At 55.7% G+C, this 57671-nt stretch carries 48 protein-coding genes (2 of these 48 cut by a window edge); 32 read left to right on the forward strand and 16 right to left on the reverse strand.

Translation table 11 applies throughout. The features are described 5' to 3' along the window. On the reverse strand, positions 1 to 161 hold the 5' end (the start) of the coding sequence (locus ABJT94_RS00245) for a bifunctional salicylyl-CoA 5-hydroxylase/oxidoreductase (protein WP_348476773.1). The gene continues 2116 nt to the left of window position 1, outside the view; 161 of the gene's 2277 nt are visible here — the first part of the coding sequence; the start codon lies at positions 159 to 161; its stop codon lies beyond the left edge, outside the window. 578 nt (positions 162 to 739) lie between these two features. Here ABJT94_RS00245 and ABJT94_RS00250 point away from each other — a divergent pair. Beyond that, the gene (locus ABJT94_RS00250; protein WP_348476774.1) at positions 740 to 1597 is read left to right on the forward strand and encodes an alpha/beta hydrolase; all 858 of its coding nucleotides are present in this window, start codon (positions 740 to 742) and stop codon (positions 1595 to 1597) included. Between the two features lie 132 nt (positions 1598 to 1729). Then, on the forward strand, positions 1730 to 2515 hold the full coding sequence (locus tag ABJT94_RS00255) for a transporter substrate-binding domain-containing protein (protein ID WP_348476775.1): 786 nt from the start codon (positions 1730 to 1732) through the stop codon (positions 2513 to 2515). Between the two features lie 61 nt (positions 2516 to 2576). On the opposite strand, the gene ABJT94_RS00260 is transcribed toward ABJT94_RS00255, so the two are convergent. Further along, positions 2577 to 3737: a PQQ-dependent sugar dehydrogenase gene (locus ABJT94_RS00260; protein WP_348476776.1), complete on the reverse strand. Its 1161-nt coding sequence runs from the start codon at positions 3735 to 3737 to the stop codon at positions 2577 to 2579. A gap of 258 nt (positions 3738 to 3995) precedes the next feature. Here ABJT94_RS00260 and ABJT94_RS00265 point away from each other — a divergent pair, with 258 nt between their 5' ends. The 3 genes from ABJT94_RS00265 (at position 3996) to ABJT94_RS00275 (ending at position 6192) form a co-directional block, all read left to right on the forward strand. Beyond that, positions 3996 to 5369, forward strand: coding sequence for a hypothetical protein (locus tag ABJT94_RS00265; protein WP_348476777.1), 1374 nt, complete (start codon positions 3996 to 3998; stop codon positions 5367 to 5369). A gap of 64 nt (positions 5370 to 5433) precedes the next feature. Continuing rightward, complete coding sequence (locus ABJT94_RS00270; RefSeq protein WP_348476778.1) at positions 5434 to 5865, forward strand: type II toxin-antitoxin system RatA family toxin; 432 nt, start codon at positions 5434 to 5436, stop codon at positions 5863 to 5865. 15 nt (positions 5866 to 5880) lie between these two features. After that, complete coding sequence (locus ABJT94_RS00275) at positions 5881 to 6192, forward strand: RnfH family protein (RefSeq protein WP_348476779.1); 312 nt, start codon at positions 5881 to 5883, stop codon at positions 6190 to 6192. A gap of 20 nt (positions 6193 to 6212) precedes the next feature. On the opposite strand, the gene bamE is transcribed toward ABJT94_RS00275, so the two are convergent. After that, positions 6213 to 6629: an outer membrane protein assembly factor BamE gene (gene bamE / locus ABJT94_RS00280; protein WP_348476780.1), complete on the reverse strand. Its 417-nt coding sequence runs from the start codon at positions 6627 to 6629 to the stop codon at positions 6213 to 6215. Between the two features lie 48 nt (positions 6630 to 6677). Between bamE and fur the strand changes: the two genes are divergently transcribed. Both fur and ABJT94_RS00290 read left to right on the forward strand, forming a co-directional pair. After that, entirely contained in the window at positions 6678 to 7088 is a 411-nt protein-coding gene (gene fur, locus ABJT94_RS00285) for a ferric iron uptake transcriptional regulator (RefSeq protein WP_127556598.1), read from the forward strand. A 123-nt stretch (positions 7089 to 7211) separates the two neighbouring features. Then, positions 7212 to 7799, forward strand: coding sequence for a TlpA disulfide reductase family protein (locus ABJT94_RS00290; protein ID WP_348476781.1), 588 nt, complete (start codon positions 7212 to 7214; stop codon positions 7797 to 7799). Positions 7800 to 7909: 110 nt separating this feature from the next. On the opposite strand, the gene recN is transcribed toward ABJT94_RS00290, so the two are convergent. Continuing rightward, positions 7910 to 9586: a DNA repair protein RecN gene (gene recN, locus ABJT94_RS00295; RefSeq protein WP_348476782.1), complete on the reverse strand. Its 1677-nt coding sequence runs from the start codon at positions 9584 to 9586 to the stop codon at positions 7910 to 7912. Between the two features lie 339 nt (positions 9587 to 9925). Between recN and grpE the strand changes: the two genes are divergently transcribed. From grpE to ABJT94_RS00320, 5 genes are all read left to right on the forward strand, one after another. Then, positions 9926 to 10537, forward strand: coding sequence for a nucleotide exchange factor GrpE (grpE, locus tag ABJT94_RS00300; RefSeq protein ID WP_348476783.1), 612 nt, complete (start codon positions 9926 to 9928; stop codon positions 10535 to 10537). A 179-nt stretch (positions 10538 to 10716) separates the two neighbouring features. Next, entirely contained in the window at positions 10717 to 12633 is a 1917-nt protein-coding gene (gene dnaK / locus ABJT94_RS00305) for a molecular chaperone DnaK (protein ID WP_348476784.1), read from the forward strand. A 176-nt stretch (positions 12634 to 12809) separates the two neighbouring features. Continuing rightward, positions 12810 to 13934: a molecular chaperone DnaJ gene (gene dnaJ, locus ABJT94_RS00310; RefSeq protein ID WP_348476785.1), complete on the forward strand. Its 1125-nt coding sequence runs from the start codon at positions 12810 to 12812 to the stop codon at positions 13932 to 13934. A 146-nt stretch (positions 13935 to 14080) separates the two neighbouring features. Then, a complete protein-coding gene (dapB, locus tag ABJT94_RS00315) occupies positions 14081 to 14881 on the forward strand; it encodes a 4-hydroxy-tetrahydrodipicolinate reductase (RefSeq protein WP_348476786.1) in 801 nt (266 codons plus the stop codon). A gap of 1107 nt (positions 14882 to 15988) precedes the next feature. Continuing rightward, positions 15989 to 17257 (forward strand): hypothetical protein, encoded by a 1269-nt coding sequence (locus ABJT94_RS00320; protein ID WP_348476787.1) that lies wholly within the window; start codon positions 15989 to 15991, stop codon positions 17255 to 17257. A gap of 205 nt (positions 17258 to 17462) precedes the next feature. Here the strand turns inward: ABJT94_RS00320 and ABJT94_RS00325 are convergent, their stop codons facing one another. Next, on the reverse strand, positions 17463 to 18362 hold the full coding sequence (locus ABJT94_RS00325) for a LysR family transcriptional regulator (RefSeq protein WP_348476788.1): 900 nt from the start codon (positions 18360 to 18362) through the stop codon (positions 17463 to 17465). 117 nt (positions 18363 to 18479) lie between these two features. Here ABJT94_RS00325 and ABJT94_RS00330 point away from each other — a divergent pair, with 117 nt between their 5' ends. After that, positions 18480 to 19310, forward strand: a complete 831-nt coding sequence (locus ABJT94_RS00330) for a pirin family protein (protein WP_348476789.1) — start codon at positions 18480 to 18482, stop codon at positions 19308 to 19310. A gap of 54 nt (positions 19311 to 19364) precedes the next feature. Here ABJT94_RS00330 and ABJT94_RS00335 read toward each other — a convergent pair whose 3' ends face one another. Then, positions 19365 to 20549 (reverse strand): ROK family protein, encoded by a 1185-nt coding sequence (locus tag ABJT94_RS00335; RefSeq protein ID WP_348476790.1) that lies wholly within the window; start codon positions 20547 to 20549, stop codon positions 19365 to 19367. Between the two features lie 429 nt (positions 20550 to 20978). Between ABJT94_RS00335 and xylF the strand changes: the two genes are divergently transcribed. The 3 genes from xylF (at position 20979) to ABJT94_RS00350 (ending at position 24183) form a co-directional block, all read left to right on the forward strand. Continuing rightward, positions 20979 to 22016, forward strand: a complete 1038-nt coding sequence (gene xylF, locus ABJT94_RS00340; RefSeq protein ID WP_348476792.1) for a D-xylose ABC transporter substrate-binding protein — start codon at positions 20979 to 20981, stop codon at positions 22014 to 22016. A gap of 71 nt (positions 22017 to 22087) precedes the next feature. Next, positions 22088 to 23368, forward strand: a complete 1281-nt coding sequence (locus ABJT94_RS00345) for a sugar ABC transporter permease (RefSeq protein WP_348476793.1) — start codon at positions 22088 to 22090, stop codon at positions 23366 to 23368. Continuing rightward, positions 23365 to 24183 carry an ATP-binding cassette domain-containing protein gene (locus ABJT94_RS00350; protein WP_348476794.1) on the forward strand — a complete coding sequence of 273 codons (819 nt, stop codon included), beginning with the start codon at positions 23365 to 23367 and terminating at the stop codon, positions 24181 to 24183. The genes ABJT94_RS00345 and ABJT94_RS00350 overlap by 4 nt, the downstream gene beginning before the upstream one ends. Before the next feature lie 75 nt (positions 24184 to 24258). Here ABJT94_RS00350 and ABJT94_RS00355 read toward each other — a convergent pair whose 3' ends face one another. Then, positions 24259 to 25092 carry a DUF4198 domain-containing protein gene (locus ABJT94_RS00355; protein WP_348476795.1) on the reverse strand — a complete coding sequence of 278 codons (834 nt, stop codon included), beginning with the start codon at positions 25090 to 25092 and terminating at the stop codon, positions 24259 to 24261. A 162-nt stretch (positions 25093 to 25254) separates the two neighbouring features. Then, a complete protein-coding gene (rpsT, locus tag ABJT94_RS00360) occupies positions 25255 to 25524 on the reverse strand; it encodes a 30S ribosomal protein S20 (protein ID WP_127556583.1) in 270 nt (89 codons plus the stop codon). A gap of 352 nt (positions 25525 to 25876) precedes the next feature. Here rpsT and murJ point away from each other — a divergent pair, with 352 nt between their 5' ends. The 12 genes from murJ to ABJT94_RS00420 all read left to right on the forward strand — a co-directional run bounded on the left by murJ (position 25877) and on the right by ABJT94_RS00420 (position 40433). Next, positions 25877 to 27466 carry a murein biosynthesis integral membrane protein MurJ gene (gene murJ, locus ABJT94_RS00365; RefSeq protein WP_348476796.1) on the forward strand — a complete coding sequence of 530 codons (1590 nt, stop codon included), beginning with the start codon at positions 25877 to 25879 and terminating at the stop codon, positions 27464 to 27466. Positions 27467 to 27574: 108 nt separating this feature from the next. Then, positions 27575 to 28501, forward strand: a complete 927-nt coding sequence (locus ABJT94_RS00370; protein ID WP_348476797.1) for a bifunctional riboflavin kinase/FAD synthetase — start codon at positions 27575 to 27577, stop codon at positions 28499 to 28501. Then, a complete protein-coding gene (gene ileS, locus ABJT94_RS00375) occupies positions 28498 to 31320 on the forward strand; it encodes an isoleucine--tRNA ligase (protein WP_348476798.1) in 2823 nt (940 codons plus the stop codon). Before ABJT94_RS00370 ends, ileS begins: the two co-directional genes overlap by 4 nt. Positions 31321 to 31347: 27 nt before the next feature. After that, positions 31348 to 31839 (forward strand): signal peptidase II, encoded by a 492-nt coding sequence (lspA, locus tag ABJT94_RS00380; RefSeq protein ID WP_348476799.1) that lies wholly within the window; start codon positions 31348 to 31350, stop codon positions 31837 to 31839. 130 nt (positions 31840 to 31969) lie between these two features. Beyond that, positions 31970 to 32413, forward strand: coding sequence for an FKBP-type peptidyl-prolyl cis-trans isomerase (gene fkpB / locus ABJT94_RS00385; RefSeq protein WP_348476800.1), 444 nt, complete (start codon positions 31970 to 31972; stop codon positions 32411 to 32413). Continuing rightward, positions 32403 to 33350: a 4-hydroxy-3-methylbut-2-enyl diphosphate reductase gene (ispH, locus tag ABJT94_RS00390; protein WP_348476801.1), complete on the forward strand. Its 948-nt coding sequence runs from the start codon at positions 32403 to 32405 to the stop codon at positions 33348 to 33350. The genes fkpB and ispH overlap by 11 nt, the downstream gene beginning before the upstream one ends. Before the next feature lie 201 nt (positions 33351 to 33551). Next, positions 33552 to 34061: a GspH/FimT family pseudopilin gene (locus ABJT94_RS00395; RefSeq protein ID WP_348476802.1), complete on the forward strand. Its 510-nt coding sequence runs from the start codon at positions 33552 to 33554 to the stop codon at positions 34059 to 34061. Then, entirely contained in the window at positions 34052 to 34540 is a 489-nt protein-coding gene (pilV, locus tag ABJT94_RS00400; protein WP_348476803.1) for a type IV pilus modification protein PilV, read from the forward strand. Before ABJT94_RS00395 ends, pilV begins: the two co-directional genes overlap by 10 nt. A gap of 12 nt (positions 34541 to 34552) precedes the next feature. Next, positions 34553 to 35593 (forward strand): PilW family protein, encoded by a 1041-nt coding sequence (locus ABJT94_RS00405; RefSeq protein WP_348476804.1) that lies wholly within the window; start codon positions 34553 to 34555, stop codon positions 35591 to 35593. Next, positions 35590 to 36138 carry a PilX N-terminal domain-containing pilus assembly protein gene (locus ABJT94_RS00410; RefSeq protein ID WP_348476805.1) on the forward strand — a complete coding sequence of 183 codons (549 nt, stop codon included), beginning with the start codon at positions 35590 to 35592 and terminating at the stop codon, positions 36136 to 36138. Before ABJT94_RS00405 ends, ABJT94_RS00410 begins: the two co-directional genes overlap by 4 nt. A gap of 48 nt (positions 36139 to 36186) precedes the next feature. Then, positions 36187 to 39936: a PilC/PilY family type IV pilus protein gene (locus ABJT94_RS00415; protein WP_348476806.1), complete on the forward strand. Its 3750-nt coding sequence runs from the start codon at positions 36187 to 36189 to the stop codon at positions 39934 to 39936. Between the two features lie 68 nt (positions 39937 to 40004). Continuing rightward, positions 40005 to 40433: a type IV pilin protein gene (locus tag ABJT94_RS00420; protein ID WP_348476807.1), complete on the forward strand. Its 429-nt coding sequence runs from the start codon at positions 40005 to 40007 to the stop codon at positions 40431 to 40433. A 19-nt stretch (positions 40434 to 40452) separates the two neighbouring features. Here ABJT94_RS00420 and ABJT94_RS00425 read toward each other — a convergent pair whose 3' ends face one another. The 3 genes from ABJT94_RS00425 to ABJT94_RS00435 all read right to left on the reverse strand — a co-directional run bounded on the left by ABJT94_RS00425 (position 40453) and on the right by ABJT94_RS00435 (position 44136). Beyond that, positions 40453 to 41028, reverse strand: coding sequence for a GspH/FimT family pseudopilin (locus ABJT94_RS00425; RefSeq protein WP_348476808.1), 576 nt, complete (start codon positions 41026 to 41028; stop codon positions 40453 to 40455). 154 nt (positions 41029 to 41182) lie between these two features. Then, the gene (locus tag ABJT94_RS00430; protein WP_348476810.1) at positions 41183 to 42553 is read right to left on the reverse strand and encodes a sigma-54 dependent transcriptional regulator; all 1371 of its coding nucleotides are present in this window, start codon (positions 42551 to 42553) and stop codon (positions 41183 to 41185) included. Between the two features lie 8 nt (positions 42554 to 42561). After that, positions 42562 to 44136 (reverse strand): ATP-binding protein, encoded by a 1575-nt coding sequence (locus tag ABJT94_RS00435; protein ID WP_348476811.1) that lies wholly within the window; start codon positions 44134 to 44136, stop codon positions 42562 to 42564. A gap of 164 nt (positions 44137 to 44300) precedes the next feature. Between ABJT94_RS00435 and ABJT94_RS00440 the strand changes: the two genes are divergently transcribed. Beyond that, positions 44301 to 45923, forward strand: a complete 1623-nt coding sequence (locus ABJT94_RS00440; RefSeq protein WP_348476812.1) for an NAD+ synthase — start codon at positions 44301 to 44303, stop codon at positions 45921 to 45923. Positions 45924 to 45934: 11 nt separating this feature from the next. On the opposite strand, the gene ABJT94_RS00445 is transcribed toward ABJT94_RS00440, so the two are convergent. Next, positions 45935 to 46777, reverse strand: a complete 843-nt coding sequence (locus ABJT94_RS00445; RefSeq protein ID WP_348476813.1) for an outer membrane protein assembly factor BamD — start codon at positions 46775 to 46777, stop codon at positions 45935 to 45937. Between the two features lie 65 nt (positions 46778 to 46842). Here ABJT94_RS00445 and rluD point away from each other — a divergent pair, with 65 nt between their 5' ends. The 3 genes from rluD to clpB all read left to right on the forward strand — a co-directional run bounded on the left by rluD (position 46843) and on the right by clpB (position 51421). Then, on the forward strand, positions 46843 to 47826 hold the full coding sequence (gene rluD / locus ABJT94_RS00450) for a 23S rRNA pseudouridine(1911/1915/1917) synthase RluD (RefSeq protein ID WP_348476814.1): 984 nt from the start codon (positions 46843 to 46845) through the stop codon (positions 47824 to 47826). After that, positions 47823 to 48560, forward strand: coding sequence for a peptidoglycan editing factor PgeF (gene pgeF, locus ABJT94_RS00455; protein ID WP_348476815.1), 738 nt, complete (start codon positions 47823 to 47825; stop codon positions 48558 to 48560). Before rluD ends, pgeF begins: the two co-directional genes overlap by 4 nt. A gap of 281 nt (positions 48561 to 48841) precedes the next feature. Beyond that, positions 48842 to 51421, forward strand: a complete 2580-nt coding sequence (gene clpB, locus ABJT94_RS00460; protein ID WP_348476817.1) for an ATP-dependent chaperone ClpB — start codon at positions 48842 to 48844, stop codon at positions 51419 to 51421. 246 nt (positions 51422 to 51667) lie between these two features. On the opposite strand, the gene gcvA is transcribed toward clpB, so the two are convergent. The 4 genes from gcvA to uvrA form a co-directional block, all read right to left on the reverse strand. Beyond that, positions 51668 to 52618 (reverse strand): transcriptional regulator GcvA, encoded by a 951-nt coding sequence (gcvA, locus tag ABJT94_RS00465; protein ID WP_348476897.1) that lies wholly within the window; start codon positions 52616 to 52618, stop codon positions 51668 to 51670. A gap of 105 nt (positions 52619 to 52723) precedes the next feature. After that, entirely contained in the window at positions 52724 to 53176 is a 453-nt protein-coding gene (locus tag ABJT94_RS00470) for a Fur family transcriptional regulator (protein WP_348476819.1), read from the reverse strand. 79 nt (positions 53177 to 53255) lie between these two features. Then, entirely contained in the window at positions 53256 to 54827 is a 1572-nt protein-coding gene (locus ABJT94_RS00475) for an FAD-dependent oxidoreductase (protein ID WP_348476820.1), read from the reverse strand. A gap of 139 nt (positions 54828 to 54966) precedes the next feature. Then, on the reverse strand, positions 54967 to 57671 hold the 3' end of the coding sequence (gene uvrA, locus ABJT94_RS00480; protein ID WP_348476822.1) for an excinuclease ABC subunit UvrA. Its footprint extends 2869 nt past the window's final position; 2705 of the gene's 5574 nt are visible here — the last part of the coding sequence; its start codon lies off the right edge, out of view; it ends in the stop codon at positions 54967 to 54969.

Genomic DNA, 57671 nt, shown 5'->3' on the forward strand with positions numbered 1-57671 from the left:
AGGTTGTCGAGGGTTTCGTCTGACAGTACGACACCCCAGCCAAAGGTGTCGTCGGCCTTGTTGCGCTCAAACACCTGGATGTCGTGGTCCGGGTTACGCAACTTGGCGCTGATGGCAAAATACAGACCCGCAGGTCCACCGCCGAGGCAAGCTATTTTCATTCTTATTGACCTTTAGTGGCTAAGCCCGTGCCCGACACCGGGTACGCCTATCCGGGGTCGGCGTGAACCCGTCCATGGGGCCTAGGCCGCAACATCCTTGTTGCGGACTACCCCGGATAGGCATACCCAGTGCCGGGCACTCGATTTGTTGCCAACTTCAATACGTGATTCAGTCTTGGGCGTCTGTCTTTGTTTTGCGTCCTTAATGCCCAACTTCTTTTCTTGTTGTGTATCTTTCGTTCAATGTAGCCCCGCGGGAAATATATTTCAAGCTTAAACATTTAGGCTTGAATGATTTATCATAAGCTCTGTTTAATGGCGACTGAAAGAGGTTCAGGGTTATTCTGGGTTCTGTTCACTCAAGTTTCGGACTTCGCTGAGCGGCTAGCAGCGGGTGCCGGGTGAACTCCTGTGGGGAAGTCCACAGCATGGATGCTGTGGTCTAGGCCCCATGGGAGGGGTTCACGCCGACCCCACAGGAGTTCACCCGGTAGCCGATGCGTACCATTGCCAGTGGATTGACCTGAGCTCTGGGGCCATATTGTTAACCACCTACTTAATTTAAAGCCGGAGACATCATGCTGTACCGTCAATTTAAAACACAGGAGGCCATTGATCTGGCCTATGACCCCTCGAAAACGGCCGATGGCGCCGCTGCCATGGCGCACTACAAGGCCATGAGCGCGAAAGCGATGGCTGATTTGGCGGTGCTTGCCAACTTGCGCTTTGGCCAGAGCCTGCCGGAAACACTGGATCTGTTCCCTGCCAAAACGCCGGGCGCTCCGTTGCATGTGTTTTTTCATGGGGGCTACTGGCGTTCTTTGAGCAACAAGGAGTTCGCTTTTGCCGCGCGCGGGCTGGTTGAAGCGGACGTCAGCGTGGCGGTGGTCAACTACGCCCTGTGCCCCTCGGTGACCCTGGGCGAGCTGGTGCGCCAGTGTCAGGTTTCCCTGCTTTGGTTGGCCGATCAGGCGGCAGACTATGGCTATGACCCGGAACGCATTACCGTGTCCGGTCATTCGGCAGGCGGGCATATTGTCGGTATGTTGCTGTCGACCGACTGGCAGGGGCTTTACGGCCGCTCGCCTGACTTGATTAAAGGCGCTACGGCTATTAGTGGGTTATTCGATCTTGCGCCTTTCCCCTATTCCTGGCTGCAGCCCAAGCTGCAACTGACGGGGAGGGATGTGATGACGCTGAGCCCGGTTCGCATTGAGTCAAGGGTAGCTTGTCCGGTGAATCTGGTGGTGGGAGCCCTGGAGTCGGATGAGTTTCACCGTCAGTCGACGGCGTATCAGGCTCATCTTTTGGCGGCGGACGCGCAGCAAGGCGTTACCGTGGAGTCTGTTCCCGGCTGTGATCACTTCACCGTTATTGACGGATTGAATGACGGATCAGGCCAGGTATTTGACGCCATTATGCGCCACATAGCATGATTACGGGTTAGGCCGCCGTTTTTTTCAGCCATGAGTACATAATCTGCATAAATACGACCTCAGGCCGGGTGTGGGGGTTGAAATTACGGTACGGTATCTGTTCGGTGAATCCCTAGAGAGTGAATGCGTTATATGAATCTGAAGATTATTCTGCCGTTACTGATTGTCGTGGTTGCTGTCGGTGCCGGTTACGGCTATATGCAATTCCAGGGGTCAACGGAAATAGATCTCGATGTTGTGCGTATTGGCGTTGATGTGCCATACCCGCCCTACGAGTTCCGTGATGATAACGGCGAACTCACCGGGTTTGAGATTGACTTGGGCAATGCCACCTGTCGCCGGTTGAACATTCAATGCGAATGGGTCGTCACCCCTTGGGATGGCATTATCGATGGCTTGCTGGCTGGCAACTACGACACCATTATGTCGTCGATGTCGATTAACAGCGAACGTAAAACGCGAGTCGATTTTTCCGACCCGTACTACTCGACCCCGTCGGTTTTGTTTACACACAGCGCTAGCGGCATCAGCTCCGACAGCAAGAACGCACTGCAAGAGCGCCGGATTGGCGTCATTGCAAACACCATTCAGCACGAATATCTGATGGAAACGTACGGCGATGTAGCCTCAATTCGTACCTACGAGACCAACGAAGAGGTCAATACGGCCTTGCGCAGTCAGGAAGTGGATGCGGTGTTTCACGACTACCCCCACTGGGAAAGCGAGTTCATGATTGGCGGCAACTTCCCGATTCTGGGTAAGGCACGCCAGTTGGGTGAAGGTGTTGGCATGGCGTTCCGGCCCGAAGACGATAACCTCAGACGTCTGTTCAACCAGGGGATGAACTCGGTAAAAAGTGATGGGACTTATAACCGCATCCGTAAAGATTACCTTTTCTTCGACGTGATGGTCGACTGACGTAAACGTTTGCCCGGTCTCTGGCTGCCAATAGAGCCAGAGGCCGGGCGCTCAGGCTCCCTCAGGCTGGAGGCGAGACGCGCAAAATGCGACCACTGTCGGTCGATAAAAACAAATGGCCATGGTCGTCTTCGGCAATCGCCCGTATGCGTTCGCCCAGGTCCTCAAGCAACCGGTCTTCCTCACCCATTTCACCCTGATCAGTCACTTCGATATGATTCAAGTGCGTTAGCACCAGTGCACCAGCAAATAAGTGGCCTTGCCAGTCAGGAAAGGCGTCGCCCCGATACACCAGAAGGCTACCGGGTGCGATGGACGGCACATAGACTTTTACCGGGTCGACATAGCCGGGCAGCGACTCTGCTTCGCCCACATCGACCGGGCCCCAGTACTCCCTGCCATGAGAAACCACAGGCCAGCCATAGTTCTTGCCTGCCTCAATCACGTTGATTTCATCACCCCCGCGCGGACCATGCTCAATCTCCCAGAGCCGATTTCGCTCGAGATCATAGGCCAGACCCTGAGGGTTCCGATGGCCCAGACTCCAGATTTCATCGGGAATATTGGCGTCGTCAACAAAGGGATTGTCATCCGGCACCCGGCCATCCAGATGCAGTCGCATGATGGATGAGGCATGGTTGCTGAAATCCTGCCCATTATCCCGGTCACCCCGGTCTCCCACACCAAAGTAGACGTAGCCCTCGTCGTCAAAGGTGACCCGGCTGCCGAAATGCTGGCCGGCGTTTGAAGCAGAATCGGTTACCAGCAGGTCTTCCCAGCCCGTTAGCTGGTCACTGTTTTCTGATAATACAGCCCGAGCCAGCGTCGTGGCTGCACCGCCGTCGACTGCCTTGCTGTAGGTAAAGTACAGCGTCCGGTCTGACCCGAATGAGGGGCTGGTTTGCACGTCGAGCAGACCACCCTGGCCGCGGGTGGCGATATCGCCGGGCAGACCGCTGAGTTCTGAGCTTTCGCCGGATTCAGTATTCAGCAGCCAGAGCTGCCCTGCGCGGCCGGTAATGACCATTTCAGTATCGGAAATAAACGCCATACCCCAGGGCGTGCCGAAGCCACTGGCGACTGCTTCAACCTGGTACTCGTGGCCCAGGCTGGAGCCCTCAGACAACGGTTCGGCCAGAATGGAGGAGGGCAGTAAGAGTAGACCCGATAGCAAAAGCATCGCTGATAGAGTCGTTGTGCTGGGTCGGCTCGCTCTGTTCATCGTTAGACTCCTGATGGTATTTCCAATTTTTCTGAATTTGGGATGTGGCTGTTAGCTAAGCACCGAGTGACGTCTGCCGGGCAGGCATCTCCGGGGAAGTCCGAGGCATGGATGCCGAAGTCTAGGCCCCAAGGACGGGTTTACGCCGACCCCGGAGATGCCTGCCCGGCAGATGGCACGGATTACTGCACCCAATTAGACTCGGCCACTAAATTCTACGCAATCTGACTGTAGGCGGTTTCAGGGTATACTGCGCGGATGAATCGATTATTGATCCTGTTGATCCTTTTTGGCAGCCAGATTGGCCTTTCGGATTTCCTGTTATTGCCTGTGTATGCGGCACGGTATGGGGAACTGACCTTTCTGGCGCTTTACGCCATCTTTAAACTGGTGATCGTACTGCCGCTGCTTCATGCAGAGCTCGTGGCCGGGCGTCATTACCGTATTACGCCCTTTGAGTGGGTGCAAACGGGTCGGCTGGGCCCGCTGGCACCGGTGGTGTTGAGTGCGCTGGTGCTGGCCGTTATCTGCGTCGTAGCGCTGACATTGCACAACGCCAGCTGGACACTCGCCATCACCAGCGACGCCCTGCGCGGTGGCTTGACCGACTTCGACGGGCTCGACCGCATACTGTACTGGTATGAACTGGGGGCCGACCAGGTGCACCTGTCGCGCTGGATCGTGCTGCAAGTGGGTATTCTCGCCGTGCTGGCCTGGTTTGCCTGGTATGGAATGGCCTTCGCATACGCCGTCGCGTTACCGCTGTGTCTGTTGTTCATCATTTTGCAAATTCCCCAATCCGGCGCCCTGCTCGATGCCTGGAGCTGGGGAGAAGTGACCGCCGAAGGCGTGCAGCAGGCACTGAAATACGCCCTGTTGTCATCGGTTGCCGGTTTTCTGGTGTGGTATCTGGTCGGTACCCGGCTGCCACAAAGCCTGCCCACCGGGTACTGGGTGCTTTCGGTGCAATTATTTGATTTGTGGCTCGGTTTATCGATTGTCTCGGCTGTTTTTCCGGGCCTTACCATTATTCCCGCTTCCAGTGGCGATGCTGGCCTAGTGCTGCAGGGGTTGGTTGAACAAATCGCCAGAGGGGGTGACGGGGTCACCCAGTTACGGCTGTTCATGCTGGTGGCCGCCGTGATTGGCATGCTGAGCAGCGTACCGCTGTTGCTGCTGATCAGCCTGAGTGGCAGTGGTCAAACCCGGCGAGGTGGCCTGCTGCTGGCTTTGCTAGCGGCGGCCCTGCTGGCACTGGTGCTGATGGTGTCGGTGCAAGTCGAATCAGCGCTGACCTGGCGTGGCCAGCCGTTCTCTGAACTGCTCAGCGGCTTCAGTTATTCACTGGTGGTACCATTGGTGGCGCTGATGATTTCCTGGGGGGTAGGCTGGCATTTACCGCCCAACCAGGTGTTGAAACAAGTTAATCCCCGGGTTGGCGGGCGCTACCTGGCGTGGCGTGCCTCACTCAAATTTGTGATCCCGGCGGCGCTTGCGTTAACATTTACCCGCGATTCGCTGGGCTTGAGTGGTGCCGGCCTGTCCGAGATTCTCAGTGTTATCGCACTGCTGGCGGTACTGCTGCAGCTGGCCCGCTGGATCCGCCGCCAGGCTATTTACCCGCTGGATTGATCGGCTCAGGTGGGCCAATAATCTGGGTTGATGCCGCCTTACACACATTCACTTGCAGGTTTTCATGACCGACATTCACCGTTCTGCCCTGTTGCCGCATTCAGCGGAAACCCTCTATGACCTGATTAACGATGTCGCTTCCTATCCGGCGTTTCTCGACGGGGTGGTTGCTGCCGATGTCGTAGAGGCTTCAGAGCATCATATGGTCGGGCGAATGGTGGTGCGCAAGGCAGGCATCGAGCGGACGCTCATCACCCGGAACCGGTTGGAGCGGCCACATCGCATTGAATTGAATCTGGAAAAAGGGCCGTTGAAGTCTCTGCACGGTGTCTGGACCATTAAGCCTCTGGGCGATGATGGGTGCCGGGTAACGCTGGATTTGAACTTTGAGACCGATGGCCGGCTGGCGGCCTTTGCCTTTGGGCAAATCTTCAGGCAAGTCGCAGACCGCATGGTGGACGCCTTCGTGCGCCGGGCACAGCAACTCTACGGGTAAAGGCAAGTTTTCTGTATGGACATGATCAAAGTAGAAGTGGCCTACGCTACGCCGGAAAAACAACGCATCATCGAGGTGGAGGTTCCGGTGGGCACCACGGTAGCCGAAGCCGTTCGTCAGAGTGGGATGGAGCGGGAGTTTCCGGAGCTATCGCTGGAAGGCATGCCAATGGGGGTGTTTGGTCGAAAGGTACCCAAGCCAGATAGCGAAGAGCTGTATGCAGGAGACAGGGTAGAGCTGTATCGTCCGTTGCTGATCGACCCCAAGCAGGCCCGCTTGAACCGGGCCGCCAAAGCCAAACAGGATGCCGCTGGCGAGAACCTCTAGTCTGTGACCGTGCACTAGCGTCAGCTGCGGCTGATGCGTGCCACGCTGCTGCCTTCGAATTCCACGGTTACCGTGCGGTATTCGCCTTCTTCGTCCAGAATGGGGTACACCCAGCGGTTCTGGGGTTTTTCGCCCGTCAGCATGGGTGTGCCCAGCAGAAACTGTACCTGCTCGGTCGACATGCCTGGTGTCAGTTGCTGAAGCTGCTCTTCTTTAACAAAATTCCCTTGTTTGAGCTCTGGCTGGTATGGCGTTAGCAGGGTGCAAGCGCTCAGGGTAAGGCTCACCAGTGCGCTGCTGATCAGGGCGCGGGCAATTACCTTTGTTCTTTTCAGGTTCAAATCGTTATCATCCCATTCAATAGTTAAGACACAGTACAAATAACAGTACAAAAAGACGGTCAGCGGCATGGGTGCCAGCTGTTGAATGTTGCGCATGCGGCAGCGCCCGGCAGTGTATCACGCAAGATTACAGGAGACGACACAGTGACAACTCAAAACCAGGAACTGAAAAAAGTTGGCCTCAAAGTCACTTTGCCGAGGCTCAAAATCCTGCAAATGTTTGAAGGTAACCCCGACGGACACATGAGTGCCGAAGAGGTGTACAAAGCGCTTCAGGACAGCGGCGAAGATGTCGGGCTGGCAACCGTATACCGGGTGCTGACGCAGTTTGAGTCGGCCGGGCTGGTGGCCAAACACAATTTCGACGGTACCCACTCGGTTTATGAGCTGGCAAGCCCGGAACACCACGACCATATGGTCAACGTCGATAATGGCGAGGTGATTGAATTCGTCGACGACATTATTGAGCGCCGCCAGCACGAGATTGCGAAAGAGCATGGTCTGGAGCTGGTTGACCACAGTCTCATTCTTTACGTGCGTGCCAAAAAGGCCTGACACGCCCGTTTTAGTCCGGGTATAAAAGCCTGGAACCTGCCCGGGGCGTGAACCCGTTCCCGTTCCTGTACCCGGTGCTGACGTATACTGCTGGCTCGATCGATCCAAAATGGAGTGGGTAGTATGTTGGCAGTTCGAAGTAGTGTTTACCGGTTTGGAAAGCGCATGGCTACCGGCCACGCCCTGGCTGAGCGGGCAGCAGGTGTCAAAAAGCGTTCCATCAGATTATCGCTGATGTCCGGGCTGGTTACTCTGTGTGCCCTGTTCAGCGTCGCCCCGGCCGCCTTGGCGGAAGTCAGTGAAGGTGACAGCATGCCAGCATTTCGGCTGCCCACTCTCGATGGTCGGATGCTCGACAGCACTGCGTTGCAGGGGCGTGTCGTTTATATCGATTTCTGGGCGAGCTGGTGCACCACTTGCCGTAAATCCTTTCCGGAAATTAATGAATTGCATCAGGAGTTGCGTAGTCAGGGCGTCGTCTTTATTGGTATTAACACCGACGAAGACGTAGCGCTGGCAGAACGCTTCCTGCAGGGTACCCCTGTCGACTTCCTGATCCTGTCGGATCAGGACCAACAAGTAGTCAGTGAATTTCGCCCCCAGGGCTACCCGACGGCCTACGTGATCGATAAATCCGGGACCGTCCAGAAGGTGGAAGCCGGGTTTGCGGGCAAGGAAGAAACCCTGGCGTTTCTGCAGAGCCTATTATAAGCCAACTTCCGGGGTCTGCTGGGAAGGTATGACCCCCGGCAGATGCCGCCGGCACCCACCGCTGGTTTCATAGCCTGTTCCGGTCAATTCTCTCTTATTACTTTTAAGGCTCAGTGCTGGCGCTGCTGGCGCATCAGCATTTCTTCCGCATGGGCCCTTGTCTGGGCCGTTATGTCGATACCCCCCAGCATACGGGCAATTTCGTCAATCCGGCTTTCCTGCTGGATCGGCAAAATTCGGGTACGGGTAATCTGGCCTTGCTGTTCCTTGCTAACCACGCAGTGGTTGTGCCCCTGGGCTGCGACCTGTGGCAGGTGGGTTACGCAAATCACCTGGCCGCGTTCACCAACACTGCGCAGCATCAACCCAACTATTTCGGCCGTTGCGCCGCTGATGCCCACATCGACTTCGTCGAACACCAGGGTGGGAATGGTGCTGTGCTCGGCGCAAATCACCTGAATCGCCAATGAAATTCGCGATAGCTCACCACCAGAGGCAACTTTGCCCAGCGGACGTACGGGTTGCCCCGGGTTCATGCTGACCAGGAATTCGATCTGATCCAGGCCATCGGGCGTGGCTTTATCGAGTTCGGTAAAGGCTACCTCAAAGCGGGCGCCGGGCATGGCGAGCTGGTGCAGTTTTTCCATCACATCGTCGGCCATGCGTGTCGCGGCAGCCTGGCGTTGCAGGGAGAGTTCCCGGGCTTGTTGTTGATAGGTTTCGGCCAATGAATTGACTTCATCGGCCAGATCATCGAGCCCGTCAACGGCTTCGGCAAGGTTAGTCAGTTCGCTTTCCAGCTCTTCAATCAGGCCAGGCAGGGCCTCGGAGCGTACCTGGTGCTTGCGCGCCAGGGTATGAATGCGGTCGAGCCGCTCTTCTACATGCTGCACCCGGCTTTCATCAACCTCGAAGCTGGCCAGATAGTGGTCCAGATCGTTAACGGCTTCCTGGCTTTGAATCAGTGCGCTGTCGAGCAGCTCCATTGCATTACTCAACGAGGGATTGGTGTCATTCAGGTTGCGTAACTGGTGCAGGGCCTGTTTCAGGCCATCGAGTGCGCCGGGTCCGTCGGTTTCCGGTTCCAGAGACTGACGCGCGGCGTAAGCACCGCTGACCAGCGTTTCGGTTTGTCCGTAGCGGCGAAACTCCACCTCCAGGGCTTCCACTTCACCGGCTTCCAGTGCCAGGGCGCTGAGCTCCTCAAACTGATAGTTCAGTAATTGCTGACGGGCGCTGTTGTCGTCGGCCTGGGCTTTTAGCTGGTTGTAATGGCGAGCCTTGCCTTGCCAGCGAATCCAGGCATGACGCACAGCCTGGGCCTGCTCTGCCAGGCCGGCATAGTCGTCCAGCAGGGTCCGGTGGGTGTCTATACGCAGCAAGGACTGATGGGCATGCTGGCTGTGAATGTCGATCAGCATTTCGCCCAGGGCTTTCAGCTCCGTCAGCGGTACCGGTTGCCCGTTAATGTAGGCTCGCGAGCGCCCTTCGGCCGAGACGGTACGGCGCAGTATGCATTCCTCGCCCTGGTCGAGATCCCGTTCGGCTAGCCATTCCAGTGCTGATACGATGCGCCCAACCTGGAAGGTGGCAGTGACCTCGGCCCGTTTTTCACCGTGCCGTACGACGCTGCTGTCAGCCCGTTCGCCCAGTGCCAGCGACAGTCCATTAAGCAAAATGGACTTGCCCGCCCCGGTTTCACCGGAAATGGCTGTCATGCCCTGTTTCCATTCCACCTCAATGTTGTCGGCGATGGCGATGTTGCGAATCAGCAGTGTGTGCAGCATGGGTAAGCGACCTGGGTTGCCTGAGTACTGTGTTTTTGTACAGTAAAAGCTGGGCAAGCTCAAGCAGAATTTACAGGGGCTGAGCGCTTGTTCCTGGAAACAAACAGGAGATCAGCTGACCTTGTTTATTCTGCTTTTTCCCTAAATAAGCCGGATTGTCGGTTTTTTTGGCCGAAAGGCGTCGTTTTGTCGCGTTAAAGAGGTGTAACAGCCTTGAAATGCCCACTCACGGCCCAATTAAAGTGCGCCAGCTAGTTTCTTCCAGTTATCCGCTCCGGGTGCCGGAAGAGCCTCACTTTGAACACGGTCGTTTTTTGGAATAGAGAGTTGGATCAGTAAATGGCACACGAAGAGAAACCCGTAGAAGCACAGGAAACCGACGCCCCCCAGGATGAGACGCTGGTCGAAGACACCCAGGCAGCGCCCGAAGAGGCCGCAGGGGCAGCGACAGAACAGGACCTGGTGGCGGAGCTTGAGGCAGCCCGTGAAGAGGCTCAGCTCAATAAAGATCGCTACCTGCGTGCTGAAGCAGAAATGGTGAACGTGCGCCGGCGTGTTGAAAAAGACGTCGAGAATGCCCACAAGTATGGCCAGGAAAAACTGGTACGGGAAATTCTGGACGTAGCCGACAACCTTGAGCGCACGCTGGCGGCGATTGAGACCGAGACAGCCGAAGTCAAGCCGCTGAAAGAAGGCGTGGAGATGACGCTGAAGAGCCTGCTCGACAGCTTTGAAAAGTTCAGCATCACGGTCATCAACCCCGAAGGCGAGCCCTTTGATCCGCAGGTGCACCAGGCGATGAGCATGGTGGAAAACCCGGACATGGAGCCCAATACCGTAATGGCGGTTATGCAAAAAGGCTACGCCTTGCACGGGCGCCTGGTGCGTCCGGCCATGGTGATGGTCAGCAAGGGTGGTCCGTCCAAAAACAGCATTGACGAGACCGCTTGATTATCTCGTTCGACACCTTATTTAGGGCTGAAACAGCCTTTTTGGTTTAAAAAAGCGGATAAAAATACCCCCGCATAGTGTGGGGTCTTGAATTCAGCAAAGCGGCTCTCATATAGCCAGACAAGACGTTAACCGAACCGTTATCAGAACCGTTCAGCAAATTATGGAGTGTCAGTATCATGGGTAAAATCATTGGCATCGACCTGGGCACAACCAACTCGTGTGTAGCGATTTTGGAAGGTGACAAACCCAAGGTTATCGAAAACGCAGAGGGCGATCGTACAACGCCGTCTATCGTTGCCTTCACCGACGACGATGAAACACTGGTTGGCCAACCGGCAAAACGCCAGGCTGTTACTAACCCGAGCAACACCCTCTATGCGGTGAAGCGCCTGATCGGCCGTCGCTTCGAAGACGACGTCGTGCAGAAAGACATCGGCATGGTGCCGTACAAGATCGTGAAGGCCGACAACGGCGACGCCTGGGTTGAAGTAAAGGGCGACAAGAAAGCGCCGCCACAAATTTCAGCCGAAGTGCTGAAGAAAATGAAGAAAACCGCTGAAGAATACCTGGGCGAAAAAGTCACCGAAGCGGTCATCACTGTGCCGGCCTACTTCAATGATTCCCAGCGTCAGGCCACTAAGGATGCAGGCCGTATTGCCGGTCTGGAAGTCAAGCGCATCATCAACGAGCCGACGGCTGCAGCCCTTGCCTATGGCATGGACAAGAAGCGCGGCGACAGCGTGGTTGCCGTCTATGACCTAGGTGGTGGTACCTTCGATATTTCCATCATCGAAATTGCCGAAGTCGATGGCGAGCACCAGTTTGAAGTGCTGGCCACTAACGGTGACACCTTCCTCGGTGGTGAAGACTTTGACCTGAAACTGATCAACTACCTGGCGGATTCGTTCAAAAAAGATTCCGGTATCGATCTGAAGGGCGACGCCCTGGCGATGCAGCGTCTGAAAGAAGCGGCCGAGAAAGCGAAGATTGAGCTGTCTTCCAGCCAGCAGACCGACGTGAACCTGCCTTACATCACGGCCGATGCGTCTGGTCCCAAGCACCTGAACGTCAAGGTGACCCGGGCCAAGCTGGAATCGCTGGTGGAAGAGCTGGTTGAGCGTTCACTGGACCCGGTTCGTATGGCGCTGAAAGATGCTGACCATGAAATTGGCGACATCGACGACATCATTCTGGTCGGTGGTCAGACCCGTATGCCTCTGGTTCAGAAAAAAGTTGCTGACTTCTTCGGTAAAGAGCCACGCAAAGACGTTAACCCGGATGAAGCCGTGGCCATCGGTGCTGCGATTCAGGGCGCGGTACTGTCTGGTGACGTGAAAGACGTGCTGCTGCTCGACGTAACCCCGCTGACGCTGGGTATCGAAACTATGGGTGGCGTGATGACGCCACTGATCGAGAAGAACACCACGATTCCGACCAAGAAGAGCCAGGTGTTCTCTACGGCCGACGACAACCAGGCTGCCGTGACCATTCATGTGGTACAGGGTGAGCGTAAAGTAGCGGCGCAAAACAAGTCGCTGGGTCGGTTCGACCTGGCCGACATTCCGCCAGCACCGCGCGGTATGCCTCAAATTGAAGTCAGTTTTGACCTCGACGCGAACGGTATTCTGAACGTGTCTGCCAAAGACAAGGGCACTGGCAAAGAACAGTCGATCGTCATCAAGGCCAACTCTGGCCTGAGCGATGATGAAATCGACAAGATGGTCAAAGATGCCGAAGCTCACGCCGATGAGGACCGCAAGTTCGAAGAACTGGCTCAGGTTCGCAACACGGCCGACGCCCTGGTGCACTCGACTCAGAAGACACTGAAAGAACATGGCGACAAGGCAACCGACGAAGAGAAACAGGCCATTGAGACGGCCATTCAGGACGTTGAAGAAGCCCTGAAGACTGACGACGTTGAAGCGATTAACGCCAAGGTCGAAGCGTTGACTCAGGCGTCTTCTGCATTGGCTCAGAAAATCTACGCCGATCAGAGCGCTGAAGCCGGTGCCGAGCAAGCTGAAGGTACAGCCGACAGCACTGCTGACGATGCCGTCGATGCCGAGTTCGAAGAAGTAAAAGACAACAAGTAAGTACATTGCTTGAGTAAATCGAAAGGTGACACCCCGTAAGGGGTGTTGCCTTGTCTGGTTTTTAGCTATTGGATTTTTGGGTGAGCCATGTGGCAGCCACCACCGGGCGCGTATCAAAACCAACAGCTAAAAATCATCAGCCCAACCGCCCATTATAAAAGGTTAACTGTACTCCCATGTCCAAACGAGACTATTACGACGTACTCGGTGTAGAACGCGGTGCGGACGAAAAAGACATCAAGAAAGCGTATCGCCGCATGGCCATGAAGTATCATCCGGACCGTAATCCGGATGACAAAGACGCTGAAACCAAGTTCAAGGAATTGTCCGAGGCCTATGAAGTGCTGGCCGATTCGCAGAAGCGAGCGGCATACGATCAGTTTGGTCATGCCGGTGTTGATGGCCAGAGCGGCTTTGGCGGCGGCCAGGGCGGCGGCCACGGCAGCTTCAGTGACATCTTTGGCGATGTGTTCGGCGATATTTTCGGGGGCGGCGGTGGCCGTGGCCGGTCCAGCGTGCAACGCGGTTCAGACCTGAAATACAACCTGGAAATGTCGCTGGAAGACGCGGTTCGCGGAACCGAAAAGACCATCAAGGTGCCCACCCTGGTCGCCTGTGAAATCTGTGACGGCAGCGGCGCCAAGAAGGGCACCAAGCCGACCACCTGTAGCACCTGTGGCGGTATTGGCCAGGTGCGGATGCAGCAGGGCTTCTTTGCGGTACAGCAAACCTGTCCGACCTGCTCCGGCACCGGTCATATGATTACAGACCCCTGCAACAGCTGCTATGGCCGGGGTGTGAAGGAAGAAACCAAAACACTCAATGTGAAAATTCCAGCGGGTGTGGATACCGGTGACCGAATTCGCCTGTCTGGCAAGGGTGAGGCGGGTCGCAACGGTGGCCCGGCGGGCGACCTCTACGTTGAAGTTCATGTTAAGAAACACGCCATATTCGAACGCGATGGGGCTAATTTGCACTGCGAAGTGCCGATCAGCTTCGCCGAGGCAGCCTTGGGGGGCGAGCTGGAAGTACCAACTCTTGAAGGCCGGGTAAAACTCAAGATTCCCGCCGAAACCCAGACTGGCCGTTTGTTCCGCCTGCGTGGAAAGGGTGTTACCCCGGTTCGGGGCGGAGGCATCGGTGACCTGCTGTGTCGCGTGGTGGTGGAAACCCCGGTAAACCTGACCAGCAAGCAAAAAGAGCTGCTTCGTGAGCTGCAGGACGGCATGGGCAGCAACAAGCACTCCCCCCGTTCCAACGGCTGGTTCGACGGCGTGAAAAAGTTCTTTGAAGAGCTTTAAGTTACCTCCCAATCTGCGCCCTCTCCCGCTTACAGGAGAGGGTTGGAGAGAGGGTGTCAACAGCAAAGGCTACACCGCCCTCTCTCTATGATTCTCCCCTCCAAAGGGGGGAGATGGCGGGATAATGCCAACCATGAGGCCTCTGTATGTTAAACATCGCAATAACCGGCGCATCCGGTCGAATGGGGCGGGCCCTGCTTCAAACGGTTCACTTAACCGAAGGGATGACGCTCACAGGTGCCTCGGTCGCACCGGGATCAAGCCTGATTGGTGCAGATGCTGGCGAGCTTGCTGGTTTGGGCAAGTTGGGTGTTGTGTTAACCGATGATGCCCAAACAGCCTTTGAGGACGCAGAAGTTGTCATTGACTTCACAACGCCAGAGGCAACGCTTGCGCATCTCGGTCAAATCAGGGGTACCGACAAGCGCATCGTCATAGGAACCACTGGTTTTTCAGAGTCTCAACTCAGCCAGTTAAAACAGGCGTCTGAAACCATACCCGTCGTCTTCGCGGCGAATTACAGCGTTGGGGTGACCCTGTCGTTGCAGCTGCTCCGGCTGGCTGCGCGGGTGATGGGTGAATCGAGCGATATTGAGATTATCGAGGCGCACCATCGCCACAAGGTTGACGCCCCAAGCGGCACAGCTCTGCGCATGGGCGAAGCGGTGGCAGATACGCTGGGACGTGATCTCTCCAAATGCGCCGTGTACGGCCGCGAAGGCCAGGAAGGGCCCCGGGCAGACGAGACCATAGGCTTTGCCACGGTAAGGGCCGGGGACATTGTCGGGGAGCATACTGTGCTGTTCGCCAGTGAGGGCGAACGCCTGGAGATCACCCACAAAGCCAGCAGCCGCCAGACCTTTGCCCGGGGCGCCGTGCGCGCTGCACACTGGTTAAAAACCCAGCCTACTGGCTTGTATGACATGGAAGCTGTGCTCGGGCTGTAATTGAGGCCTGTTGGCCATTCGCATAGGCCTGCGGGGTCAGGCTATTGAGTTCACAATTCGGGGGAAAGTGGCCGGGTAGTGATTCAATGATACTTTTCTGTGGGATATGGGCCTTCCGGGGGCCTATTGCGAATACTGGGTACGTGCCAAAAAAGCTTTTGTTTAGTAGGCCGGCACCGCTCGGAGATTACTTTCAGCCTTGTATCTGTTTGGCTAGAGGAGAAATTGTGCCGATATTTACATGCTTGGCAGCAATTTTTTTTCACAGATCAATTTCTAAATAACCTTCCATTGGTCGTATTCCATATACTGGCTAGGAGGGCATTCTCAATGTACCACCAGGCTTCCACGCCAATGGTTTGCGGCTGCGGGGGTTAGCCGCGGCCAGCGGGCGGGTGATGCTGGCTAAGCTGTACCGAAACCCAACCTATTGATATTTCCCGCTACCTCTTTGAATTTAAAGATTTTTTTTACCCATTACCCTTGGGTATGGCGTACTCTGGTCCGTCGTATTTCGATCACTGAATGTCTTAAGACTGGGCGTACATGCCCGGTATCGATTTCAACCCCTGTCAAAAAAATCTCGCAAAGTCGGCCAAGCCGCTCACCACGGGCATCGGCCGGTTGTTCAAAGAATCACCAAAGCGTCAAAAAAACGCAAAAAAATGGGTTGACCGATAATCGTGCCTCTGGTTTGATAGGTCGTGGACGTTGATTGAGGCATTCTCGATCAATCCTGGACAAGGGGAGCAAAGACGCTCGCGTAACAAACGCAGTCGACCAATAACAATCTCCCGGTCAGGTGTGCTGACTTACCACGGTAACAACGCACAAGCAGTCGGATCGGCCAGACAGGTCATTTATGAGACCGTTATTAGGGACACCGCTTTTGATACATGTCACCTTTTGTTCAGTAACGTTTTGACTCTGCAACGTGGTTGTAATATACATGCTGCAGGATATAACAAAATAATGGTTGTCGATTGACGTAGGTGTTGTGATTCGTTATTGGTTACCCAATCGGTAGCGTACCGACACTGAAACAACGATGGCTCATCGAGAAGTCTGGTCACCAAACCAGTTGAAATAAAAAAAGGGGAATCTTGAATGAAAGCGATTAAAATTGCTTCTGGCGTTGCGGTATCCGCACTGGCTCTGGCTATTTCTGCCCAGGCAAACGCTGCTGCTCACGAAGGTATGGCTACTGAAACCGAATGGAGCTTCACTGGCTCTATGGAGTTTCTGACCGTTGTCGACATGGCTGCTGGTGCAGTTAACCGTGACGGCGATGCTACCGACACTGTAATTGATGTTGAACTGGACGAAGAAGACGATTTCGATGAAGGTGCCGCTGGCGACGCTTGGGGTCTGGAAACGACTCTGTCTGTTGTTCACGGTCCTTTCTCCGGTGGTTTCATCCTGACGGGTGATGACGAGTCTGACGTTTCTGTTGAACTGGACGACTTGGTTGTAACCGACGGTGCTATCTCTTTCGGTCAAACTGGTAGCCTGGTTGACGAGACTCACGAATACGCATACGACATGGACGATTCCAGCGATACCGTTGCAGTCCGTTCTGAAGGTCGTGACGTAGGCGCAGCTCTGCGTTACACCATGGAAGGCCTGAAAGTTCAAGTTGAAGGCTCTAACCGTAAAGATGCCTCTGGTGATGGCGTTGTGACTGGTATCAATGCTTCAACTCTGGATACTCAGAGCTCTGACTTCGGTGTTGCTGCTCAGTACATGGGCGAAGCCGACGCGCTGAGCTACGTTGCTGAAGCTCAGTTCCGCACGTCCAGCCTGGGTGGTGATGACGATACCCCATATACCTATTTTGGTTTGGGTGCTACTTACACCATGGATATCGTTACCGCCAAATTCGGCTTGAACCAGTATTCAGCGACTTCTGATATCACTGTTGCTGAGTCTCATGACGAGTCTATCCTCGAGTATGGCTTTGAGTTGACCGCTACTCCGATTGATGCACTGTCTGTTTACTTGAAAGGACAGGATCTGGACGCTGCCGACACGTTCACCGAAGAAGCCATGAAGCTGTTGGCCGGTGCTGCTTACACAGTAGACACACTGACCTTCACTGGTGAGTACCTGTTCACCGATGCAGAAGAAGTTGGCGATGAGATCTTCGCTGAAGTTGCTTATGCAAGCGGCATGATCGGTGCCTACGGCTCTGTAACTCTGGCTAACATCGATGCTGAGACTGGCGATGCGCCTTTGATCGAAGCTGGCGTTTCCTACACTCAGGAAAACGGTGTTAAGTATGCAGCTGACTACGATCTGCGCGCTGAAGAAACAGACGCAACGATCAACCAAGCGGAAATCAACCGCTTCCGTCTGACCGCTGCTTACGCGTTCTAATTCAGATTCCTCTGAATGATGAAGTAGAGCCACCCTTCGGGGTGGCTTTTTTTTTGGGAGCCAATAAAAGACGTTGAACATGGAAGGACGAAAGACATTAAAAGACGTGGTACAGGAAAGGACGTAAAACAGGAAAAGACGATTGATGTGAAGTGATAAGAAAGCACTACACTGGCTCACAGCTCACAGCTCACAGCTCACAGCTTTAAACTCCCAAAACCTCCGCGCCAATTCGTTCCCGAAACCAGCCCAATGCTTTCCCGGTTACTCCGGTTCGCCAGGCAATTACCGCCTCTGACGGCGGGTTCGTCTCACTCAGCTTCACTTGCACCAGGGCGCCACTGTCCAGTTCTGACTGAATGCGGTGGCGGGGCAGATAGCCGACACCCAGGCCAGCCAGTTGCGCTTCGATTTTATCGCGCATGGTAGGAACGGTGATCAGTTTGTTCTGGCGCGTCCAGCCGATGGTGCGCGGGGCCATCAGTTTACTGGAGTCCCGTACGACGATGGTTGGGTAGGCTTCAATTTGTTCATGAGTCCAATCGCAGGCATTGCTGGCCAGGGGGTGATTCTTCGCGACGGCGAACACCATGCTCATTTCACCAAAGCGGCTGGTCTCGTAGCCATCGATTTTGGGGTCCAGCAAGTCGGTCGACAGTATCAGATCGGCGTCGCCGTTGATCAGCATTTCCCAGGTGCCAGAGAGTGATCCGTGAACCAGATGCACCTTGATGTATGGGTGTTCTTCGTTGAATTCATGCACCAGTGGGTAGAGTCGCGCTGGCTCGAAGACGGTATCGACACCGATGCGCAGCTCGGGTTCCCAACCGCTGGCGATTTTTTTGGCCGAGCTGGCGAGATTGTCGATATCGCGCAGGATACTGCGGCCTTCTTCCAGGATCAGGCGGGCTGCGGGTGTCATTTTTGCACGGTGACCACTGCGATCGAAGAGGTCTATGCCGAGGTCCTGTTCAACCTTTTGCACGGTATAGGTCAGCGCGGAAGGCACTTTATGCAGGGCTTCGGCGGCGGCGGCAAAGCTGCCACGCTGGTCGATGGCATCCAATGCGCGCAGCAGGTCCAGTGAAAGGGGGTTGTGGGCCATAAAGGTTCAGTTTTTTTGAAATGTAGAGGCAATATATTCCGCTTACGGGCCACCCTGCAACTGCCTAGACTGGTCGGTACCAGAAATCGATCAAACAGCAGACTAGGAGGTGCTCTCATGACAACATTACGCAGCGTTCGGCAGGTGGCCAGAGGTATACCGACGTCGGATGGCGCTGGGGTGAAGCTGACCCGGGTCATCGGAAACCAGTACGTGAAGAATCTGGACCCCTTTCTGATGCTCGACGAGTTCAAATCCGACGATAAGGCCGACTACATGGCGGGCTTTCCCATGCATCCGCACCGCGGTTTTGAGACCGTTACCTATATGCTTAAGGGCGCGTTTCGGCATGGCGACAATCAGGGCAACACCGGGTACCTGGCTCCTGGCTCCATTCAATGGATGACTGCCGGCCGCGGCATTGTGCACGAAGAGATGCCCAACCAGGAAGATGGCCCGGTGTGGGGCTTTCAGCTCTGGGTCAACCTGCCGGCCAAGCACAAGATGACCGCGCCCCGGTATCAGGACATTCGCCCCGAACAGGTGCCCGAGGTCGAGCTGGAAAACGGTAAGGTCAAGGTACTGGTGGGCAATTTCCAAGGGGTGATTGGCCCGGTTGAAGACGTGGTGACCGACCCGCTGTATCTGGATTTTCACTTGAACGAAGGAGCCACCCAGCGCATTGATATTCCAGGTAACAAATCGGCTTTTGTATACGTCTATCAGGGGTCGGCGCAGATTGGCAAAACCGAACTGCCAGAGCGGCATTTGGGCATTCTGGGGGATGGTGAAGGGCTTGAAGTGACGTCAACCGCCGCGGATACCCGCCTGCTCGTGGTGGCGGGTGACCCTATTCAGGAGCCCGTAGTGCAGTATGGGCCCTTTGTCATGAACACCGTCGATGAAGTGCAGCAGGCGATTGTCGATTTCAACGAAGGGCGGTTTTGAAAAACAGAGCTGTGAGCTGCGAGTTTTTAGCTCTAAGCTCGTAGCTCAAATAACCTATCGAAAATGCTTCAGGGCGAGCGCAATAACCCCTTTTCCGGTCATGTCTTCTGACCAGGAGTAAGGTTCAATCTGTGAACGCCCGATCAGCTCGGGTACCAGGGCTTCTTGAATGCCCTCGTGAATGCCGGGTTCCATCAGGGTGTAGGCTCTTACGCCGGGCCCGGTGACTACGATGCGTTCCGGGCTCATCAGTGCCAGAATGTTGGCTATGCCATACCCGAGTACCTTTCCTGCCTGGTGAAACAAGTCGACCGCATAGGCGTGCTTCTGATGTCCAAGCTCGGTTAGCCTTTTCATCTGTTTTTCAGATGGGTGGCGCCGGTCTGTCGCCGGAAGGTCCATTACAGCGCTGGCGTCGCGATACAGTGCATAGTCGCTTACGTAGGCTTCAATGCACCCCCGTTTGCCGCAGGCACACTGGGGGCCTTCATGGCTGTATTTGGTGTGGCCAAACTCCGCCGCAGCGCCAAAATGGCCACTGTACAGGTTGCCATTCACAACCAGGCCGCCGCCAACGCCGTAACCAATCATGATCACGACGAAGTTATTGCACTGGCTGTATTCAGGGTGCTTTTGAATGGCGTAGGCAATGCTGTTGGCGTCGTTGGCCAGTTCTACCGGGCATTCAAAGGCATTTTCCAGGGCGCGTGTCAGATTGACGTTCTTAATGTTCAGCGCCGGGCTCCAGACGACGTCGCCCTTGTGTACATCAACAAACCCCTGAATGGCGATGCCCACGCTGACCAGTCGGGCGGCGTGATCGGGGTGTTGGTCCAGGAACCGTTTGGCCTGTTCGACCAGCATCTCATTCAGTGAGGCCTGGTCATGACGCTGGGTCTTCTGCACCACAACGGTCTCGTGTGCAATGTTACCCTTCAAGTCGCCGAGCATCAGCCGCACTTCATTGATTGACAGTTTGATGCCCAATACCGAGGCGTGGGCGGGGTCCAGGTCGATCAGCACGCGAGGACGCCCTCGGCCCCCTTTGACCTCGGGCCCTTTTACTTCCTGAATGATGGCAGCATCCGACAATTCAGAGGTGATGGCGGTGACGGTTGCCGGACTGAGGCGGGTAATCTGACCGATGTCGACCCTGGCCAGTGGACCAAACACGCGTAATGTGTTGATGATGTCTATCCGGTTGTCCGCTCGAATTTGTTCGGTGTCGTTTTTCTTCATGCTAAGGCAACTTACTGAATAGAATCATGTTTTCAGTGTAAACCGGGGGTCTTTTCCAGTCGACTCTAAAATTAAATCCAGGCGGTTATGGGTTGTGAGCCTAAGTGGTTTCCTGTGCTTCTGGTTAATCCGTGTACAGGCAGGCGAGGGTAGCCACGTTTGCACGGGCTTCTCTCTGCCTCTTTGGGTCAATCTTCTTGGCGCTGCGGAGGTTATTTTCAGAAATACTTTTACTGATAAAATAAATATCGTGTTGTAAGGGGTGGTCTGGGTGTAAAGCATACGACTATTGTCGATATTCGGCTGATTTCATTGACTTTGACTATTTTGCGATCAAGAATAACTTTGGGTGTAAAAATAAAGCTGGGCACAGTCCTGGCTGCCCGCTACTTACAATAACAATATGGTCCCGAATCAGGAGTTATAACAATGAGAAAAGTACTGATCGCCGCCGCTTTATCCGCCTGTACCGCGGTTCCTGCTGTAACGATGGCACATGACCTAACCGTCGGTGTGTCCTGGTCGAACTTTCAAGAGGAGCGCTGGAAAACCGATGAAACGGCTATTATTGCTGCCCTCGAAAAGCTGGGTGTTGAATACATCTCTGCCGATGCCCAATCGTCTGCTTCAAAACAACTGACCGATATCGAGAGCCTGATCGCCAACGGTGCGGATGCATTGATTGTGCTCGCTCAGGACGCCAGCGCGATCGGGCCTGCCATTGAGGCGGCCGCCAACGAAGGCATTCCGGTAGTCGGTTACGACCGGCTGATCGAGCATCCCGATGCGTTCTATTTAACCTTCGACAACAAAGAAGTTGGCCGGATGCAGGCTCGCGCCGTGCTTGAAGCCCAGCCTGATGGTAATTACGTTTTCATCAAAGGCTCGCCAGCCGACCCCAATGCCGATTTTCTGCATGCCGGGCAGTTGGAAGTGCTTGCATCGGCCATGAACTCCGGAGCCATAGAGAACGTAGGAGAGGCATACACCGATGCCTGGTTGCCAGCCAATGCACAACGCAACATGGAGCAGATTCTTACCGCCAATAACAACGAAGTGGATGCCGTTGTTGCCTCAAACGATGGTACTGCTGGCGGTGTAGTTGCTGCGCTGTCTGCACAGGGTATGGACGGTGTTGTACCCGTTTCCGGGCAGGATGGTGATCACGCTGCATTGAACCGCATCGCGCTCGGTGTGCAAACCGTATCGGTTTGGAAAGACTCGCGTGAGCTGGGTAAGGCGGCGGCCAATATCGCCTTCTTGATGGCCAATGGGGCCGAAATCGATGAAATTCCTGGTGCTGGCGTGTTCAGTGATGGGCCCCGGGGCGTGTCGATGAACGCCATCTTCCTGAAGCCATTGCCAATCACTGAAAATAACCTGGATGTGGTGATCGATGCCGGCTGGGTAACCAAAGAGACGGTTTGCCAGGGTGTGTCCGCCGGACGAGTTTCTGTTTGCGATTAATGTCATTCAAGACATCGGAGGCGAAAGTCTCTGGCTGCTTTCTGAATACATGGCAAATGGAGCCTCGTGACATGGTTGAGACGTTGGTCAACCCATTAAAAAGACTATTGGAAGCCACTGAGGTAGATACCCGCATTCTGGGAATGGTTGCGGTATTGGGCCTGCTCTGGCTGGGGTTTGGCATCGCCACGGATGGCGCCTTTCTAACCCCGCGTAACCTCTGGAACCTCAGTGTCCAAACCTCGTCCATTGCGGTAATGGCAACCGGTATGGTGCTGGTCATCGTGACCCGGAACATAGACCTGTCGGTCGGGTCTCTGTTGGGGTTTACCGGCATGATCATCGCTGTGACGCAGGCCGAATGGCTGCCCGCTCTGTGGGGTTATGATCATTCGATGACCTGGGTAACCGCATTGCTGGTAGGTATGGTTGTCGGCGCGCTGGCGGGTGCTCTGCAGGGGTTTGTCATCGCTTACATGGGTGTGCCGGCTTTTATCGTGACGCTCGGCGGGCTGCTGGCTTGGCGGGGGGCGGCCTGGTGTGTCACCTCGGGTCGCACTGTGGCGCCGATGGATTCAACCTTTCAGATCATGGGGGGCGGGCCGTCCGGCTCTGTCGGTGAACTGGCCACCTGGTTAATTTCAGGTGCGATCTGCCTGATGATTGTCGCCGCTTTTTTACGGGGCCGACATCTGCGCCGCTTGCATCAGTTTCCACTGCGCCCGGTTTGGGCCGAATTCGTGCTGGCGGGGTTTTACTGTACCGGCGTAATGGGGGCTGCAGCGATTGCGAATGCTTACCCCTGGCCCTCCCGCATTGCAGAGCGCTATGCACAAGCTGAAGGTATTCCCATTCCTGAAGGAGGCCTGGTGATCGCTCATGGGTTCGCTGTGCCGGTATTGGTCGCTGTATTCGTAGCCGTGGTGATGTCGTTTGTTGCAACACGAACCCGGTTCGGGCGTTACGTCTTTGCCATTGGCGGCAATCCGGAAGCGGCTGAGTTGGCTGGGGTAAATACCCGCAAAGTGATACTGCTCGTATTCACCATTATGGGCATTCTCGCTGCCATCGGCGCGGCTATTTCCACGGCCCGGCTGAACGCCGCCACCAATGCGCAGGGCACGCTGGATGAACTCTATGTTATCGCCGCCGCTGTGATTGGAGGTACATCGCTGGCAGGGGGGATTGGCAAGGTTGCCGGTGCTATTTTGGGGGCGCTGGTGATGCAGTCGCTGCAAAGCGGAATGGTTCTGGTGGGTATTGATACGCCGTTGCAAAATATGATTGTCGGTGTGGTATTGGTCATTGCCGTCTGGGTCGACACCCTCTATCGCAAAAGGAGCTCGTTATGACGGATAACCAGCAACCCCTGGTCGATATGCGCAACATCTCGATCTCGTTCGGAGGTATCAGAGCCGTGGATGACGTATCCATTGATCTGTATCCCGGTGAAGTTGTTGGGCTTCTGGGGCATAACGGCGCCGGCAAATCGACCCTGATCAAGATCCTCTCCGGGGCTTATCCGATGGACGCCGGTGACATTTTTGTAGATGGTAAACCGGTCACCATCAACAACCCCAGAGATGCCAAAGACCTTGGCATCGAGACCATTTATCAGACACTTGCACTGGCCGATAACGTCGATGCCGCTGCCAATCTGTTTCTGGGTCGTGAGCTGCAGACGCGCTGGGGTACGCTGGATGACGCGGCTATGGAGAGTGCATGCCGGCAAGTGATGGGCAGGTTAAACCCTAACTTCCAGCGCTTCAAAGACCCGGTCAAATCCCTGTCTGGCGGGCAGCGACAGTCTGTCGCTATTGCTCGGGCCTTATATTTCAATGCCCGCATTCTGATTATGGACGAGCCGACGGCGGCGCTGGGTCCGCAGGAAACGGCTCAGGTGGCGGAGTTAATCAGGCACCTGAAATCCGAAGGCATTGGTATCTTTTTGATTTCCCATGACATACACGATGTTTTTGATCTCTCGGATCGGATCAATGTCATGAAAAACGGCAAGCTGGTGGGCTCCGCCCCGGTCGATGTAGTGACCAAGGATGAAGTGCTTGGCATGATCATTCTCGGCAAGTGTCCGCCTCAGGTAAAGCCAGGCCCAGGCGCGGTGGCGACAGAAACCTCAGTAGAGGCTGTCGTTTCGGGGGGTGGGTAGTATTAAGCTGTGAGCTTCGAGCTTCGAGCTTCGAGTAAAGGCATTAATTCGCAGCTAATAGCTCGAAGCTTTCCCTCACTCCCTATAAAACACGGCAGACGCCCACAAACTTTCCCAAACGGCACCGGTTTCTTCAGCCACATCAGCCGGAGGTTCTTGCATGTGCACGCTGCTGACCAGATAAGCGGTATTTTCCCGAAAAGGAATGCTGATCTCGCCGCTCTCATCGGTAGTCAGCCGGATTTCTTCAGCCTGTTCATTGCCTGATTTCATAAACACGCGAGCCAGTACGCCGGCTGATGGCTCGTCGTTCAGAAAAAGCGTTGCGGTCAGTGGTGCTTGTTCGTTGGTGGTGTAGGGGTTGTCTTCCAGGCGCCATTCCAGCGGGTAGCCAATCAACCTGTCTTCGCCTTGCGCATTGCCGGTACCAATGTAGGTCTTTGCAAAGCGTCTGAACACTTCAGTAAAGCCACGCTCTGGCAAACCACGGTCTTCATGAGCTTGACGCACCCAGTCGAGCCCGTCGAGCGTGAGGAAATTGTCGAAAACAGCCGGGTCGTCGTAGGTAAGTTCGGTGTAGGTTGATTCGTAGGTCAGGGTAGTCAGCCCATCGCTATCGACGGCCTGAACGGCGGCAGGCCGCGCGCCGAGGCGAGCGCTGATGGGGCGTTCCCGGCCGTTGTGGTGCAATTCGAAGCGAACAAAGCGATTGGGGAAGAAGGCGTAGGTATCGCCCTTGAAGTTTTCGCCGACTTTGATGTCGGCCTGCACGGTCTTGTTGACGTCGATGCGGTACTGGAGTGGCTCCAACCAGAATTCATGGGCATTGGCCAGGTTGCCCAGTGTCAGGCCCAGCAGGGTGGTGAAGGCAAGGCGTAACAGGCGCTGTGTTGCAGTTCTCTGGGTCATGAAGGGGCTCTGTATGGCTGAATGGGAAGCATACTGAGACTACGTCGGCGAGGCCAGTACAGATGCCGGCCGAGTTTGGGGTGGGGTAGTTCACGTAATCTCCAGGCACAAAAAAACCGGCGTAAAGCCGGTTTTTTAGCGTCAGGTACCACTGAAGGCCGATTAAGCGGCTTTCAGGGCCTTAACGCGGGCGTTCAGGCGGCTGATGGTGCGAGCAGCCTTGTTCTTGCTGATGATGCCTTTACGGGCCATGCCATCAACAACCGGTTGAGCGGTAGTGAGTGCTTTGGTCGCCTGGTCGTAGTCTTTGGCTTCGATTTGAGCAACAACCTTTTTCAGGTAGGTACGAACCATGGAACGCAGGCTTGCGTTGTGCGCGCGACGCTTCACTGCCTGACGAGCACGTTTTTTAGAACCAGCAGAGTTTGCCACGGGCAGCTCCTTAATAGTCGGTTACTGGGATTTGGAGTCAAATTTGAGGGGCGCGATTCTAGGTTTTTGAACCCGACCTGTCAATGGCTGATTGGGCTTTGTTTGGTGGCTTGAGTTCGTGTCAGGTACTAGGTAGGCCTATCTGGGGTCGGCGTAGATCCGTCCATGGAGCCTAGGCCGCAGCATCCCTGCTGCGGACTCCCCCATATAGGCCTACCCAGCACCTACCACTCGGGCCGTTGCCAAAGTCGGATACTAGGCGGGACCACCTAAAAAGACGCAAGACCCGTTTTCCAGTATCCGGTAGACTGGCGCCCACTCTTGTACTCTCCATTGGCCTTTATTTGCACTCATGACTACGCCTACACCAATAGAGCCTGATCTGCCAAAACAGCCTGCCGCTGCTGGTCGCAAGACCCGAGGTATTTTGGGTAACTCCGTTATAGTGGGCGGGGCCACTGGCTTGTCCCGTGTACTCGGGTTGGTTCGGGATACGGTCTTTGCCGTGCTCTTTGGTACGGGCGGGGCGATGGACGCCTTCTTTGTTGCCTTCAAGATCCCCAACTTCCTGCGGCGCCTGTTTGCGGAGGGGGCGTTTAATCAGGCGTTTATTCCCGTGCTGGCCTCGGTGCGCGAAGTAGAAGGGGATAACGGCGTGCGCCGCCTTGTTGCGGCGACTCAGTGGACCCTGGGGTCTGTGGTTGGCTTAATTACGCTGATTGCCATGGTGGGAGCACCACTGGTGGCCTGGGTGTTTGCGCCGGGGTTTCATGACGATGGGGTTAAGCTGGACCAGACGGCCGATTTTCTGCGGCTGACCTTTCCTTATTTGTGGTTTATTGCGCTGACGGCCCTGGGTCAGTCGGTGCTGAATACCTACGGCCGTTTTGCGGCGCCTGCCGTGACGCCGGTGATCCTGAATCTTTGCCTGATTGGCTCGGCTTTCTGGCTGACGCCTCAGTTTGATGTGCCCATGACCGGTCTGGCCTGGGGCGTGATGCTGGCAGGCTTGTTGCAGTGGTTGTGGCTGTGGCCGTCGCTGATTTCCGTTGGCGTCTGGCAGCCATTTCGGTTTGGCTGGCACCCTGGAGTGAGGCGGATTGGTGTGCTGATGATTCCTGCCCTGTTTGGGGTGTCGGTCAGCCAGATAAACCTGCTGTTGGATACTGTGCTGGCCTCGTTGCTTCAAGATGGTTCAGTGGGCTGGTTGTATTATTCAGATCGCTTGTCGGAGCTGCCGCTCGGGGTCATAGGCATTGCCATTGCCACGGTGTTGCTGCCGAAGCTGTCGCACAGTGCGGCGACGTCTGATCATCAGTCCTTTAAACAGACGCTGAGCTGGGCGATTCGGGTGGTGTTGCTGATCGGGCTGCCAGCCATGGCCGCTCTGCTGGTGCTTGCCGGGCCGCTGCTTACCACCTTGTTTCAATACAAAGCCTTTACCGTATTCGATGTGCAGCAGAGCAGTCTGAGCCTGATGGCATATGCGCTGGGGTTGCCTGCCTTTATGCTGATCAAGATTCTGGCACCGGCGTTTTTTAGTCGACAGAACACCCGAACGCCGGTCAAGATTGGTATTTGGGCGATGGCCCTTAACATGGTGTTCAATCTGATGCTAATTGTGCCGCTGGCCCATGTTGGTCTGGCGCTGGCTACTTCGTTGTCGGCCTGGATTAACGCCGGTCTGCTGGCCATTACCCTGCACCGCCAGGGCGATTTGCCGGAGGTTGGGATGTGGCGAGCTGCTGTCGTGCGCGCCCTGGCAGCCTCTGTGGTGATGGCGCTGGTGCTGTGGCTGCTGCTCGGCTGGCCTTTGCTGGATTACCCTACGGATGTGTTTGGCCGGGTGTGGCGTACCGGATTGCTGGTCTGTGCCGGCCTGGTCAGTTACAGCCTGTTCTGGTTCCTGCTCGGGGGCCGGTTGCGTGAGGTGCGCCACTGAGTCCTTTTTCAGCGAGGCTCGCACGGGCAATTATTCAGAGGCTCCTTAAAGACGGGCGCGACGGTTTTTTGTATACTCCGCGGCCTTGTTTTGTCCCTGGTTCGTTTTATGCACATTAGCCGCAGTCCCTACCGCCTGGGTCAGCCCAGCGCCGTTACCATTGGCAGTTTCGATGGCGTGCACCTCGGGCATCAGCATCTGATTGCTGAGGTGCTGCGGGAAGCGAAGCAACGCGGGCTGACCTCGACCGTCGTTACCTTTGAGCCCCAGCCGCGCGAGTTCTTCGACCCCGAGGGTGCGCCCGCAAGGCTGTCGTCGCTGACCGATAAGGTGCGTCGGTTCCGTGAGCTCGGCATCGAACAGTTGGTTGTGTTGCCGTTCGACCGGCGCTTGCGTGCCATGTCCGCGGCCGACTTTGTTGAGCGGATATTGCAGGAAGGGCTAAAAGCGCGCTGGGTACAGGTGGGTGACGATTTCCGCTTCGGTAACGACCGTAAGGGTGATGCTGCTTTTTTGCGTCAGTACGACTTCGACGTCGCTGAGATGCCTTCACAGCGCATTAATGGTCAGCGGGTGAGCAGTACGGCCATACGGTCGCTGTTGGGTGGCGGTGAATTGCGCGAGGCGGCCGCCATGCTGGGCGAACCCTATACCCTGAGCGGTCGAGTGATATACGGCCGCCAATTGGGCCGTACTCTAGGGGTCCCGACCGCCAATATGTTGCTGGCACACCCGAAACTGGCGATGGCCGGGGTTTATGTTGCACAAACCCGCCTCAATAATGAATGGGTGCAGGGTGTTGCCAACCTGGGACCTAAACCGTCGGTTAATGACCCGAGGTACTGGCTGGAAACACACCTGTTTGATGTCAGCCCGGATCTTTACGGCCAGCGGCTCGATGTGCAGCTGCTGCACAGGCTGCGGGGTATAGAAAGATTTGATACGCTTGACGCCCTGAAACACCAGATTCATGCAGATATCCAGGCCGCTCGTGCCTGGTTTTCCCCATTAAACGGAAGTGATCGAGCTCCATGACAGACTATAAAGCGACTCTGAACCTGCCGCATACGGATTTCCCGATGCGCGGTAACCTGGCCAAACGTGAGCCGGAAATGCTGGCCCACTGGGAAAAGAACGGCATTTACCAGCGAATTCGCGAAGCCAGTGCGGGTCGCCCCAAGTTCATTTTGCACGATGGCCCTCCGTACGCGAACGGGAATCTGCACCTTGGGCACGCTGTGAACAAGATGCTCAAGGACATCATCATCAAGTCGAAAAACTTCATCGGCTACGATGCCCCCTATGTGCCAGGCTGGGATTGCCACGGCCTGCCGATCGAGCACAAAGTCGAGACCATGATCGGCCGTGCCGGCGACAAAGTCGATTTCAAAACCTTTCGCGCCAAATGCCGCGAGTTTGCGCTGGGCCAGATCGACGGTCAGCGCAAGGAGTTTATCCGCATGGGTATATTCGGCAGCTGGGACAAGCCTTACCTGACGCTCGACCACCAAACCGAAGCCGACATCATCCGTGCCCTGGGCAAAATTGCCGAAAGTGGCCATCTGGTGCGCGGGTTCAAGCCAGTCTACTGGAGCGTGGTTGGCGGTTCTGCGCTGGCCGAAGCCGAAGTGGAATACCACGACAAAACCTCGTACAGCATTGATGTGCGCTACGCCGCTCAGGATGAAGCCAAGGTGCTGTCAGCCTTTGGTACTGAGGCGGGCAAAGGTGAAGTGTCGGCCGTTATCTGGACGACAACTCCCTGGACGCTGCCTGCCTCTCAGGCGATTTCCGTTGGACCAGAGCTCGACTACGTTTTGGTGCAAACACAATTTAACGGTGAACCGGCACGGCTGATTCTGGCTGAAGGCTTGCTCGAAGCCGTTGTGGCGCGCGCTGAGCTGGGTGATGTTGAGATACTGGCGCGTGTTCCCGGTACGGCACTGGAAGGCCTGGTGTTTGACCACCCCTTCTACCAGCGCGATATCCCCATTCTGCTGGGCGACCACGTGACCCTCGACGCCGGTACCGGCTGCGTACACACCGCACCCGATCACGGCATGGAAGATTTTGTCGTCTGTGGCAAATACGGCATCGAGACGCTGAACCCGCTAGACGACAAGGGCGTGTACCGCCCCAACGTCGAGTTGTTTGCTGGCGAGCATGTGTACAAGGTTGAACCGCATATCCTTGAGGTCTGTACTGAAAAAGGCCGGTTGCTGCACGAAGAAAAAATTCGTCACAGCTACGCGCATTGCTGGCGCACCAAAACGCCGCTGATCTACCGGGCGACACCGCAGTGGTTCATCAGTATGGACAAAGAGGGTCTGCGCGCCAAAGCGATGGACGCCATTAAGGGCGTGCGCTGGGTGCCGGGCTGGGGGCAGAACCGCATCGAAGCCATGTTCGAGCAAAGCCCCGACTGGTGTATCTCGCGTCAGCGCACCTGGGGCGTACCGATTGCCTTTGTGACCCACATCGAAACCGGCGAGTTGCACCCGGAAACTCCGCGCCTGATTGAAGCCGTGGCAGCCCGGGTTGAAAAAGACGGGATGGACGCCTGGTGGGATCTGGACCTGGCTGAGTTGCTCGGAGACGATGCCGTCAATTACGAGAAAGCGACCGATACACTGGATGTCTGGTTTGATTCGGGCGTGACGCACGACACCGTGCTGCGCAAGCGTGAAGAGCTGCGCCAGTACCCGGCCGACATGTACCTTGAAGGTTCGGATCAGCATCGCGGCTGGTTCCAGTCTTCGCTGAAAACCGCGGTGGCGATGAACGGCAGCGCGCCCTACAAGCAAGTGCTTACTCACGGCTTCACCGTCGATGAGAAGGGCTACAAGATGTCCAAATCGCTGGGTAATGGCATCGAGCCACAAGAAGTCTTTGACAGCCTGGGTGCAGATATTCTGCGCCTGTGGGTAGCTTCGACCGACTACAGCGGCGACATGGCGATGTCGAAAGACATTCTGAACCGCTCGGCCGATGCGTACCGCCGTATCCGCAACACCGCCCGTTTCCTGATCTCCAACCTTGAGGGCTTCGACCCGGCTGAACACAGCGTGCACCAGGGTGACATGCTGGCGCTGGATCGCTGGGCTGTAGACCGCGCCTACCGTTTGCAGCAGGAAATCTCGGACGCTTACGACAACTACCAGTTCGTGCAGGTGTACCAGAAGATTCATCACTTCTGTGTGCTCGACATGGGCGGTTTCTATCTCGATATCATTAAAGATCGTCAGTACACCACCCAGCCAGATTCCCTGGCCCGGCGCAGCTGCCAGACGGCCCTTTATCACGTGTTGGAAGCCCTGGTGCGCTGGATCGCCCCGATTCTGAGCTTTACCGCCGATGAGCTGTGGCAGTTCATTCCGGGCAGGCGCAGCGTTTCAGTGTTCGAACACACCTGGTACGACGGCCTGCAACCGCTGGACGACGATGAACCCATGGGCGTTGCCTTCTGGTCCGAAGTTCAGGCTGTTAAAGAAGGCGTGAATAAGGTGCTGGAACTGGCCCGTAACGAAGGCCGGGTAGGGGGCGCGCTGAAATCAGAAGTGACGCTCTACTGCGACGATGCCCTGAAGTCAGTGCTCCTCACTCTGGGTGACGAGCTTCGGTTTGTCACGCTGACCAGCGCGGTTACCCTGGCAAATCTGGCGGATGCGCCAGAAACAGCCCACGCCACTGAGCTTGAAGGGCTGAAAGTCAGTGTTGCTGCTTCAGAACAACCGAAATGTGGCCGGTGCTGGCACCAGCGTCCGGATGTTGGTCAGCATGCCGCTCATCCTGAGTTGTGCGGTCGCTGTGTCGAGAACGTCGATGGTGACGGTGAAGTGCGCCACTTTGCGTAAGGGCTGGGCATGGCAATGAATGCAAGGATGAAACAATCGGTTTGGTTGCTGATTGCCGCTATGGTGGTGGCGCTGGACCTGTGGACCAAGAGCCTGGCAACCCAGATGTTGCAATATGGTCGACCGGTCGAAATTCTGCCGGTGCTCGACTTTACCCTGCTGCACAACCGGGGTGCGGCCTTCAGCTTTCTGAGTTCGGCCGGTGGCTGGCAGCGTTGGGTGTTCACCATCATCGCTTTGTCCGTCAGCATCGTATTAGTGGTATGGACGTTACAGTTGAAGCCGCACGAGCGCTGGCTCTCGGTGACATTGCCGTTGATTCTGGGCGGCGCCCTGGGCAACCTTCATGACCGGCTGACGCTGGGCTATGTGGTCGATTTTGTTCATTTTCACTGGCAGGGCCGCTATTTCCCGGCCTTTAATATCGCCGATGCTGCCATAACCGCCGGCGCCATTATGATGATCATCGACGCGCTCTGGCTCCAGCCTAGGCGTAATGCGGCCTCTGGTAGGCCGTAAGGTCGTAAATCAACTTTCGGAGTGCGCTACCAGTTGAGTGCCAGGTGCCTGGCACGAACTCCTGGCGCCAATGCACAACCGAACTCCGAATCTTAAGTTGCGATACTCTTTTTCGAACAGGTAATGAAGCATGCAGATTCAGGAAAACTCGACCGTTACCTTGCACTTTGCCTTGCATCTGGACAGCGGCGAACAAGTTGACAGCACCTTTGAGCGCCGCCCAGCTACCCTGACCATTGGGGATGGTAACCTGCCGGAAGGGTTCGAACGGCATTTGATGGGGCTGAGTGCGGGCGATCGGCGTAAAGTGCAGGTACCGCCGCAAGATGCCTTCGGCCAACACAACCCGCAGAACATTCAACAGTTCAAGCGCGACCGTTTTGCCCAGTCTGAACCACTGGAGGTGGGCATGGTGATGTCGTTTGAAGATGCCGGTAAGAATGAACTCCCCGGTGTGGTTGCTACACTGGACGATGAATTCGTTGAAGTCGACTTCAACCACCCGCTGGCGGGCAAGACACTGGATTTCGAAGTCGAAATTATCGAGGTAAAAGGGGCGACCGATGGACATTAAACTGGCCAACCCACGCGGCTTTTGTGCCGGTGTGGACCGCGCCATCGACATCGTGAACCGGGCGCTGGAGCTTTATGGCTCACCCCTCTATGTGCGCCATGAAGTCGTGCACAACAAGTTTGTGGTCGATGACCTGCGTAACCGCGGCGCTGTCTTTGTCGATGAACTGCACGAGGTGCCGGACAATCAGTTGGTCATCTTTTCGGCTCACGGTGTTTCCCAGGCCGTGCGCCAGGAAGCCGACAAACGAGGCCTGAAAGTCTTCGATGCAACTTGCCCGCTGGTCACCAAAGTGCACCTGGAAGTCTCCCGCTACAGCGCCGACGGCATGGAATGCATTCTGATCGGCCATAAGGGTCATCCTGAAGTGGAAGGCACCATGGGGCAGTACGACGACGCCAATGGTGGCGCCATTTACCTGGTTGAAGATGAGAACGACGTCGCCCAGATGCAGGTACGGGATGAAGCGCGCCTGGCCTACGTCACGCAGACCACCCTGTCGATGGACGATACCGCTCGCATCATCGACGCCTTACGTGTCCGCTTCCCGCAGATTCAAGGCCCGCGTAAAGACGACATCTGCTACGCCACCCAAAACCGGCAGGATGCCGTGAAGACCCTGGCACAGGATTGCGATGTGGTGCTGGTGGTCGGCTCACCCAATTCCTCAAACAGCAACCGGCTGCGCGAACTGGCCGAGCGCATGGGTTGTAAGGCCTATCTGCTTGACGACGCCTCCCAGCTCGACCCAGCCTGGTTCGATGAAACCACCGTAATCGGCGTAACCGCTGGCGCCTCGGCACCGGACATTCTGGTCAGCCAGGTGCTGGAAGGGTTGAAAGCACTGGGGGCCACCGCGCCGGTAGAGTTGGATGGCATTCCCGAGAACATCACCTTCTCCATTCCCAGAGAGCTACGGGTAAAACACCTGGCGTGAAGGGGTAACCACCCGGAATATCGGCCGCCGCTCGCAATGAGCGGCAAACAATGCTCGCCCTCCCCGTCAAAAGTTTGAACCCGTTGGCAATCTCTACGCCTCCCCAGCCACTTATCCTGCCGCTTGAACCGTCTGTCGGTTATGATGACGATAGATTGACAAAATCACTAAGCTAAGGGTTATCTATCTGTGGAACTGCCTATGAACAGCCAGAAAGGGGTCACGCTGATCGAACTGATGATTGCGGTCGGAATATTGGCGATTGTCGTGGCGATTGCTGTCCCTAACTTCCAGTCAATGATCCAAAATAATCGCCTGACTTCTGCAGCTAATGAAACGCTTGGCGTCTTTCAGATCGCCCGGTCTGAAGCCATTCGAGCGAACCGCCGGGTCATACTGGCCTTTAACGCAACGCCGGATATCACAGCAGATGAGGCCCATATAGTCGTGTTTGTAGATACTGACAGGGACGGCACTGAGGATGCAGGTGAACGGGTTCGCTCCTTGCTTTTGTCATCTGACTCGCTGGCATTGGCTGCTGTCGATGGTGGTGGCAATGCCATGACCCAGGTCGGCTTCCAGCCGGATGGCAGAACCGTGAACAGTGCAACCATGACGGCCAGCGTTTGCGATGATCGAAATCGGGGGCAGCAACTGGTCTTGCGAGCGTCTGGGCAATCACGATTAACGGGAGCGATTACATGTCCGTGAACAATCAGCCCGTGGCAGGTTCAAACCAGGGCGGCTTCTCCCTGATTGAAGTATTGGTAACGGTCGTCATTTTGGCCGTCGGCCTACTCGGAGTGGCAGGCGTTCAGGCGTTGGGCTTGCGAACGGCCAATGTAGCTCTTGAGCACAGTCTGGTGACGACTTTGGCGACCGATATCGCCGAACGTATCAGGGCAAATCCGATAGCATTTCAAGCAGATCAATATGTCATTGACGTGGATGTGGACAACCCTCCCGGGGGTAATGAGTGTTCGCAAGCCTGCTCAACTCAGGATCGAGCTGAATCTGACATTTTAGGGTGGTACAACCGATTGTTGATACTTGACCAAGTCAGCGCCGAAATCACACGCAACGGTACAGTGGCTGAAATATCGATCAGTTGGGTGGAGCCAGGCATCGGATTCGGTGGAGATGATGCAGAGCAGGCCCAAAACTTTGTATACCAGACTCGTCTGAACTGAGGAAGCTGATCAATGAATTTGCAAAAAGGCTTTTCCATCGTCGAGCTGATGATTGCCATAACACTGAGCTTACTTCTTGGTATTGGCATTTTCCAGGTGTTTACCTCAAACCAGGAAAGCGCACGGCTAACCCAGGCATTGGTAGAAGTGCAGGATACCGGCCGGCTATCACTAGACCTTATTGCACGTGACATCCGGAATGCCGGGTATTGGGGCTGTGCTGGTGGGTTGGACAGGGTAAGTAGTACGATTGATACGGGTGGTACGGGTTATGATGCCGACATTCACGGTATTGGAGCCGCGGGAACTGGCGGCGGAGTAAGCGCATTGGATGATGTTGCTGCTGGAACAGATGTATATGGTATGGCTGTTGTTGAAGGTACGGATGTACTTCAACTGCGCTCGATGGCGTCGGATGGAATATCTATAGCTCAGCCAATGCCAACCGTAGCGGCGGCATTATTTGTTAGTGACAATAACGATTTCTCTATTGGCGATGTATTAGCTGTGAGTGATTGCCAGTCTGCGGATGTTTTTCAAATCACGAATGTCAATACAAGTGGTGGAGCTGATAATTTGGTGCATAACACCGGTACGGAAAGCCCGGGTAACAGTACCAATTCTCTGAGCCGTCAATATGGTATTGGCAGTCAAATTCTGCGTCCAACGTTTAGAAGCTATTTTCTGAATGAGCAAGCGGGAGTCAGGCGTTTGATGTTTAGGAATGAACAAAATGTGACCACTGTATTTGCCGACAACATTGAAGACTTTCAACTGATGTTCGGTGTTGACAGTACCGGTGACGGTGTTGCGGATATTTTCGTCAGCGGTACAACAATAGACAACGAAATCTCTGGGGGCGGCGCCTATGATTATGATGATGTACTTACGATTGAAGTACGATTAAGAGTCGCCTCTTCCTTAACCGATGTTGTTGATGAGGGCATTGTTTATGCTTGGAATGGCAATGCCGCCTTGCCGGCGGGGGTTGACGAGGGCCGGTTGCGTCGAGAGTTTTCCTCTGTATCCACTGTGCGGAGCCGCATCCCGTGAGACATACTGACAATAGATTTTCTCGAAGCCCGGGTTCGCAGCGCGGTGTTGTTCTGATCACGGCACTGATTTTCCTGGTCGTACTGACCCTGGTGGCAGTCACAACCGTTCAAAATGTGACTTTGCAAGAGCAAATGACCTCAAACGTTCGGCAAGGGAGCATTGCTTTGGAAATTGCCGAAAACGGACTGCGAGATGCGGAACAGTTTCTCCTCAATTTGCCCAATTCAGGCGCTTTTTTCGTGTCAGGTGATGGCTTGTACGATCAAAATGAGGCGCCATTACCCTGGGAGGTGAATTGGGGTAGTACGGCGGTCCGTGCGGGCAATGAGGTTACTATCAATGGCATCCCTTATCAGACACGCTACTTTATTGAATTCATAGGGCCTTTTTTTGAACAGCAGGAAACGGGCGAGATTGTGACTGGAGGCGCGCTTGGTGCCATTGGTCAAAACCTCGGTTACCGGATCGTTGCCCGAGGCTTGGGGAACGATGGTGTGACAGAACGTATTGTTGAAACCTATGTCGCAAGAACTTTCCAATAGAAGCTTAAAACCGAATTAGGTAGCTCAGATCCTCTCAGGAGAGACATCATGGCACGTTCATTATCTACGTTACTGGCCTTTTCGGTGATCTTTATGATCGCAGAGCAGGCATACGCAGAAGACATTGTTCTTGAGGATTACCCGGTTAACTACGGTATTCGTGCCAAACCTAATATCTTGTTGGCAGTTGATGACTCTGGCTCGATGGATGTTGAGCTGTCTTTAGTCGGTACCTTGGAAGGGTACGGGTATTGGGATGGCACACCGTCCAGTTTTGTCGAAGGTGGGCAGCCTCGTACTTCAGGGGGCTCGCGATATACTCACCTGTTTCCGTTTGGAAACGCTAGCCCAAGCAGCTCATCTGAGTCCAATAGATACAATGGTGGAGAGCATTTTGGCAATTATTATGTACCTCCATTTGACGCCTATGGGTTTATGCGCTCCAGCGACTGGAATGCCGCATACTATGACCCTGACCTAGAATACGAACCATGGCCAACCTATGGTGGGTACGGTTGGCCGAACATAGAGCCAACAGAAGCCTGGCTCGATCCGGGCCTAATAGGCAGCTCGCAAACAGACCGGAGGATTGACTTAACAGCTTCTGTTGCTGCAAGTGCCTTCGGAACTGGCAGGCGAGGAGAGTTTGCGGCGTTGTTTGGAATGTGGTGCAACAATAGTGGGGATTTGTGCGCAAACAACCAATACCGTGGTTTCGAATATTGGCCTGCCACTTATTATGCACCAGATACCACTTCTGTGTTTACAGTTGATGCTAGCGTTCCTGTATTAGGGGCGAATACATACAGTTGTTCCGACGCCAGTACACTTGACCCCGTGTTATACCAGGCATTCCACAACAACCGGTCAGCCTTCTCCGGAGTGGATGCTTTTGCGCCAGACGGCACATGCCTTGAAAGGGTAGCCATTGATTCTACGAGAACCTCATACCCTAGTGGCAGAACCTATGACGAAGAATTACAGAACTTTGCAAACTGGTTTACTTATTATCGAAAGCGGCATCAGGTAGCCCGGGGCGCACTTGGAGCATCCTTGCAAGGTATTCGTGGTATCCGATCAGGCTTGTATTGGATCAATAACCGTAGAAACATCAATATGTACGATTTGGACGACAGTGCTGACCTTAGTACGATGTTGGGTGAAAACTACTATCGTGTTGCCGGTGGCAGTACTCCTAATCGTCAAGCCCTATACCATGCCGGGGACCAGTTTGATACGAACCAAGACATTATCCAGTATTCATGTCAGCGCAATTACACCTTGATGTTTACGGACGGTTACTGGAACGGTAGTTTTAGTGGCTTGGGCAATATGAACGGATCACGGGGAGAGCCCTATGCTGATACCGTTTCCAACACCCTTGCAGACGTGTCGGACTATTTCTACAACCGGTCGCTGCGGGCTGGTACAAACGATGTCAATGGAGACACTATTGTGCCTGGAGAAGTCCCTTTGCCAGAGGCTTGTACTGACGGCACGGCAGAGCCCTGGATAGACTGCAACCCTAACTTACATATGAATACTTATGCTGTAAGTTTTGGCCTGGCCGGCCAAGACGTATTGGGTCAGACATATGACAATGGAACGATTTCAGGTGTGTACGACAAAGTCAGAGACGCCCACTTGGTGCCGCCGACTTGGCCTGGCTCCATTGGGTTTGATGGTCGCACTATAGACGACCTTTATCACGCAGCAGTTAACGGACGTGGAGAAATGTACTATGCTCAGCGCCCTCAGGAGCTGAAAGATGAATTGCAAGCAGCATTGAGGGATATTCTAGCTACAGAAGGTTCTGCTGCCGGTCTTACTTTTAACAGCGCTACCTTGAATTCAGAGAGCTTGGTGTTCAACACGATTTTTAACACCACTAACTGGACAGGAGATCTGATAGCAACGAAGCTGGATCCGAGCACCGGTGCACCCACCGGAGGAACCGCGTGGAAAGCACAAGAGGTTCTTGAAAATCAAGGCTGGGAAGACCGGCACATCATTTCCTTTAACGATAGCAGCGGGCAGTCAGTATTGTTTGAATGGGGTAACTTAACGCTGGATCAGCAGGCAGATTTGTCCACCAGCCCGGACGGATCTCCTGATTCTTTGGGGCAGGAACGACTGGATTACTTGCGTGGTGACCGCTCGGAAGAGGGAACGAAATTCCGTGAGCGGCTCGCGTTGCTAGGGGATATGGTTAGCTCTACCCCAGCGTACGTTGCCAATACATCAGTAACTTGGCCCGACTACAACGAGAACAATTTGTTTGGTGGTGGGGGTAGTGGTGAATCGCACAGTTATTTCCGAAACACGACTGTTCGTGACCGAGACCCAATGATCTACGTTGGCGCAAACGACGGTATGCTTCACGGCTTCGACGCAACCAATGGTACGGGTGGTGGTGTCGAGCGCCTGGCCTATCTACCTTCGGCCATGTTCTCAAGCGATGCCAGAGAAGGATTGCATTTCTTAACCGACCCGGATTACACCCACCGCTTCTATGTAGATGCCGAGCCAGCGTATTCCGATGTTTATGTGAACAGGGATGGTACCAGTGAGTGGCGCACTGTCCTTTCAGGAGGATTTCGCTCGGGTGGTAAAGGGTTCTATGCGCTGGATATTACCGACCCCGATGAATTTACCGACGCCAATGCCGCCGACAGAGTCCTGTTTGAGTATTCCGATCTGACAGACCCCTATTTGGGTTATATGTTTGAACGCCCATCTATCGGGATGCTCAATAATGGTGAGTGGGCCTTGATCTATGGCAATGGCTACAACAGCATTAATGGGGAGGGTGCTATTTATGTAGTCTTTATTGAGCGGGTGTTGGCTGATGGCTGGATTGAGGGAAATACATTCATGCGATTCCCTACGGAAGTCGCCGGTGCGATCAATGGCATAACCGCCATTGATTATGAAACCGATCGTGTCATTGATGCGATATATGCGTCGGATGCAGGTGGTTATGTGTGGAAACTTGATCTCACGGCAGCCACTGAAGCAAGTTGGGGATATGCTGTGGCGTCGGGCGGGACTCCAGAGCCGTTTTACGTAGCTGTAAATGATGACGGTGAGAGACAGCCTATCATTACTCGGCCTCGTGTTATCAAACATACGTCTGTTGATGACGCAAACAATAACGCACCGAACCGAATGGTTATCTTCGGTACGGGCAGCATGGTTGAGCAAGCGGATCTGAACTCGACGGAAACTCAAAGCTTTTACGCAGTCTGGGATGATGGGTCAGCCACGAATGCTTCGTTTATTCGCTCAGACTTGCTTGAAAGTGAAGTTACAGCAATTACCAACAGCGATGGATTTCCTCAGCGTGAGCTGGCTGTGACTTCTAATCAGAGCCCATGGGGTGGCAATAATCAGGGCTTCTATTTTGATATGCCTCTTACCGGTGAGCGGGTTCTTGACTACATCGATATTCGTGAAAGCAAGCAAAGCCCGGGAGAGTTCTATGCGCTATTTTCCAGTGTCATTCCGGATTCGGATGTCTGTAGCTATGGAGGTGTTTCCTGGATCATGGCAGTAGACTTGCGAACCGGCGCTGCGCCAACGTATGCAGTTTTTGATACGAATGAGGATGGTGTTATCGACGAGAATGACGAGGCGGCCGCCGGGGTTTTCTCGGATGATTACCTAGTTGACTTCGTCGCGGTGGGTGGTCTTGGCTACGGTAATACGTCTACCGGGGAGATCGTTACCTTTACCATTGAAGAAGGTCAACAGAGCTTTACCGGTCGTATGGGTTGGCAGGAATTGATTGCACGATAAAAAATAGCGGGTAAACAGGCCCGCAGGTTGTTCTGCTGATATCCGGCAAACAGAGGCGTACTGAAAACATGAAATACCACAAGAACGGCTTTACCCTGATTGAATTGATGATTGTAGTGGGGATCATTGGCATCCTGGCGGGAATTGCGATTCCGGCCTATCAGAATCAGATCGAAAAGGGTCGTAGATCAGACTGCCAGGCCAATATGACTGCTGCGGCCAACGCGATGGAGCGGTACCGCACTGGCGCCGGTCAGGGTAGCTATGTTGGAGCTGCAGCAGGTGCAGGGGGAGTGTTCGGGGGTACCTGTCCCCTGGATGGCAGTACCACCTACTACGCACTGACGCTGCCTGTTCTGACTCAAAGTACCTATACCATATTGGCTACTCCGGCAGGGCCTATGACCAATACGGGCAGAATGACTGTTACTCATACCGGGCAACGTTGTTGGTTTGACGATGAAGATACAGCGGGTGGTGTGTGTAAACCGTTTTAGCGTCTTGGCTAGCAGGAGGCTAGGAGCACACTATATTTTGTTGTGTGCCCTGATACCGTCGATCCACGATCCCATCGCCATCGGTGTCGTTGAAAAAGCGGAGCCTGCCGAGGTGAGTACTGCTCAAATGAAAGGCCAAGTGGTCCGGCTCCCCGGTCGGGCAAACGGTGAGGCTTCGTAGATTGCCGGACAAACCACTCGCGCGATAGCGAAAGTAAGGCAAGGTTGCTACGCCTTTATACATAATCACGCGAGTTTCTGGCGGAATGTTAATCTCGGCTACCAGGTCAGCAGAGTCGTTGTAAAACTGGTTGTTGTCGTCGTCGAAGAAAGCATGCCAGGGTTGGTTCAGGTCGCTTACACACCGGCCGGCGACAACTGGGCAGACAGTCACCCAGCGTTGCCGGCTGATTGCTTGCTGCCGGGCTGCTTTTAACAATCCTGCCCAGCGCCACTGCAGTTGCTTGCCTCGATGAGCCTCCACAAGGTTTGAAAAATGTGGCAATGCGATAGTAGTAACGATACCTAATATAGATACCGCCATTAATAGTTCGATTGCGGTTACGCCCGAAAGGGCTGAAAGTTTCAGCTTCATTAAAGGTGCATCCCTGTGAATACTCAGCTTGTGTTGCTTAATCCTTAAGCAACCCCAGGGAATAGAATGTGCGGAGAATTCTGAAAGTACAAGCCAGGTAGACTGAATTTGTGATCACAATCGCAGGACTTACTAGCTATTGTGACGCGCTATACTAGTCCAGCCCCAGTTTCTTCAACCGATATCGCAACGCCCGAAAAGTTATACCCAGGCGTTTTGCGGCTGCGGTCCGGTTCCAACGGGTTTCTTCCAGGGCCTGTTCAACCACTTCCCGTTCAACTTCCATCAGGTAGTCTTCGAGGTTCATGTCGCTGGGCCGGGCATAGCGCTCGCCGCTGCTATTACCGTTGGCTCCTGAAATGGCGGCCGCAGGCGTCTGGTCCAATTGCAAGTCGCGCAAGCCAATGCGGTCGTCCTCGCACAGGGTGTAGGCACGCTCCAGTATGTTTTCCAGCTCTCGAACGTTGCCGGGAAAGGGGTAGTTCATCAGGGCGTTTTCAGCCGCTTTGTCGAGCCGTGCTGGTGCCAGCTCGTAGGATTCGGCAATGCGGATCAGAATGCGCTGACACAGCAGAGGAATGTCACTGGTGCGTTCGCGCAGGGCGGGCACCGGCAGGTTGATCACGTTGATGCGGTAGAACAGATCTTGCCGGAACTCGCCTGAGGCGACCAGGGCATCGAGATTCTTATGCGTCGCGCTGAGTATGCGAACATCGACATCGGTTTCCTGCTGGCTGCCGATAGAGCGAATCTTTTTCTCCTGAATCGAACGCAGCAGTTTGACCTGCATGGCCAGGGGAAGGTCGGCTACTTCATCCAGGAACAGGGTGCCATTGTTGGCGGCCTGAAAAAAGCCAGCTTTGTCTTCAGAGGCTCCGGTGAACGCGCCTTTTTTGTGGCCAAAAAATTCACTTTCCATCAGTTCACTGGGGATAGCGCCGCAGTTTACCGGTACGAAGGGGCCTTCAGCACGTGGCCCTAATGCGTGTATCTGACGGGCAACCAATTCTTTGCCGGTACCTGATTCGCCCTGAATAAACACAGGTGCCTGGCTGCGAGCGAGTTTCCGAATTTTGCTCTGCAGATGCGTCATCGCCTCGGACTCACCCACCATGGTGGGGATGGCTTGCGCAGGTGAGGCCTGGCTAGAGGGGGTGTTGCTGATCTTAAGTGCCTGGTTAACCAGGGCACGCAAGCGTTCAATCTCGACCGGTTTGGATACAAAATCGAAGGCGCCGGCTTTCAGGGAATCAATGGCCAATTCCATGTTGCCATGGGCGGTGATCATCGCGACGGGAGTATCCGGGCGTTTGTGCTGGATGTATTTAACCAGTTCCAGGCCATTGCCATCGGGCAGGCGCATGTCGGTCAGGCACAGGTCGTAGGCGTGCTGGTCGATCTGACGGATGGCGGACTTGAGGTCCGGCACGCTGAGGGTGTCCAGGCCCATGCGCATCAGGGTCAGTTCAAGCAGTTCACGAATGTCGGGTTCATCATCGACAATCAGGACGCGTTGATTGGCCATGTTGGTGTTTACTCCTGTACAGCAGCGTGCGCAAAAAGGATTCGGAAGCAGGCGCCATTTTCATCGCCGGTATAGAACAGCCGGGCGCGGTTGGCTTCGGACAATTCTTTGGCAATGTACAAACCCAAACCGGTTCCGGTGGCTTCGGTGGTATAAAACGGCTCGAACAAGTGCTTTAGCTGGTCTTCGGCAATGCCAGGACCAAAGTCCCTGATGTCCATATACGGTTGCTCGGTATCTGCCAGTCTACCCAGTTGAATGGCAACTTTCCGTGAACCGGTTCTGAGTTCGCTATAGCGTAGCCCATTGTCGACCAGGTTGATGACCACCTGCATCATGCGTTTGGGGTCGATACGGACTCGGATGTCCCGGTCTCCTTTGATCTCGATGGTGTCCGACTTGAGGTGGCCCTGGCAATACTCGCTCAGGCAATCATCCAGGAATTCGCGAAGGTAGATGGGTTCTAGCTGTAGGTTTAATTGACGCGACATGTCCAGAATGTTGTTGATGATGGTGTTAATGCGGTTGCTGTGATTGCGGACGATGCTCAGCAGCCGCTGGTCGCCTGCATCGAGCGAGGGATTCTCGGCGAGTAACTGCGATGCATGGCTGATGGCACCCAGCGGATTGCGAATTTCATGGGCAATGGACGCTGTTAACCGGCCCAGGGAGGCCAGCTTCAGGTGCTGAGCCTGCTGCTGCACTCGCCCGGTGTCTTCAATGAAAATAATCAGATCGCATTTTGGGCTGTCTTGCAGCGGGGCAAAATTTAACTGTACCAGAGGGTGGTCTTTGTCCATTTGCAATGGCTCAGTGCGCTCGGTGGGTTCTACCTGCCAGCTTTCCATACGTTTTTGCACGGGCTGCGGCAGCCAGAACGCCCGCTTTTCCGTCATGCCGAGCAGGTCTTTGGCGGCGTCATTCATCAACCGAATGGCCCCCTCCCAGGTGGTTACAATGATGCCGGTACGCATCCGCTGGACGATCAGTTCGTTCAGGTGGCGCAAGTCGAGAATGGTGTCTGCCTGAGCCTGGGCCAGTTGTTCGGTCGAGCGAACGCGCGATGTCAGGTATTGCAGCAGCAGGGTAACGGCAAAGAAAGCGACACCCAGCAAAGCTGCCTGAAGCAGGTTGTCCTCTCCCAGCGTATTGACCGACAGAATTTCGGTATAGACGGCGCCGGAGGCGGCCATGGCGGCAACCAGCATGCTGTGCTGAAACCGCAGTAACAGGCTGCCGATGGCTACACTGACGATCATCAGGTTGCCAAAGCCGGTGCCCACGCCTCCAAGGTAGTGAAGAATCAGCGATTGCATCAGGATGTCTGTCAGCAGCAGTACCACGGTTGGAATGCTGCCCATTTGTCCGCGTACCGTTACCACCAGACCAATGATGCAGATGACCACATAGGTCAGAGTGGCATACAGAAACGAATCTGCATTTAACCGGGGCAGAGCCATCATGGTCTCGAGTGGCATCAGCGCCAGCACGCTCAGGGCGCTGGCGAGCATCAGCCGGTAGATGCCGTAGTAAAACAGAATCTGCTGGCGGCGGTAGCTTGGGTACTGGGGCGAGAAAATCATTGTCGGTTGCGTTCCCTGTCGCAAAGTACCTTATGGGCGGGCCCGTTTACGTTGCTCAGTATAAACACCCTTCAGGCCGTGAAAACAACACCCAGTGCTCCCGACTTGTTCTACCCTGGTGAAAACCGGACAATAGCGGGCCTCAGTCATCGGTGGAGAAGGTAATGACGTTGCGTGTGGCCCTGGTTCAGGATCGGTTTCCGGTCGGCGACATTCCCGGCAATACTCAAAAAGTGCTGGAGCGGGCGCAGGCGGCCATAGACAAGGGCGCCGACCTGGTCGTGTTTCCGGAGCTGACGCTGGCGGGTTACCCACCGGAAGACCTGCTTCTGCGCCCGAGTCTTGGGTTGCGAATAAACGACGCGCTGGAAGCAATAAAGGCGGCCGCATTGCCGATCGGCATTGTGGTGGGTTACCCGGAACGGGAACAGGGTGCCTTGTACAACAAAGCCATGCTGATCGACCGGGGCGAGGTGATTGCCGATTATCGCAAGCAGCATTTGCCGAATTATCAGGTGTTCGACGAGAAGCGCTATTTCACCAAAGGCACCGAAACCTGCGTGTTTGATTACAAGGGTGCGCGACTGGCGCTGACCATCTGTGAAGACATCTGGTACGACGGCCCGGCCCGTCGGGCTGCTGAAGCCGGTGCGGAAATCAACATCAACATCAACGGCAGCCCCTACCATATCGGTCGTCTGCCCGAGCGCCATGCGCAGGTAGCCCGGGTGTCGAAAGCCTTCAGCGCGATGACCATCTACGTTAACCATCTTGGGGGTCAGGATGAACTGGTCTTTGACGGCGGGTCCTTCATTACCCAGAGCGATGGAGAGATTGCCGTGATGTTGCCGGAATTCGAACCCGCGCTGACCTGTGTCGACCTGCATAAGACCCAGAGCGGCTGGCAGGTGGCAGAACCCTCCAAGGTGCCCGTGCTGGACAATGAAGAGGCGCTTTATGAGGCGCTGGTGATGGGCCTGGCCGACTACGTTAACCGCAATGGCTTTCCGGGGGTTGTGCTGGGGCTGTCTGGCGGTATTGATTCGGCGCTGAGTGCCGCCATCGCGGTTGATGCGCTGGGCAAAGACCGGGTACATGCGGTGATGATGCCTTACACCTACACGGCAGAAATGAGTTTGGAAGATGCCCGGGCCGAGGCTGAACTGCTAGGCATTCGTTACGACGTTTTGCCCATCGGGTCGGCCTACGAAGCGGCGCTTCAGACGGTTAGCCCGCTGTTCGAGGGGCGTGATGTCGATACCACCGAGCAGAACATGCAATCGCGTATGCGCGGCCTGTTCCTGATGGCGCTGTCGAACAAACTGGGTGCCATGGTGCTGACCACGGGCAACAAGAGCGAGATGGCGGTGGGCTACGCCACCCTCTACGGGGATATGTGCGGTGGCTTCAATGCGCTAAAAGACGTGCCCAAGACCTGGGTATACAAGCTCTCGAACTGGCGCAACGCCCGCAGCCGGGTTATCCCGGAGCGGGTGATCACCCGCCCGCCCTCGGCCGAGCTGGCACCGGACCAGAAAGACGAAGACAGCCTGCCACCCTATGACATTCTGGATGCCATCATCGAGCGCTACGTTGAACGGGATGAAAGCCTCGATACCATCGTGAACGCAGGCTTTGATGCAGCAGAAACCGAACGGGTCATTCGATTGATTGACCGCAACGAGTACAAACGCCAGCAGGCACCTGAGGGTGTGAGGGTCACCCGCCGAGGTTTCGGTACTGACCGGCGTTATCCGCTAACACATGGCTGGAAACCGGGCCGCTAGCGCACTGCTCATTAGCTAAAGAAGCCCAGTGTCAGAATCTTAAGCCACCAGCGGTCCTGCTGCAGGTAGGGGGATTCGTACTCGCCGCTGGCCAGGGTGACATGCCCCGGGTAATCGCGTTGCAGAGCCTCCAGCGCCAGCGCCCGGTCTTCCGGCAGGCCGAGCTGGTTGTAGGATTCAATCAACACCACCAGCGCATCGCCCTGGGCACTGACGCCCGGGTAATGCTGGCGCACGACCTGAGCCCGTTCGGCGGCGGCTACCCAGGCATCACGACGCATGTAGTAGTCGGCTACAATCAGTTCGTGTCGGGCCAGGGCGTCTTTGAGAATAATCATCGTATCGGTGGCGTCTTCACGATAGTCGCTGGTCGGGAAGCGCTGCAGAAACCGGCCAAGCGCTTCGAAAGCACTTTCACCCTGGGCTTGCGAACGCAGGGCGAGGTCGCCACGGCCGGTGATGCCCGAATTCTGTTCGTACAACTTGTAGTAGCTCATGCCCCTGAGATACCAGGCGTAGTCGACATTGGGGTGGTCCGGGTTCAGCCGCGTGAAGCGGTCGGCATCGAGCAAGGCCTGGGCGTGGTCGTTGCTCATGTAGCGGGCGTACATCAAATCCAGTTGCAGCTGTTTGGCATAGCGGCCAAAAGGGAAGCGGCTCTCTAGTTGCTCCAGGGTATCGATCGCCAGTGTGTAGTTGCGGTTCTCCAAATGCCCCGATGCCTGCTCATAGAGCGCCTGCTCGGACTCCTGATTGTTGGTTTGGAACAGGCTGCAGCCTCCCAGTGTCAGGGAAAGCAGGAGAATGGATACCAGTGCTGGCCAATTGAATGATGCAGAATGACGGTGAAACATGCGTTGGGTCCGGCCCTTGAAGTACAATAGGCGGCTATTGTAACCACAGGCACCCAAGGGCTCCAATGACCGATTCCCCCCAGACACTGGAAGACAGCAAGACAGTACCGCTCGAAATGGGCCAGAAACGGCTTGATCAGGTCGCGGCAAGCCTGTTCAGCGAGTACTCCCGCTCGCGGATCCAGCAATGGATCAAGGAAGGTCAAGTCCTGGTAAATGGCCAGGTACGCAAACCCCGGGACAAACTGATCGGCGGTGAAACCCTGAGCCTAAAGGCCGTTCTGGTCGATGAGGAGCGCTGGGAGGCTGAGCCGGTAGAGCTGAATGTCGTTTATGAAGACGAAGACCTCATCGTTATCAACAAGCCCGCTGGCCTGGTCGTGCATCCTGGGGCCGGCACGCCGGGCGGCACTATGCTGAACGGCCTGCTGTATCGCTATCCGGAACTCAAGTCGGTACCTCGCGCCGGCATTGTGCACCGCATCGATAAAGATACCACCGGCCTGATGGTGGTCGCCCGTAACCTGGCGGCGCACACCAGCCTGGTGAACCAGCTTCAGGACCGCTCCATGGGCCGGGAGTATGAAGCGCTCGTCACCGGCACCATGACGGGCGGCGGTCGTGTGAACGAGCCGATAGGCCGCCATGCCACGGCCCGCACCAAGATGGCGGTGACGCCTACCGGTAAAGAAGCCACCACGCATTACCGGGTCACCGATCGTTTTCGCAACCACACCTTCATTCGATGCAAGCTCGAAACTGGCCGTACTCACCAGATTCGGGTGCATATGGCGCACATCGGCTATCCTTTGGTGGGCGACCCGGTGTATGCCGGTCGCAAACGTCTGCCCAAGGGCGTAACACGGGCGGTATCGGAAGCCTTGCGTCAGTTTGAACGCCAGGCACTGCATGCTGCACAACTTGAATTGATTCACCCTCGTACCGGCGAGCGCATGGCCTGGCAGGCCGACACACCCGATGACATGCTCGATTTGCTGGCGCTGCTTGAAGCGGATTACGAAGGTGAGGTGGATGAAGACGATTTATGACCATGGAAAGGCCTTTGTGGCCGGTGCCCAATGCAGTACAACTGGGCTGGACGACTCGCCAGGGGGGCCACAGCGAGTCCCCTTTCAACAGTAATAACCAGGCGCATCATGTCGGCGACTCTGCCGTCGCGGTAGAGGCGAACCGGTCAGGGTTGTTGGCCAGTCTGACCGGCTGTGAGCGCATTTGCTGGCTGTCTCAGGTTCACGGGACCCGGGTGGTGGCTGCGGAATCCGCTACCGATGGCACCGAAGCTGACGCGGCTACGGTTTCGCAACCGGGCATTGCCGCTGCTGTGATGACGGCCGACTGCTTGCCCGTGTTCTTCTGGCAGGATGACGGTGCCCAGGTGGCCATCGCTCATGCTGGTTGGCGGGGGTTGGCCACCGGTATTCTTAACGAGACACTGAAACAATTTAGCGACCCAGCCCGGGTGCGCTGTGGCCTCGGCCCTGCTATCGGTCCGGGCGCTTTTGAAGTCGGCATGGATGTGGTTGAAGCCTTCGCCGACTGGCCGGGCGCACAACGCTGTTTCAAACCCGCAGGCTCTCCCGGTAAGTGGCTCGGCGATTTGCCGCAACTGGCTGAATTCTGGTTGCAGGAAGCCGGTGTGCCGGCGATTTACCGCAGCCAGGCCTGTACCTTTACCGATGCCGACCGTTATTACTCCTACCGGCGTGATGGAACGACCGGCCGAATGGCGAATCTGATTTGGCGGAGTACCGAGGCCGTCTGACACCTAACAGGTTGTTGAAAAAAGCTTCCGGCCTTTTTCAAAACACAAGAACCAACAATTGCGGTTTTTGCTTCTCTGACAAAATCAATGACTTAGCAGCCATCAATTTTGCCGGAACGTCCATGTTCCGAGAGCAGGCCGCCGAAATTCTCCGAATTTCAACAGCCTGCTAAATTTCAACAAAAACTGATCCGGGTCAACTGTTCAAATTTCAAGCGCTTGTTATTAATCGCTTAGCCCCTATTTTCCTACTAACTTGAACAGATTACTGAGGTTACCTCATGCGTATCGACCGCCTGACCAGCAAATTGCAGGTCGCTCTCTCCGATGCCCAGTCCGTCGCGTTGGGCAGAGATCATAACTTTATTGAACCGGCCCACTTGCTCGTAGCACTGCTCGACCAAAAAGGGTCGGCCATCGCCCCCTTGTTACGTAACGCCGGGGCGGATATCGCCCAGTTAAAAGCCGGGCTTGCCAGTTACCTGGATGGCCTGCCACAAATTCAGAATCACGATGGCGAAGTTCATATGTCCAACGACCTTGGCCGGGTCATGAACTTTGCTGACAAGCTGGCTCAGAAGCGCCAGGACCAGTACATCGCCAGCGAGCTGGTGATACTGGCGATGACGCAGGATCGCAGCCGCATTGCCACGGTTCTGCGCGACGCGGGTGTGACCGCTGAGAAACTCGAAGCCGCCATCGACCAGGTGCGCGGTGGTGAGGCGGTTAACACCCAGGAAGCCGAAGAAAGCCGCCAGGCCCTGGAGAAATACACCGTCGACCTGACCACTCAGGCCGAAGCCGGAAAGCTGGACCCGGTGATCGGTCGCGACGATGAGATTCGCCGCACCATTCAGGTTCTGCAGCGCCGGCGCAAAAATAACCCGGTACTGATCGGTGAGCCAGGCGTCGGCAAAACCGCTATTGTTGAGGGGCTGGCGCAGCGCATTGTCAACGGCGAGGTGCCGGAAACACTGAAAGACAAACGCGTGCTGTCACTGGACCTTGGCTCATTGCTGGCGGGCGCCAAATACCGCGGTGAATTTGAAGAACGGTTGAAAGCCGTATTGAATGAACTGTCGAAGCAGGAAGGTCAGATTATTCTGTTTATCGATGAGCTGCACACCATGGTCGGCGCGGGTAAGAGCGAAGGCGCCATGGATGCCGGCAATATGCTGAAGCCGGCGCTGGCTCGGGGTGAGCTGCACTGCGTGGGCGCCACAACGCTGAACGAATACCGCCAGTACATTGAAAAAGACGGGGCACTGGAGCGGCGCTTCCAGAAAGTACAGGTCAACGAGCCCAATGAAGAAGACAGTATTGCCATTCTTCGCGGCCTGAAAGAACGCTACGAAGTTCACCACGGCGTCACCATTACCGACTCGGCGATCATCGCGGCTACACGGTTGTCACAGCGGTACATCACTGACCGCCAATTGCCCGACAAAGCCATCGATCTGATCGACGAAGCGGCCAGTCGCATTCGGATGGAGATCGACTCCAAGCCGGAAAGCATGGACAAGATGGAGCGCCGGTTGATTCAGCTGAAAATTGAAGCCGAAGCGCTGAAAAAAGATGACGACAAGCTGACGCGCAAGACGCTTAACCAGTTAGAACAGACCATTGAACAACTGGAGCGTGAATACGCCGATCTGGAAGAGATCTGGAACACCGAGAAGGCGGCGGTGCAGGGCACTCAGCATGTTAAAGAGCAACTGGAACAAACCCGCATTGAGCTGGAAACGGCTCGTCGTAGCGGCGACCTGGCGCGCATGTCCGAATTGCAGTACGGCCGCATTCCGGAACTGGAAAAGCAGCTCGATATGGCCAGCCAGGCCGAAATGATGGACATGCAGTTGCTGCACAACAAGGTTACCGACGAGACCATCGCCAACGTCATATCCCGCTGGACCGGCATTCCGGTCGATAAAATGCTGGAAGGCGAGCGCGAGAAACTGCTGAACATGGAAGACAACCTGCGCAGCCGTGTTGTGGGGCAGCAGGAAGCGCTGGTAGCCGTCTCCAATGCTATTCGCCGCTCCCGCTCAGGGTTGTCGGATCCGCACCGGCCAAACGGCTCGTTTCTGTTTCTCGGTCCGACGGGTGTCGGTAAAACCGAGTTGTGTAAGGCCTTGGCCGAGTTCCTGTTCGACACCGAAGAGGCGATGATTCGCATCGATATGTCGGAATTTATGGAGAAACATTCGGTCGCCCGTCTGATCGGGGCGCCCCCGGGTTATGTTGGTTATGAAGAAGGCGGTTACCTGACTGAAGCCGTTCGTCGCCGACCTTACTCGGTGATTTTGCTCGACGAAGTGGAAAAAGCCCATGGCGATGTGTTCAACATCCTGTTGCAGGTGCTGGATGATGGTCGCCTGACCGACGGCCAGGGCCGCACGGTAGACTTCCGCAACACCGTCATCGTGATGACCTCGAACCTGGGCAGCGACATCATTCAAACGCTGGCGGGTGAAGAGAATTACGAAGCCATGAAGTCATCAGTGATGGACGTAGTCGGTCAGCATTTCCGGCCAGAGTTCATTAACCGGGTTGATGAGGTGGTAGTGTTCCATCCGCTGCAGCGCAATCAAATGCGCGGCATTGCCGACATTCAGCTGGCGGCATTGCGGGCACGCCTGACCGAGCAGGGCATGAAGTTGCACCTGACCGAGGAAGCCATGGACAAGATCTGTGCTGCGGGATATGACCCGGTGTACGGCGCTCGCCCGCTCAAACGGGTGATTCAGCGGGAGCTGGAAAACAGTTTGGCGCAATCCCTGTTGCGCGGTGATTTTGGCAGTGGCGATGCCATTGCGGCAGAAGTGCGCGATGGTGAGATCGTGTTTTCTGTGGGGCACTGAGGGTGAGTAATTTACTAACTTAGGCTTCGTGATGGAGGTGGTTAGGTGCCTTTGCTCCGGAGTAGGGCCAGAGGCACCTTCAGGGTTCGTGCCGGGAGTGCGTGACAGATACCGGGTATACCTATCTGGGGCCGGCGTGAACCCGTCCATGGGGCCTAGACTTCGGCATCCATGCCTCAGACTTCCCCAGATAGGTATACCCGGCACCCATCACTTAGCTTTCCGGGAACTCTGAACCTTCGTCGTCTACTCCGTAGCCCCAGGATTCAGTGCATCAACGGCCATCTCAGCCATAATCCACTCCTGAAAGGCTTCCATGGCCGGGGTGAGTGGCCGGTTTTTCCGATACACCAGGTAAAAGGATTTGGACAGTTCCAGAGGGATGTCCAGTGGGGCGACCAGCTCGCCCGACTGGATCTCCTCGCTGATCAGGCTGATGTCCGATAGCGCCACCCCCAATCCCCGTGCCGCTGCCTGGGCCGTTAACAATCCACTGGAAAGGAACATGCCCTTGCGCGTCTCCCGGTACTCGGTGCCGGCGGCCTCGAACCAGGCGCGCCATTCATCCGGGCGTTTGCTAACGTGCAGCAGGGTGTGGCGGGTGATGTCTTCGGGTACGTGAATCGGCTTGTTGTTCAACAGGCTGGGCGTACAGACGGGAATCAGCGCCGAGCGCTTCAGGAAACTGCATTCAACATTGTCCCATTGGCCATCGCCAAAATAGACCGCCATGTCGGTATCGCTGTGCGCGAAGTCGATAAGGCCGGTTGAGGCCGACAGTTCCAGCTCGATGTTGGGGTGGGTGTCGTAAAACCGGCTGATGCGAGGCAGCAGCCAGCGGTGCAGGAAGGCCGGTGCGACCGACAGATTGAGTTCGCCGGTGCCGTGCGCGGAAACCAGCCGCTGCGTGGCCCGTTCAATGTCTGTGAGGGCTTTCTGAACAGTGCGCAGATAGTCTTTTCCCGCCGAGGTCAGCTCTATGCGCCGGGTCTGGCGAATAAACAGCTCTACTTCCAGAAATTCTTCCAGTGATTTGATCTGATGACTGACCGCAGAGGGCGTCACGAACAGTTCCTGACTGGCCTTTTGAAAGCTGCCCAGGCGCGCGGCCGATTCAAAACTTTTCAGACTGTTGAGCGGGGGTAGGCGTTTAATGGTGATACTCCAGTTAGAACAGTCGCCACAAACGAAGGGCAGCGTTTGCTGATCAGGCTTTACAAAGCCATCCTTGATTAATCAATAGTCGGAAATCGGGTTTACTGCAAGTTGAACGCTGGTTCTCAGTCAGCCCTGAGCCGTGTTTCAGTGCTGGCAGCGCTTGCACAGGCCGTGTATTTCAAGGGGTGTGGACCCAATGCGAAAACCACTGGCATCGGCACTGTGTTGCAACTCGCTCATCAGGTCGGAGCCCAGGCCAATTTCTTCAACATGGTGGCACTGATCGCAGATAAGCAATTGAGGTACCCGGTGCGCATGGTCGCAGGCAATGTGCGCACAAGCCATAAACTGGTTGGTGGTGGCCAGGCGATGGGCTAAACCGGCATCGACCAGAAAGTTCAGCATGCGATAGACCGACATTGCGGCCGGGCTTTCGCCATAGGCACGATCGTGATCGCTGATCAGGTCGTAGGCTGATTTGGGGCCATCGGCTGCCAGTAGCAGCTCAAGAATGCGGCTGCGCTTGGGCGTAAGCCGTTCACCGCGCTGCTGGCAGTGCTGGCTGGCTTTTTCGAGAATGGCCTGGGTCGAAGGCATGGTAACGGGTCACGGCGTTTACATCGGATGGATAGTGTACCCCGTCACCGGGCCGATGAGAAACCGCCGAACGCCCCACTCAGGCGGCGTTTACCAGTTGCTGCAACCGCGCCCCGATATGGTCTGATGCTTGCTGATCAAGCATGCCAACCCGTAGCCGCCGGTAAAGCACGTCGTCTGCCTTGCAGGCGCCCTCGTAGCGCATTGCCCAAACCAGCTCTGCTTCAACGTAAGGCGCCTCACTGACGAGCCGTTCCGGGGAGCCTTCTGCCAACACCAGGTGAGCCCGGTCGCCATAGGCTTGCCACAGATAGTCGGCGATGTCTTCCGGCAGGTCTTTTAACGCGGCTTCCGCGGCAGCCGTGTCGCCATTGGCGCCCGGCAGACGCAACTCCTGAGTTTGACAGGCCCTGGCATTCAGGCCTTTGGTTTTAACCACGATGTCCATGCAATCTTCGGCCATGCGACGCCAGGTTGTCCATTTGCCGCCAGTGAGGCTGAACAGCCCCTTGTCTTGCAGAACCACGTGGTCGCGGGTCAGCCCCGAGGTGGAGCTTTCGTCCGGGTCAGAGACCAAAGGGCGCAAACCCGAGAAGGTGGCGCTGATGTCACTGTGGCTGACGGGCTCATCGAGCCATTCGTTAATGTGCTTGATGATGTAGTCTATTTCGGACTGGCTCGCTTCGGGCCGGTCGCTGAGTTCGGCCGGGTCGTCGGTGGTGCCAACCAGCGTTTTACCCAGCCAGGGCAGCATGAACAATACCCGGCCATCGTCAGTTTCAGGAATCAGAATACCGCGGCCTTCGGGCAGTAGGGTCTTGTTCAGCACCACGTGAATGCCGCTGGAGACGGTCATCAGTGGTTTGGCGTCCGGGTCGGCCTGCAGGCGCAGGGTGTCTGTCCAGGGGCCGGTGCAGTTGACCACCGCTTTGGCGCGGATGGTCAGTGAGCGCTTACCGAGCAGATCGGTGCAACGTGCACCAGCGACAGTGCCGTCGTCGTGTTTTAGCAGTTCGTTGACTTCAACGTGGTTGGCAACGGCGCCACCTTGTTCAACGGCTGAACGCACCATGGCGATGCCAAAACGCGCATCATCGAACTGACCGTCCATGTAACTGACGCCCCCTTTGAGGGGTTTGATGTCGAGGCTGGGACAGGCTCGCTTCATGTCGGCGGTGCTTTCAATCCGCGACTTGCCCAGGCGCTGCGAGCCGGACAAAACGTCATACAAACCCAGGCCGAAGCGGTAGTAAGGCAAGCCGATCAGGCTTTTAACCGGGGTAATAAGCGTCAGTGGCCAGGCCAGGTGCGGCGCCATCGACAACATGCGTTTACGTTCGGCCAACGCCTCACGCACCAACTGATACTTACCGTAATCGAGCCCTTTGAACGCTTGTTCCAGATAGCGTACCCCACCGTGAATCAGCTTGGTGGAGCGGCTGGAGGTTCCGGCCATAAAATCCTGGCGATCCACCAGCGCGGCCGTCAACCCGCGACTGAGCGCGTCCAGCAGCACCCCGGCGCCACTGGCACCGCCGCCTATTACCAGCACATCCACCTCGGCCTCGGCCAGACGGTCCAGATGATCGTCCCGGTTCCAGGGTTGAACGGTGGCGGTTTGGTTGGTTGCAGCGGGTTTGGGCACAGACATGGTCGCTCCACGAAAAAGGGTGATCGATGGGCGTTAGTCTAAATTTGTTTTCGAAAATGTCAAAATAATTTTCGTTAATGTTCGTTTTGGCGGATGGGCACGTTAGCACCCATCAGCCAACCTTAAAAACGATCGCGTGCTATGGCGTATTGAGAACCTCCTTCAAGTACTGACCCGTGAAAGACCGCTTGCGCTTTGTCAGGGTCGTTGGCGTGCCCTGAGCAATGACCCGCCCGCCATGCTGTCCGCCTTCCGGGCCCATATCTATGGCCCAGTCTGCTTCGGCAATCACATCCAGGTTGTGTTCGATCACCAGCACCGAGTTGCCGGCATCGACCAGCCGGTGTAGTACGCGCAGCAGTTTATCCACATCGGCCATGTGCAGACCCACGGTTGGCTCATCGAGTACATAAAGGTTGTGCAGGGAGCGGCGGCCTTTATTGTCTTCCGGGGTCATGTTGGCCTTGGCCAGTTCGGCGACCAGTTTGATGCGCTGGGCTTCGCCACCGCTCAGGGTCGGGCTTTGCTGGCCGAGGGTCAGATAGCCGAGGCCTACATCCTGCAGCAGGCTCAGGGCGTGGTGGACTTTGCTGATGGGCGCGAAGAAGTCGACGGCTTCGTCGATGTTCATCGCCAGTACTTCACCGATGTGTTTGCCCTTGTAGGTGACGCTAAGGGTTTCATCGTTGAAGCGCCAGCCGTGGCAGACGTCGCAGGGTACCCGAACGTCGGGCAGGAAATTCATTTCGATTTTCTGTTCGCCCTGGCCGCCGCAGGCATCGCAGCGACCGTTACCTGCGTTGAACGAGAAGCGGGCCGGGGTGTAGCCGCGTAGGCGGGCATCAACCGTGCCGGCAAAGAGTTTGCGAATGCTGTCCCAAATGCCAATGTACGTGGCCGGGCAGGAACGGGGTGTTTTGCCTATGGGGGTTTGGTCGACTTCCAGAATGCGGTCGATGCTTTCCCAGCCTTCTATCTTTTCCGCTCCATGCCAGCGGAGTTTGGCTTTGCTTTTCTTATTCTGGTTGGCGATAGCCTGTTTAAGGTTGGGGTACAGCACTCCGCGTATCAAAGTGCTTTTACCGCTGCCGCTAACGCCGGTGATCGCGACCAGTTGGCGCAATGGAACACTGACGTCAATTTGGCGCAGGTTGTTCTGGCTGGCGCCTTGAATCTGCAAGCTCTCCTGTTCCCACAGCTGTCGCATGTCGGCGTTGCGCAAATCGGGCATGGGGTGGCGCAATGGTTGCGCCAGCATCTTCCCGGTCAGCGACCGCTTGTTCTTCATGATCTGTTTCAAATTTCCGTGAGCGACGACCTCGCCGCCATTGACGCCAGCGCGGGGCCCCATATCAATCAGGTGGTCGGCTTCGCGTATGGTGTCTTCATCATGCTCAACAACGACCACCGTGTTGCCCTGTTGCTGCAGTTCACGCAGCGTTTCAATGAGTTTGCGGTTATCCCGGGTGTGCAGACCGATGGTGGGTTCATCCAGAACATAGCAAACGCCCTGCAGGCTTGAGCCCAACTGTGCGGCCAGACGAATGCGCTGGGCTTCGCCGCCGCTTAAGGTCGGCGCAGCGCGGTCGAGGCTCAGGTAGTTCAATCCGACTTTTTGCAGGAACTGCAAACGACTTTGCATTTCCGCGAGCAGATCGTGGGCGATGGCCTGTTCTTTGGTGTTGAGAGTCAGTTTGTCGAACCATTGCTCTGCAGCATCTACCGGCAAGGCGGCCAGGTCGGCTATTGAGCGATCGCGAAAGCGCACAGCCAGGGCGGTGGGGTTCAGGCGTTGGCCCTCGCAACTGGAGCAGGCTTTTTCAGTAAGGGCGTCGTCTTCCGGTTGCCAGGTGTTTTCTTCGCCGGTCTGTTCTTCATCGAAGCCTTTGATCAGGCTGCCGGTGCCAAAACAGGTGATGCACCAGCCATGTTTGGAATTGTAAGAAAACAGGCGCGGGTCCAGCTCGTCAAACCCGGTGCCGCAGCTGGGGCAGGCGCGTTGGGTTGAGAATAGACGGTCGTTTTTCTTGCTGGCTTTACCCGGCTTGCTCGGGGCGACAATCACCAGTCCGTTGCCCAGGCTCAGAGCTTGCTCAAGACCCTCGGACAGGGCGCGTTCGTTTTTGGGTGTTACGGTGATCTCTAGCAGTGGCAGTTCAATATCGTGTTCTTTGTATCGGTCCAGTTGCGGCCAGTTGTCCGTCGGCTGGAAGCTTCCATCAACTCTTAGCTGGTTGTAACCGCGACCAGCGGCCCATTCCGCCAACTCCCGGTAGATGCCTTTGCGTGCTACCACCATGGGTGCGAGCAAGGTAACGGCCTGGCCGCGAAACTCTTTTTGGATGCGAGCCAGAATGGCGGTTGGAGTTTGTGGTTCAATGGGCACATCGCAATCCGGGCAATGTTGAGTGCCGAGCTTCACGTAGAGCAAGCGCAGGTAATGATAGATTTCTGTCAGGGTCCCAAGCGTGCTTTTGCGTCCGCCGCGGCTGGTGCGTTGTTCAATCGCAACCGAAGGTGGAATGCCATAGATGGCATCCACATCGGGGCGTGACGCCGGTTGCACAAATTGCCGCGCATAAGCGTTGAGGGATTCCAGATAACGGCGTTGGCCCTCGCCAAAAATCAAGTCAAACGCGAGGGTGCTTTTTCCGCTGCCACTGACGCCGGAAATCACGGTCAGCTTGTCGCGGGGCAAAGTCACGTCGATGTTTTTCAGGTTGTGTTCCCGGGCATGGTGAACGCGGATGGTGTTGTCAGCTGATCGTTTTGCCTGCGCCGAGTAAGTGGCGGCGATTTCCGCAACGCCTTTGCCATCTTGAGCCAGAGATTGTTCATAGTCCT

The organism is Saccharospirillum sp., assembly GCF_039982735.1.
In the GTDB taxonomy this organism is placed as follows: Bacteria; Pseudomonadota; Gammaproteobacteria; order Pseudomonadales; family Natronospirillaceae; genus Saccharospirillum.

What these genes read in the sequence shown, in the direction of transcription:
- ABJT94_RS00250 (WP_348476774.1), top strand. Translation starts at nt 740, where the DNA reads ATGCTGTACCGTCAATTTAAAACACAGGAGGCCATTGATCTGGCCTAT.
- ABJT94_RS00255 (WP_348476775.1), top strand. Translation starts at nt 1,730, where the DNA reads ATGAATCTGAAGATTATTCTGCCGTTACTGATTGTCGTGGTTGCTGTC.
- ABJT94_RS00260 (WP_348476776.1), bottom strand. Translation starts at nt 3,737, where the DNA reads ATGAACAGAGCGAGCCGACCCAGCACAACGACTCTATCAGCGATGCTT.
- ABJT94_RS00265 (WP_348476777.1), top strand. Translation starts at nt 3,996, where the DNA reads ATGAATCGATTATTGATCCTGTTGATCCTTTTTGGCAGCCAGATTGGC.
- ABJT94_RS00270 (WP_348476778.1), top strand. Translation starts at nt 5,434, where the DNA reads ATGACCGACATTCACCGTTCTGCCCTGTTGCCGCATTCAGCGGAAACC.
- ABJT94_RS00275 (WP_348476779.1), top strand. Translation starts at nt 5,881, where the DNA reads ATGGACATGATCAAAGTAGAAGTGGCCTACGCTACGCCGGAAAAACAA.
- bamE (WP_348476780.1), bottom strand. Translation starts at nt 6,629, where the DNA reads ATGCGCAACATTCAACAGCTGGCACCCATGCCGCTGACCGTCTTTTTG.
- ABJT94_RS00290 (WP_348476781.1), top strand. Translation starts at nt 7,212, where the DNA reads ATGTTGGCAGTTCGAAGTAGTGTTTACCGGTTTGGAAAGCGCATGGCT.
- recN (WP_348476782.1), bottom strand. Translation starts at nt 9,586, where the DNA reads ATGCTGCACACACTGCTGATTCGCAACATCGCCATCGCCGACAACATT.
- grpE (WP_348476783.1), top strand. Translation starts at nt 9,926, where the DNA reads ATGGCACACGAAGAGAAACCCGTAGAAGCACAGGAAACCGACGCCCCC.
- dnaK (WP_348476784.1), top strand. Translation starts at nt 10,717, where the DNA reads ATGGGTAAAATCATTGGCATCGACCTGGGCACAACCAACTCGTGTGTA.
- dnaJ (WP_348476785.1), top strand. Translation starts at nt 12,810, where the DNA reads ATGTCCAAACGAGACTATTACGACGTACTCGGTGTAGAACGCGGTGCG.
- dapB (WP_348476786.1), top strand. Translation starts at nt 14,081, where the DNA reads ATGTTAAACATCGCAATAACCGGCGCATCCGGTCGAATGGGGCGGGCC.
- ABJT94_RS00320 (WP_348476787.1), top strand. Translation starts at nt 15,989, where the DNA reads ATGAAAGCGATTAAAATTGCTTCTGGCGTTGCGGTATCCGCACTGGCT.
- ABJT94_RS00325 (WP_348476788.1), bottom strand. Translation starts at nt 18,362, where the DNA reads ATGGCCCACAACCCCCTTTCACTGGACCTGCTGCGCGCATTGGATGCC.
- ABJT94_RS00330 (WP_348476789.1), top strand. Translation starts at nt 18,480, where the DNA reads ATGACAACATTACGCAGCGTTCGGCAGGTGGCCAGAGGTATACCGACG.
- ABJT94_RS00335 (WP_348476790.1), bottom strand. Translation starts at nt 20,549, where the DNA reads ATGAAGAAAAACGACACCGAACAAATTCGAGCGGACAACCGGATAGAC.
- xylF (WP_348476792.1), top strand. Translation starts at nt 20,979, where the DNA reads ATGAGAAAAGTACTGATCGCCGCCGCTTTATCCGCCTGTACCGCGGTT.
- ABJT94_RS00345 (WP_348476793.1), top strand. Translation starts at nt 22,088, where the DNA reads ATGGTTGAGACGTTGGTCAACCCATTAAAAAGACTATTGGAAGCCACT.
- ABJT94_RS00350 (WP_348476794.1), top strand. Translation starts at nt 23,365, where the DNA reads ATGACGGATAACCAGCAACCCCTGGTCGATATGCGCAACATCTCGATC.
- ABJT94_RS00355 (WP_348476795.1), bottom strand. Translation starts at nt 25,092, where the DNA reads ATGACCCAGAGAACTGCAACACAGCGCCTGTTACGCCTTGCCTTCACC.
- murJ (WP_348476796.1), top strand. Translation starts at nt 25,877, where the DNA reads ATGACTACGCCTACACCAATAGAGCCTGATCTGCCAAAACAGCCTGCC.
- ABJT94_RS00370 (WP_348476797.1), top strand. Translation starts at nt 27,575, where the DNA reads ATGCACATTAGCCGCAGTCCCTACCGCCTGGGTCAGCCCAGCGCCGTT.
- ileS (WP_348476798.1), top strand. Translation starts at nt 28,498, where the DNA reads ATGACAGACTATAAAGCGACTCTGAACCTGCCGCATACGGATTTCCCG.
- lspA (WP_348476799.1), top strand. Translation starts at nt 31,348, where the DNA reads ATGAAACAATCGGTTTGGTTGCTGATTGCCGCTATGGTGGTGGCGCTG.
- fkpB (WP_348476800.1), top strand. Translation starts at nt 31,970, where the DNA reads ATGCAGATTCAGGAAAACTCGACCGTTACCTTGCACTTTGCCTTGCAT.
- ispH (WP_348476801.1), top strand. Translation starts at nt 32,403, where the DNA reads ATGGACATTAAACTGGCCAACCCACGCGGCTTTTGTGCCGGTGTGGAC.
- ABJT94_RS00395 (WP_348476802.1), top strand. Translation starts at nt 33,552, where the DNA reads ATGAACAGCCAGAAAGGGGTCACGCTGATCGAACTGATGATTGCGGTC.
- pilV (WP_348476803.1), top strand. Translation starts at nt 34,052, where the DNA reads ATGTCCGTGAACAATCAGCCCGTGGCAGGTTCAAACCAGGGCGGCTTC.
- ABJT94_RS00405 (WP_348476804.1), top strand. Translation starts at nt 34,553, where the DNA reads ATGAATTTGCAAAAAGGCTTTTCCATCGTCGAGCTGATGATTGCCATA.
- ABJT94_RS00415 (WP_348476806.1), top strand. Translation starts at nt 36,187, where the DNA reads ATGGCACGTTCATTATCTACGTTACTGGCCTTTTCGGTGATCTTTATG.
- ABJT94_RS00420 (WP_348476807.1), top strand. Translation starts at nt 40,005, where the DNA reads ATGAAATACCACAAGAACGGCTTTACCCTGATTGAATTGATGATTGTA.
- ABJT94_RS00425 (WP_348476808.1), bottom strand. Translation starts at nt 41,028, where the DNA reads ATGAAGCTGAAACTTTCAGCCCTTTCGGGCGTAACCGCAATCGAACTA.
- ABJT94_RS00430 (WP_348476810.1), bottom strand. Translation starts at nt 42,553, where the DNA reads ATGGCCAATCAACGCGTCCTGATTGTCGATGATGAACCCGACATTCGT.
- ABJT94_RS00435 (WP_348476811.1), bottom strand. Translation starts at nt 44,136, where the DNA reads ATGATTTTCTCGCCCCAGTACCCAAGCTACCGCCGCCAGCAGATTCTG.
- ABJT94_RS00440 (WP_348476812.1), top strand. Translation starts at nt 44,301, where the DNA reads ATGACGTTGCGTGTGGCCCTGGTTCAGGATCGGTTTCCGGTCGGCGAC.
- ABJT94_RS00445 (WP_348476813.1), bottom strand. Translation starts at nt 46,777, where the DNA reads ATGTTTCACCGTCATTCTGCATCATTCAATTGGCCAGCACTGGTATCC.
- rluD (WP_348476814.1), top strand. Translation starts at nt 46,843, where the DNA reads ATGACCGATTCCCCCCAGACACTGGAAGACAGCAAGACAGTACCGCTC.
- pgeF (WP_348476815.1), top strand. Translation starts at nt 47,823, where the DNA reads ATGACCATGGAAAGGCCTTTGTGGCCGGTGCCCAATGCAGTACAACTG.
- clpB (WP_348476817.1), top strand. Translation starts at nt 48,842, where the DNA reads ATGCGTATCGACCGCCTGACCAGCAAATTGCAGGTCGCTCTCTCCGAT.
- ABJT94_RS00470 (WP_348476819.1), bottom strand. Translation starts at nt 53,176, where the DNA reads ATGCCTTCGACCCAGGCCATTCTCGAAAAAGCCAGCCAGCACTGCCAG.
- ABJT94_RS00475 (WP_348476820.1), bottom strand. Translation starts at nt 54,827, where the DNA reads ATGTCTGTGCCCAAACCCGCTGCAACCAACCAAACCGCCACCGTTCAA.